We start from the raw sequence: 57,671 nt of genomic DNA, 5'->3' as shown, positions 1-57,671 counted from the left end.
CTGTTTCAATCACTGTTCCAACTACTCCAATGCAGTGTTGCATCATCGTCTTCTTTACTTCCGATTTATAAGATTGTGCCGTTACTCCTTTAAATAAGCGAATAGCCCATTTTTCTTTTTGTAAACTACGTAAATCTTGTATACCCTTTACAAACTGTGACACCATCTCTACAACACTCGATTGATTTTTTTGAGCAACGCTTGCAATATCTCTTACCTTTTTTCCCATCAGTATTGGAACAATTGTACTTAAAAATAAAAACGGAGTTACCCACAATATAAACTGTATATCTATATGTTGTAGTGCTATGAAAGCTCCAATAAATTGGGCAATAGCGTGTATATACTCTATTAATATAAAGCCATATAATCTGATCCAGTTCGGAATATCAGATACGACCCAAGTTTCTAACTCCCCTTGCTTGATCTTCTCACTCTCTTCAAACGGTAATGAGAAATAGTGACGCAATAATTCTATACGTTTCGTTTGTAATATACGTTGACTCGCTTTTGAACTTATATAATCAAATAGAAGATTGTTCGTCCACATCAAAAAGCGACTACCCGCAAACAAAGCTATATATAAATAGGCACTTCTTAACTCCCTTTGAATAAGATTGTCTACAATTACCCCCATGAAGATTGGACGCGATAAGTTTAAAATAGCAGCTATAATTCCACTACAAATGGCTGCTATAACTAATATTTTCTCCTGTCGTAATGGTAACAATATTCTTTTATATTCTTTCATGACGTTTCCCCCATTTTTTATATTAAAAAGAAAGGGATGAAACCATATGGTTTCATCCCTTTCCATAAAATAAGGAAGCTAACTATTGTTAGCTTCCTTATTGTTCATTTCAATTATTTAGTTCGACACTTTTGACTCTTCGATTTTCTCACGAAGAACCATTTGCAGAATACCACCGTGACGGTAGTAGTCAATTTCTACTTCACTATCGAAACGAGCTACTACTTCAAATTGTTTTTCGTTGCCATCTAAATCAGTTGCAACTACTTTTACAAGATCGCGTGGTCTAACTGATTTGTCGATTTGAATTTCAAATGACTCGTTACCAACAAGGCCTAATGTTTCAGCACTTTCGCCCTCTTTAAATTGAAGTGGTAATACACCCATTAATACTAAGTTACTGCGGTGAATACGTTCGAAGCTTTCTGCGATTACTGCTTTAATACCTAATAAGTTAGTACCTTTCGCAGCCCAGTCACGAGAACTTCCCATACCGTAATCTTTACCAGCAACAACTAGAAGACCTGTTCCATCTTCTTTATATTTCATAGCAGCATCATAGATAGATGTTACTTCACCAGTTGGCCAATATGTTGTATATCCGCCTTCTGTTCCTGGTGCGATTTGGTTTTTAATACGGATGTTCGCAAATGTACCACGCATCATAACTTCATGGTTACCACGACGAGAACCGTAAGAGTTAAAATCAACTGGTTGTACGCCGTTTTCTAATAAGTAGCGTCCAGCTGGTGTGTGCTTACCAATTGAACCTGCTGGTGAAATATGGTCTGTTGTTACAGAATCACCAAATTTACCAACTATGCGTAAACCTGATAACGTTTCAACTTCACCTGGCTCTTTAGATAAACCTTCAAAGAATGGTGGGTTTTGAATGTATGTTGAATCATTATCCCAAGTATATAAAGCTTCGTTTGAAGTTTGGATTTCATTCCAACGCTCATTGCTGTTAAATACTTGTGCATATTCTTTCTTGAACAATTCAGATGTAACAACGCTTTGAACTACATCTTCAATTTCTTTAGCTGATGGCCAAATATCATTGAAGTAAACAGCATTGCCATTTGCATCTTTACCGATTTCATCATTTTTCAGGTCAATATCAACAGTACCTGCAAGTGCATATGCCACAACAAGTGGTGGTGATGCTAAGTAGTTTGCTTTTACAAGAGGATGAATACGACCTTCAAAGTTACGGTTACCAGATAAAACAGATGTTACTAGTAAGTCGTTTGCTGCGATTGATTCTTCTAATTCTGGCGCTAATGGACCAGAGTTACCGATACAAGTCGTACAACCGTAACCAACTGTTTGGAAACCTAATTGATCTAAATATGTTGTTAAACCGGATTTATCTAAGTACTCAGTAACAACTTTAGATCCTGGTGCTAATGATGTTTTTACGTACTCAGGTACTACAAGTCCTTTTTCAATTGCTTTCTTCGCAACTAGACCTGCTCCAATTAATACGTATGGGTTTGATGTATTTGTACAGCTTGTAATTGCAGCGATTGCAATTGCACCTGTTTTCATCGTTACTTCTTTATCTTCTAATGTAACCTTCACTTCTTTATCGAACTCTTGCTCATTAAATCCAAGTCCTTGTGTTCCAACTGGTGCTAAAACAGCTTTGTGGAACGCATCTTTCATATCTGAAAGTGGAATTAAATCTTGTGGGCGTTTCGGTCCAGAAAGGTTAGATTCGATTGTATTTAAATCAATTTCAACAAGATCAGTGTAGATTGGATCTTTACTATCTGCTGTATAGAATAAACCGTTCGCTTTACAGTATTCTTCAACAATACGAATTTGCTCTTCATCTCTACCTGTTAAACGTAAGTATTCTAATGAAATATCATCGATTGGGAAGAATCCACAAGTTGCGCCGTATTCTGGTGCCATATTTGAAATTGTTGCACGGTCAGCTAAAGGCATACTCTTTAGTCCATTACCGAAGAACTCAACAAATTTACCAACTACACCTTTTTGACGTAATACTTGTGTTACTTTTAATGCAACGTCTGTTGCCGTAGTACCACTTGGAAGTGTGCCAGTTAATTTCACACCGATTACTTCAGGTACTGGGAAGTATGAAGGCTGTCCAAGCATTCCTGCTTCTGCTTCAATACCACCAACGCCCCATCCAAGAACGCCGATACCGTTAATCATTGTTGTATGTGAGTCTGTTCCAACTAATGAATCTGGGTATGCAACTAAGTCACCTTCAGCATTTTTCACAGCATGAACAACTGGTGCTAAATATTCAAGGTTTACTTGGTGTACAATGCCTGTAGCTGGTGGAACTGCACGGTAGTTATCAAATGATTTTTGTGCCCAGCTTAAAAATTTATAACGTTCTTCATTACGTTTAAACTCTAAGTCCATGTTGAATGCAAGCGCGTCTGCCGTACCCGCTCTATCAACCTGTACAGAGTGGTCAATTACAAGGTCTACAGTAATTTCAGGATTAATTTTGTCAGGATCCCCACCCATGTCTGCCATTGCTTTACGAAGCGAAGCCAAATCAACAACAGCTGGAACACCAGTGAAATCTTGTAAAATTACACGAGATGGTTTAAATGGAACATCGATATCTTGCACATCTTTCGTTCCCCATTTCGCTAAATTTGTAACATGCTCTTCTGTGATTACACGTCCGTCTACTTGACGAAGTACTGATTCAAGTAAAACTTTCACGGAATATGGTAATTGAGATACGTTGCCAACCCCTGCATTTTCAAGCGCTTTCAAATCATAATAATGATACGTTTTTCCATCTACTTCAAAAGTTGCACGTGATTGAAATGGATTATGTTTGACCATTATGTTTCCCCCCTGTTAAACGTGACTAAGTTGTCTGAATATAAAATGTAGACAAACTTTTCAATACCTTACGATAATATCTTATTACAACTTTCTAAATAAGTAAATAATAAGAAACTTATAGATTATCATAAGTTTTCTTTATGTTTCTAAATTTGAATAGCTTTCATGCTCCTTATGAATACTATTATCATAAAGTAAAGTGCTCTATCAGCGATTTACTTACAGTTCATACATACTATGAACTGCTCATCATTCAACATACAAAAAATGTTATAGAGGTGAAATAAAATGGGTAAAAGAAAAGCAAATCATACTATTTCAGGAATGAATGTTGCATCTGCACAAGGACAAGGAACTGGTTACAATGAAGAATTTGCAAACGAGCCTTTAACTCCAGCAGAGCGACAAAATAATAAGAAACGTAAAAAGAACCAGTAAAGAAAAATCCCAAAAGGTCTATTTTCCTTTTGGGATTTTTTCTAATGTTTATAACGTAGTAATTCCGAAACCGTTACAAATCGATAGCCCTGCTTTTTCAACTCAGGTAAAATTTTTGCTAGCGCTGCTACCGTTTGACTACGATCATTTCCTCCATCATGTAACAATACAATATCGCCACTTTTAGCATTTTTCACTACATGATTTACAATGGATTCGACCCCTGGATCTGCCCAATCACGTGGATCTTGATGCCATGACCATAGAACAGTTTGATAACCAGCTTCTTTCGCTGTTTTAAATACAGCATCGTTAATATATCCACCAGGAGGACGGAATAGCAAAGGTTCTTTCACCCATTTTTCAAAAAATTTCTTTCCATCTAAAATATCATTTTCTAATTTTTCATCTGACGAATTACTCGCATACAAATGATTCATCGTATGATTTCCAATTTCATGTCCCTCTTTTAACACTTGTTTCACTAAATATGGATTGCGCTGAACTCGAAATCCAATCATAAAAAATGTCGCTTCAGCCTTATATTGACGTAATAAATCTAAAACTTGCGGTGTATATGTTGGATCTGGCCCATCATCAAATGTAATTGCAATAATTTTTTCATTATTAGGTACTTCCCATGTTACATAACCAGTTGGTTCTAACTCTTTTCTGAGCAACATTTTCGCTTCCACTTTTTCCACTTGAAATATATGTACTGCGCATAATAAAGAAAAAACTATTAAAAGAATTTTCTGTTTTAACATAACGTTCACTAAAGCAGCAAGGTTGTCGAATAGACAACAACCTCATTTACTTTTCTAATTGATCTACATTTCGCATTATATTTTGGAGATTATTTTCATATTGCTCAAGTTGTGGACGTTGTGTTTCTGAAGCTACCTCTAGTGCATTTTGAATTTGTTCATATGCTTCCTGAACCTCTTGGCGTAACTCTTTTAAATCATGACCATAGTTAGGGTCATTCTTCACAATATTATTAAATGCATTTTCTGCTTGTGTAACTCCTTGCTGTGCCGCTTGAAAGGCTTGTTGCTTATCTTTATGATATGGCATTATATAATCCCCTTTCTATAATAGTTAGTCCCCTTTATCTTTACCTTTTTTTCTAAAAACATTCTTGTATAAAATCGTCAACTTCTCTCATTCTAAAAAGAAAGAGGAGGTGTCACATATAATGAGTAAAAACAATCGTGAATCTAAAGAAAAAAAAGGACAACCTGAGCCATTAAGCGGATCTCATAAAGTAAAAAACCGTAACCATTCACGCCAAAAAAAACATGCACATCATGATATGTAATAAAAAATATTCACATACCGTGCACATTCAACATAAAATGTTTGTATTTCATCATTTATTCTTCACCTCTGTTTCATTCATGCATAACATGATATGAATTGATATTTTACGGAGGGTGTCTTACATGGGCAAGAAAAAGAAGAATTGTCTTTTTCATGTTGATGGTTTCGAAGAATGGATGGATCAATTTTGTTCCGATTCTTATAGTAACTTTAGCTTTCCAAATCAAATTCACATCGACCTTTGCGAAACCGAAGAAGAATATATTTTGGAAACAGATGTACAAAATGTCACTGAACAAAATGTACTCATTAAAAAGTTAGAGACAGGCCTAGCTATATGCATACTTCATAAAAACATTTCCTTACAACGAACAATCCCTTTACCTACTACTATCATTTATAAAAAGATGCTAGCCTGCTTAGAAAACGGATTTTTAGCCATTCATATTTCCAAAAATGAAGTTGCTGATAAGCATGAAAAAAAAGTTCTTTTTTCAAATTAAGAGTTAATATAATATAAACTAAGCCCCAGTTGGTTACTGGGGCTTATGTTATTTCGCATGCATTTCTATATTAGAATTTGCATCATATCTTTTTTTCGATAAACCTTTTGTAACTAAAAGCACAGGAAATGCCACAGTTGAAAATATAGCTAGTGCTGAAAATACTACAAACCCATTTTGGTAGCCGTAGTAATCGAGAAGTACTCCTCCAAACCACGGACCTATTACTGCTCCAATTCCCGAAAAGCCCATCGCACCGAAGTATGTTCCTTTTAGATGCGCAATAGCAATATCATCAATAAATACATCCGTCATCGAAAACATTAAGACTTCTCCAATTGTAAAAATAATTGTACAAACGGCAGCACTTAGCATAGATTCTACTATTCCAAAGCCAAATAATCCTCCGCTTACAAATAAAGTCCCCACCATAATTGATGTTAACGGTGTATACTTTTTGCACATTTGAATAACAGGGTATTGGATAATCACTACAACAATCGCATTTAAAGCTAACATATATGAAAATAATTTCACTCCATCCTGAAATATATGTGCATTTGCAAAATATTGAGATACTGTTGTCGTTAAGTGAGAAAAACCACAATTACTCAAAATAATACCGACTAAAGCAACTAAAAATACGACATCCTTTCGCAAAATGCGAATTGCATTTAACATTGTGACAGGTTTTTCTGTATTTATTTTCTTTTTTTCAATTGGATACTTCTTAAATTGGAATGCTAATATAGCTGTATATAGAATGTACACTCCAGCTGCTACTAAAAAAGGAATTGTAGATTTTGCGCTTCCAATCTGTAATCCGACAAGAGGGCCAATCGCCACTCCAACATTGATTGCACCGTAACGCAAATTATATACGAGTAAACGATACTCTGGTTTCGTTAAATCTGATAATAATGCTCTTGATGTTGGCTCAAAAAACGACCTACATAATCCATTTAAAGCGTTTAATAAAAAGAAACTTAAAACATGATCCGCAAGTGAAAAACCTATAAACACAAAAATCCAAACGATCATGGACCAGAGCATAATCGTTTTCCGGCCAAATCGATCTGATAAATTCCCTCCGATAAAACTAGCAAAAACACCAACAAGTGCACTCGTTCCGATAATAGCACCTGTCATTCCAGCTGATACACCTTTAACAGTCGTTAAATAAATTGCTAAAAAAGGAATGCTCATTGACGTGGCGAACCTCGCAAATAAAGTCCCTATTATAATTGTCATTCCTAACGGATGAATATTTTGTAACTTCCCCTTCATCACTAAACCTACTCTCCCCGTTCTTACATAAAAAAAAGAAAGCAAAGGATCTGCTTTCTTTTCCTTTTTCTATACTTGAGCTGTTGATACCCGAGTTGTTCTCGTTATGTCCATATCAATTCCATATGTGAACTGTAATTCTTTACACACATCTTTAATTAAGATTGCGACATTATACTTTTCATTAAATTGTAAAACTATGTTTTCTACTTCTTCATATGTATACTTATATTCCCCTGTAATGACACTTTTTAAATCAAAGCATTCATTTATACAAAGTTGCACAAGTAGCTGGTCATATTTCTCTATTACATCTTCTTTCTTCCACAGTAACTCTTTTACATATAACCGATCAAACTTCACACTTTCTCGATTACAATCCGTTAAAATCCGGGTCATTTCATTTAATTCTCGATACAATTCAGAAATATTTTTACTTAAACTAAGAAGTTTATCTACGCCGTTTTCATATAACATATTCATTCCACCCCCGCATTTTCTTTTTCTTATTATAGCAAGAAAATTCTAAAAATAGTTTCTTTCTTCTGAAATATTAGGAAACTAATTTCAATTGCTTTACAATGAAACTAGTGAACGCGAAAGGGGAAAGAAAATTGGAGCAAAAATTATATTACACTGACGCTTATAAGCAAGACTTTACTACAAAAATTATAAAGCAAGATTATGATAAAGACGGTAACTTATACGTCGTTTTAAACGAGACCGCATTTTATCCGACAGGTGGCGGACAACCGCATGATACTGGCACATTAAATGATATCGATGTAATCAATGTAGAAGAGATACATGGGGAAATTCGTCACTTCATTGTAGAAAAATTACATACAGAAGAAGTAGAAGGTAAAATCAATTGGGAGCGCCGTTTTGATCATATGCAGCAACATGCGGCTCAGCACATTTTATCTGCTGCTTTTTGGGATCATTTTAACATACCTACGATTGGATTCCACCTTGGTAAAGAAACGGTAACAATTGATTTAGAAATAGAAAATCTTCATACAGAAACGGTTGAAAAAGCAATAAACATTGCCAACAAAATTGTTTTCGAAAACCATCAAATCCATATCGAATGGATGAACTTAGAAAAAGCGAAAACATTCCCCCTTCGTAAAGAACCGACTATAACAGAAAATATACGTGTTGTTATAATTGAGAACTTCGACTACAACGGCTGTGGCGGAACGCATCCGAAACGTACAGGTGAAGTAGGTCCTATTCAAGTACTAGGGTGGGAGCGCAATAAAGGTGGCATACGATTAACATTTATCGCTGGTTGGCGCACACTAAATTTAATGGGCAAACAACAACAAATTATGAAAGATGTTTCTAAACAATTAAACAGTAGCGAGAGTGATATCCCAGCAAAAGTAGCACAACTTCTTACTTCTCAAAAAGAAAATGAAAAAGCAATACAAACAATGAATGAAAAATTATTATTTGCAGAGGCAAATGAACTACTTCTACAGCCCATAAAAATTCATGCTGACATACTTATTTCTAAAGTATTTACAAATCGTTCTATGCAAGAAATCGCAAAGCTTTCCGCTATTATTACAGAACAACAAGAGCATGCAATTACGTATTTCGTCATCGAAAATGATGACAAACTACAATGTATTCTCGCTTGCGGAAAATCAGTATCACTCGATATGAATGCTCTTTTAAAAGACGCTCTTCCTACAATCGAAGGAAAAGGTGGCGGAAATAAGAAGAGTGCTCGCGGTGGCGGGAGAGCAATTATGAGCGGAGATGAATTTTTAAATCAGCTTGTTTCTTCTTTACAGTCGGCGGTGTAAAGCATTTTTAGTAAGGATAGCTAACAGCTATCCTTACTCTATACTTACAAACCAATATTTTGTTTCAATCCTTGGTAACTCCCTGCACTTGCAAAACCTTCACTTATAAGAGTGATAAAAGTTTCCGAAAAACCATATTGACTTAAATCTTTAATCGGTACCATTTGCACATCATGAATCGGATTATGATCAAACTCGTTAGAAGGTAGCGTAATTTCACCTTCAATCTTTTCAAGCAGAAACGTAATATGCAATAAAGATGGGCTAGCATCCGGTTTATCACAAACATAGAGTAGCTTCTTAATTTTAACTTCTAACCCTGTTTCTTCTCTCATCTCTCGACTCATCGCTTCTTCTAACGTTTCACCATTCTCTACCCTTCCCCCAGGTAAAGACCAATTGCGACTAGCAACTTTTTGCTTTACTAGCAATACTTTTTCACCTTCAATTAAAATTCCCGTAACACGAACTTGCATTACATTTTCCATATGTAATCCCCTCTTCCCATTATATTTACAAATTAATCCTTCCACAAAAAGAACGTATGTTTTATAATTAAAGAAAATTATGGAAGAAAGAAGTTGTTACATCTATGCGTCCACCCTTAACAAAACCTATATCACTTGAAGTTTTCCAAAACTATTATTGGTTAAAAGCAGAACTCCAAACATTTTGCCGTGAGCATGGTTTGCCAGCTAGTGGCTCTAAGATTGAAATAACTGAGCGTATCTCACATTATTTAACTACTGGTAAAATATTAAAAAACAGCTCTGGTCAAAAGGTGAGTAAAGCTTCTCTCTCTTATAAAGAACTTTCTCTTCAAACGATTATTACTAACAATCACCGCTGTAGCGAAGATGTTCGTGCTTTTTTCAAAGAAAAAATCGGAGCAAACTTCCGCTTTACAGTAGCTCTCCAAAAATTTTTTAAAGAGAATGTCGGAAAAACATATGAAGACGCGATAACGTTTTGGTATGAAGAAAACGAACGAAAAAAAGATCCTATTTATAAAACAACTATCAGCGCACAGTTTGAATACAATCGCTTTACTCGCGACTTTTTCGAAGATCCAAATAACAAAGGGAAATCAAAAACTGATGCTATCGCTGCTTGGAATGAAATAAAAGCAAAACCTGGTAGCAATGCTTATGTTCCTCAAAAGTAGAAAACTAGTTCTTTTCTAGTCTTCTACTTTTTCAAATAATAGCGCTAACCCTATTCCACCACCAATTCCTAACGTCGCAATTCCATATTTCATATACTCCCTTTGTGCCTGATAAAACAATCGTGTTACGAGCATAGCACCAGATGCACCGTACGGATGACCGAGCGCAATTGCTCCACCATTGACATTTAATTTTTCATACGGAATTTGTAACGTCTTTGCACAAGCAACAACTTTTGAAGCGAACGCTTCATTTATTTCAAAATAATCGATGTCCTCTACTTTTACATTCATTTCGTTTAATAATTTGTTTACCGCAAATATCGGACCAGTCCCCGGAAGATTTGGATTTACTCCCACTACAGCACTATGAACGAAACGAAGAACAGGCTTGTATCCTAATTTTCGTGCTTGCCCCTCTTTCATTACAAGAACGGCACATGCTCCATCATTTACACCGCACGAATTACCTGCCGTTACTGTACCATTTTGTAAAAATGCGGGCTTTGTTCTTTTAATCATTCTTTCATAATTCATTTCTCGTTTTATAGCTTCGTCAAAAGATCCATTAAACGAAAGTATCTCATCTTGTAAATATCCATTCTCTAATGCTTGCAGTGCCCGTTTATAACTAAGGCAAGCATACTCGTCTTGCATTTCTCGCGTTATATTATAACGCTCTGCAACATATTCAGCCGCCACTCCCATATTAGGATCACCAATTGTTTCTGGTGAAAATCGCGCTCTATTTTGAAAAGGTGATGTACTTGTACTCTCTACTCCTCCTGCAATATAACAATTACCTGCGCCGCCTTGAATGAAATGACATGCAGTACGAATCGCTTCCAATCCGGCACCACATTGCCGGTCAATCGTTACACCAGGAATATGATAGCCAAGTCCTGCTTCTAAAGCAGATAATCTCGCAACATTCCCTCCCGGCCCCACAATATTACCTAATATGACATCGTCTATTTCTCTCTCAATTCCTTTACTTAAAAACGTAAGAAGCGGCGTTACTAATTGCTGAACTTCATAATCTTTCAACATCCCATTCTTCTTACCAATAGGTGTCCTTTTTGCTTCTACAATAACCGCTCTATTCATATATTTTCTCCAGGTTTTCAATCATATTTTTTGCTGCAATACGAGCGATTTTCCCGCTATTTGTATACGGTATTTCATCTACAAAATGCCATTCTTTCGGTATTTTAAACGAGGATAATCGTTGTAAGCAAAAACTTTTTAATTGTTGCTTCGTAGCACTTCCTTTTACGATGGCGACAGGTTTTTCACCCCAATAACTATCTTTCACACCAACTACAACTATTTCATCAACAGCTGTATGTTCATGTAATACACTTTCTATTTCTTCTGGGAAAATATTAATTCCTCCAAATAAAATCATATTCTTCTCTCTACCTACTATATATATAAAGCCTTCTTCATCTTCATAACCTACATCTCGCACTGTCATCCAGCCATCCGCAGTCAACTCTGGAACTAAAACCTTATCCAATATGTAGCCCATAAAAAACTGATCACTTTTCACATAAACAGTTCCTATCTCGCCTTTCTGTACTTCTTCTCCTGCTTCGTTACATATTCGAACTTGCACATTGTGACAAGGTTTTCCTACTGAATTTGGCCTTCTTTCGCTTTCTGCATCGACTAGTGCTGTTACAAAACTTAACTCTGATGCACCATAAAATTCATATCTTTTCGCATAAGGAAATATATTCTTTATTTTTTCTTTCGCTTCAGCTTCCCATTTCGCTCCTGACGAAATAATTTTCACTTTATTTTCTATTACTCTATTTTCTTTATATAATGATTCAAGCATTGTCGGAACTGTATACATGACCGAAACGTGTTCCGTTTCTAACTTATCCAGCACTTGATCTGGAATAAATTTTTTCATAATATGCACCGTTTGCCCTACATATAATGCACTTATTGCGCCGTATAAAAAAAGAGAATGAACGAGCGTCCCAGCTATTAAAATAGAATCTTCTTTTTTCATATGAAAGTCATGTATATTGCAATCAAAACTATGAACCCACGATTGTTGTGCACGTAAAAATGCTTTCGCCTTCCCAGTCGATCCCGATGTAAATCCCATATAAAACGGAGCATGTTGTACATCTTTTACAGGGGCATATGCAGGCAGATAGTTCTCTATCATTCTTCTCCACTCATCAATTTCAATTACTTTTCCTTCTTCATCCGGTAGATCATTTACCTTATATCGCTCTGTCACAATCATAGCTGGGTTACTGATCGCAATTCTTTCTTTGAGCTCATCCTCTTTCCACTTTATATCTAACGGCACACAAACCCATCCGGCCATAGTAGCACCAGCAAATAGTTGTAAAAACTCTATACGATTTTCTAATAGGATTGCTATCGTTTTATTCTTCGATTCTTTTTCATTCAACCAGTTTGCTACTTTACATACTGACTCAAACCACTCTTTATATGTTAATACTCGAGCATTTTCCTTTATTGCTATTTTACTTGATAGTAAAGAGGCATACTTTTTATATTCTTTTGTAATCCCCATTTGAGACGTCCTTTCTTTACAAAATAATAAAAAGAAACACGCAATGAACGTGTTTCTTCTCTTTCTTATCCCGCATTTGTATATTTCCCACTCTTTAGAGCAGGCGTAATAATATGTTTCAATGAACGATGTAATTTCGTTACAAGAATTGCTGCTATAATCGCTTTTATGCAATCACCTGGTAAAAATACGACACTCACTTTCATCGTCTGCCATATAGAAATATCCATTACGAATGCTTGTACAATGATACCAAATACATAAACTACGAAAATACCACCAATTATATTAATGCATAATACTTTTATAATAGAAACTTCACGTAAACGCTCAATTAAATAACCAATAACAAATGCTCCTACAATATAACCAAGTAAATATCCTGCGCTTGGCCCAACAAATATACCTGGACCACCTCGTCCACCTGCAAGTAATGGTGCCCCAACTCCAACAATAAGTAAGAAAATAAGCTGACTTAACGCACCAAGACGTGATCCTAACAATCCACCAGCAAGCATAACACCGAGTGATTGTAATGTAATCGGAACTGGTGTAATAGCAAGAGCAATTGGAGGTATTAACCCTAACACTCCCATAATAGAACTAAATAAAGCGACGAAAACTAAGTTTTTTGTATTCATATTTGCTTCTCCTATTTGTAAACTTAAAATGTTTTTCAGATAACATATTATAGGAGTTATATTATCTTTCTATTTAGTATTTGTCAACTTATTTTAAATATAGGTTTACAATTATTTTTCCCATTATTTCTCCTTATGCAAATGCTCAAGTTCTTTCCGAAGCGCCTGTTTTAAAAACTTCCCAACAGATGTTTTCGGAATTTCCTGCATAAATACAATATCGTCTGGTAACCACCACTTTGCAAACTGTGGTTTTAAAAATTCATATAGTTCTTCTTTTGTAACAGTGCTATTTGCCTTTTGTACAACGCAGGCAACTGGACGCTCTTGCCACTGCGGGTGTGGAACTGCAACAACGGCCGCTTCAAATATAGCATCATGTGCCATTAAAGCATTTTCAAGGTCAACTGAGGAAATCCATTCTCCCCCGCTTTTAATAACATCTTTCGTACGATCAACAATTTTCACGCAGCCTTCCTCGTCAACTGTAACAACATCACCAGTATATAACCAACCGTCTCGGAATCCTTCGACAGTACGATCATCGTTATAATAGCTTTCAGCAATCCAAGGTGCTCGTAAACATAACTCTCCCATCTCAGTACCATCCCACTTCACTTCACCTTTTGTACCGACTACTTTCATCTCTACACCAGGGACAAGATATCCTTGTTTTGAGCGGATTTCTAATTGCTCTTCATATGATAATTCTGTTTCATAACTTTTTAAACGTGCAAGTGTTACGAGTGGGCTCGTTTCAGTCATACCATATGCATGTACGAAAGGAACATTATATTTTTGTTCAAATGCTTTAATAACGCTTTTCGGTGCAGCAGCACCACCGCATAATATTCTCGTTATACTAGATAAATCGTAACTATGATTTTCTAATTCTTGTAATACACCGAGCCAAATTGTCGGCACACCTGCTGCTATCGTTACTTTTTCAGCTTGGATCATCTCTAATAAAATTTTTGGAGTAAACATTGGTCCTGGCAGAACTTGTTTAGTTCCAAACCAAGTAGCTGCAAAAGGAAGTCCCCAAGCGTTCACATGGAACATCGGTACAATTGCCATCGCCGCATCACTTTCCGATAAAGCAGCTGTATCCGCTAAACCGAGTGCCATACAATGCAGTACAGTACTACGATGCGTATATACAACACCTTTTGGATTCCCTGTAGTCGCTGACGTATAACACATACCAGCAGGTGTATTTTCATCAATATCTTTTACAAATTGGAAATTTGGATCGCCTTCTTCTAATAGTTTTTCATAATGATATACAGGTTCTAGCGTAGTATTTGGAAGTTCATGTTTATCAGTCATAATAATGTAGGCTTGTACAGTTGATAATTGTGATTGAATATTTTCAACGAGTGGTACGAGATCTTCATCTATAAGTAGAATGCGATCTTCTGCGTGCTGAATAATGTATGAAATATGTTGAGGTGATAAACGAATATTAATTGTGTGCAAAACAGAAGCAATACCAGGAATAGCAAAATAAGCTTCCACATGTCGATGATGATTCCACGCTAACGTTCCTATACGCTCGCCTTCTTTAATTCCTAATTTTTTTAACGCACTAGAAAGCCTTCTCGTCCTTTCACCTAACTGCTTATACGTTAACGTCGTAACTGTATCATGTGTCCGTGAAACAATTTCTTTCTTTGAAAACAGTTTTTCTGCTCTTTCCATCATAGAACTAATTGTTAGCGGTACATTCATCATCATATTGGTTATATCCCCCTTTAAAGCGTTTTCATTTTTTCGTTTATTATAACAGACTTCTACAAATGATTACGACATTTTTCTGTATTTTCTGAATTATTTCTTTGGAAATAATTCAGAAAATACTAAGAGAAAATATATTAAAATTCCTTCTTACGATATATAAATATCGAAATGAAATAAGAAAAGATATATATGATAACGCCAAATGTTGTATATAGAATTGAAACGTATACAGATGAATTTAAATTTGATATTGGAAATTGTTCTATTAGATATCCAATTACACTTTGTAATCCAAAATAAGTAACAAGTCCCCCACATGCGCCTCCAATTGTAATAGCATCAGATTTTTCTGCTCCAAAAACATAGAGAAGCGGATAAGCTATTGCTCCGGCATTAAGAATGATGAACGTCCCTAAAGAAACACTCTTAAATATACCATCATCAATTGGTGTATCTGAAACTAAACCATGTACATAAAATATGCCATACGATAATAAAGTACCAATAATTACAACTAAAAAATAGAAAAGATAGTGACTTTGTACAATATTATTTCTAGTAACCGGTAAAGTAAGTACATATTTTTCATACCCCGACTTACTCTCATATTTAATAACTTCAAGTGCAGGAATTGCAGCAAAAAAGATAATAAACGTAGCAATTAAACGGTACATTGAAGCATCACCAAAATAAAAAACGCATCCGGCTCCTAATATCGCTATTCCCATGAACGTAAAGAAAGTTCGATACACTAGATAATAGTTTGTCAATAATAAACCTTTCATTTATTTTTCACTCCTCGTTAATAAGACACTCATTTCTTCTATCGAGATGGTTCTATGAGCAATATCACTTGGTAATTTATGAACATCTGATACAAGTACATTGAAATAAGAACCATTATTCCTTTTCACCACAACTATATCTTTGTTGATTAAAGTTAGTTGTTCCTCATCAACATCTACAATGGCATAATTGTCCAAAACCTTATCCTTTTCTTCATTCAATAAAATTTCTCCATCTTTTATCACAATAAGGTGACTAGCTATTTTTTCTACATCACTCATAATATGTGAAGAAAGTAATATACCACCATTACTTTTATTCACAAAACTTTTTAATTCCTCTAACACCTCCTCCCTAGATGAAGGATCAAGACCTCCTGTCGCTTCATCTAGAATTAATAATTTTGCATTATGCGACAATGCAACAGCTATAGTTAGTTTCATTGACATTCCACGCGAGAATTTACCTACTTTCTCATTAGTAGGTAAAGAAAAAGTATTAACTAATCGATAAAAATTATCTTGATCCCAAGATTCAAACATCTTTTTAAAAACTTTGTTTAATTGCTTTATCGTAAGATGAGCCGGTAGATTCATAGCATCAAATACGACTCCAATCTTCCCCTTATTCTTGGCATCTTTATTTATATTCTCTTCACCAAATATTTTTACTGTACCGCTATCTTTAGAAATTAATTCTAGTACTGTTTTAAATGTTGTTGATTTACCTGCCCCATTGTCACCAATGAATCCAATAATTGCCCCTGATGGCACATTGAATGTAACATCTTTTAAAACAACGTTGCTTCCAAATGATTTACTTAAATTTTTAATTTCCAGAATATTTGACATCATTTCACTCCTATCTTAGCTTTTAATAAAATAGATTTTCTCCTATTAAAAATTATCCACTTTATCTCTCACTTTCTTTTTTAGTTTAAAAATAATACGATTGCTATATTCTTTATTCTCTACTAAAATCCGATACATCTCCCACACTCCTACAACACGAACAAAAAGATAGATTCCAATCGCAATAAGTACAACACAGTATGGATAATACTGTACTAATTCTCCTGAAGTGATATGCTTTTTCTCAAATAAAAATGGTATCGCTCCTGCTGCTATAAAACAAAATCCAACGATCATTACTGCAGCATACTTCTTCTTAATTACTTCATATCTTTTTGTCAATTCTTTTAGAAAGTTTTGATCAAATAGTAGTTCTTCTTTTTTTAATACATTGTATCTACTCTCTTCTATTGTTACAGGTACCATCATTGCTCCAATTCCAAGGACAGCAATGATAATAACAAGGAATGTCGAAATTGTTGCATTTTCTTTAAATAATAAATACGGTATTGTAGATAAAATGAGCAAACTAAATCCTAGCGCAATATATTTAGAAATTTTTTGCCCATACACTATATACCCTTCTGCCATTTCCTGACTTACGTAATAGCCCTCCACATTTTCATTACTTTGCTCAGCAGTTTCTTTTAATAAATAGTCGAGTGATACTTCAAATACATTTCCAATCATTATTAACTTTTCAGTTTCAGGAAATCCTTGACCGTTTTCCCATTTACTAACCGCTTGCCTTGTTGTTTTTAATTTCTCAGCTAACACTTCTTGAGAAAGACCCTTTTCCTTTCTTAATTTAAAAAGCTTCTCACCAAATTCCATATGTGTGTCCCCCTTCGTTTTCTTAACTAAATTGTATGTAAACATTGTCACTATCTCTATCTTCCTACGGTTGCACTTTGTCAACTTACGGTTGCGATTGTGTTATATAGCGGTTTTGTATACGATTTAGCTATTTTCCTTCTAAAAATATGGTGTTAATAAACCTTCACCTTTTAATAACCAATTATAACAATTAAAGGTAATTATTGTTGCAAAAAAATAAAAACTCTCTTATTCATTTAAAGGAGTTTTTAATATGAAATATTTCATTTATCCATATATCTTTCTCGAGATATACAATATCTTTTCGTGTCACGATACTTACCTTTAATGAACATATCCTTTTGAATCGTGCACTCGTACTCCATATTCAAACGTTTCATTAATTTTTCAGATGCTTCATTTTCTGAATCACATCCCGCTTCAATACTATTAAGATACAAATCATGAAAACCATAGTAGAAAAAAGCTAACGCAGCCTCGGTAGCTAATCCTCTTCCCCAATATTTTCGAGATAAGGCGTATGCAATTTCTGCTGTATGTGTGACCAAATCATATTTTATAAATCCACACGTGCCTATAAGTTTTTTCTCCTCTTTTAATACAATTCCAAGAGGTGCTACTTGCCCTTCATTATATTGACCCACAATTTCTTCTACATAGTTATATGTGTCACATAACGATCGATGAGCATCCCATACAGTAAAAGTTGTCATCTCTTTATCTGTAGCATACTCGTATATATGTAAACTATCACTCATATTCATTTTCCTTAACATAAGTCGTTTCGTATACAACGTTGGATATGACCACTTCCCAATAATCATAACGGCTTCTGCTTAAACTTTTCATAATGTCGTACTTTTAATAGAAGGATATTCCCGCAATCTGTACAAATATAAGCATCCACCGGTGAAGATGTGAACATCGTTTCCTTTTTCCGTATTTGTGCATATCCGACAAACTCACCTTCTCCTATGTTTTGAGAACCACAATTAGAGCATGCCTGCACGGCTTTTTGTTTCATGAGAGCACCACCTTTAATCTGTTTCCACTCCCTTCGACAGCTCACTTCCATTTCCCTTCCAAAAAACCTCTTATTCTCTCACATTTCAACAGGAATCTCAAAACAAAAATCGTATATATACCATGAAATATATTTATTAATGGAGGAATTTTATGACTACTGTTATAACACTCGATATAGCAACAGAAATTGAAAATGCAGAAATACATATGCTCTCTTCTAGATTAGAGAGACTACAAACAATGAGCGGAAACCCAATGCAAGTGCAAATGAAAAAATTCGGTAGTGCCACTGCCTTTTCATCAAAAATAATTGCTGGTCCAGCTTTTAATACGGTAAAAGGTATTACATTTACAAATACAGATGAGATAGATGAAATCGTCTCTTATTATCAATCGCTACAAATCCCTTGTCGTTTTGAAATTACACCCGCTCAAGGTACAGCCAAATTATTTCAATACTTATCTCAAAGAGGATTTTACCAATCCAGCTTCCATACCGCTTTATATAGTATACCGAGAGAAGACCCTTTCCTTCTTCCTTCTAACATTTCAGTACGCGAACTAAAAGAAAATGAATTTCATATTTTTTCAGACATATACGTACGCGGATTTAACATGCCATCCTTTACAAAAGATGGCGTCCATCAAAATAACGAAATTCTCTACAATAAACCTGGCTGGCATTTTTTCATAGCCGAAGTTCAAAACACTCCTGCGAGTATTGGTGTCCTGTATATAAATAATGGGATTGCATCATTAGCTGCTTCTGCTACTTTGCCAGAATTTCAGCGTAAAGGCTGTCATACTGCATTAATTCAAAAACGAATAGAGACGGCTATTGAATCCAACTGTAACTTAGTAGTTGGACAAGCAAAGTTCGGTAGCAGCAGTCAAAATAATATGGAACGTGCCCATATGAAAATTGCTTATACGAAATCAATATGGACTGCAAAAGACATGTAATTTACATTCTTTCTCTTCTCATTACAATTTTATACATTTTATGACACTTTCTTTTCTACCCTATTAATCATTTGAATATTCAAACTATATTTGTTACGCTATTACTAGATACATCATTCAACTTGCACTATGAAAAGAGAATTCTAATCAAACTACAAGGAGGAGAAATGTATGACTAAACATGATCATGGTTTAAAAGAAAAAGTAGAAGGTGCTATTGATAAGGTAAAGGGTGAAGTAAAAGAAGTTGTTGGGAAAGTAACTGACAATAAGAAATTACAAGCTGAAGGAAAATGGGATAAGGTGAAAGGCACTGCTAAAGATACAGTTGGTAATGTGAAAGAAAAAGTACATGAATATAAAGAACATAAGAAAGGAAAATAAAAAAGAGCCCATCGGCTCTTTTTTATTTTCCTTCATTCTTCTCTAACACGTATAAATCTTCTTCAATATTCGTTAATTTCTCACTTACAAGCTTTCTTGCATCTCCAATTGCTTGATTGTATGCAAATGGTCCAACTAATTTAATCATCTCTTCTATTAAACGCTCTGCTTGGAAACGTCCAATTTCATCTAAATCTTCTTCCATGAAAAATTGCTGAATTTGTGCTACAAGCTCTTCTTTTTTATCATTTGGTATTTTTATATTCATCATCGTTGTTACTCCTCTATATTTAAGATAATATCTTCCTTAACTCTACCATAGAAAAACGATTACCAGGACAGCTTTTTGTAACTCCTTCTAACTCCCTATGACCGAGTATATTCTCTTTCTTTATAGCAAATTGCTTCATAAATATTTTACATAAAGAATATAATGCATTCACTTGTGCAGGAGTTGGATCGTATTTATCAAAATTTCCCGTCATACATATTCCAATTGTATGGCGGTTATGATCTTTCGCATGCGCTCCAATATGTAAACCTCGTCCTTCCACTACAGTTCCGTCCTCTTCGATAAAATAGTTGTAACCAATCCCGCTCCACCCTTTTACAGTTTGATGAAATTCATGCGTTTTATACACGTCCCATCCATCTTCAGCTGTATGGTGAATAATCAGTTTGTTTACTTTTTCTAAAGGAACTAATTCATCTTGAAATGTTAGATTGACACGTTTAATTTCCATTTGAACTGCCTCCTCTTAAAAATCAATCATAATAATCGTTTTATCATCTGGTCTTATTCTCTTTTCCCCTTCCAGCTCTTCAATGATTGCTACATATTCGTTTATACTATTCTTTCTTATATATGCAACTGTTTGTTCGAGTGGCCAATCTGGGTGAAATAACCCGTCTGAACAAATAAAAATTCCACTCACTTCATCTATATGTAATTCACCATGTTGTAAATAATGTATCGCTTCTTTCATTCCATTTGCAACTGAATAACCATTTGGCATATTTGCAAGATAACGATTGTACTTTAACTGTTCTCGAACATCTTGAAAAACATGTTCCTCCGGGACAGATAAACCTTTCTTACGATCTTCTTCCCTCTTCCTTTTTGCTCGGTTACTAATTCCTTTAACTGTGTCTTTCGTTAATACTTGCATCGTTCCATTTTGAAAAGTTGCGACAATCATACAGTCCCCAAGCTGCGCATATTCAATTTTCTCACCATCTATTTGAACTGCCGCAATACATGTACACCACAAATGATCTTTCTTTCTCGTATCTACTTTATATTCCAACATTTTGCTTTGCAATGCTTCATTTGCTTTTGCAACTGCAAATCGTAACCTATGATTCTCTCGTAATGAAGTAAAATAACTTGCAAATAAATGCGAAGCGATGTATGCTCCATTATGTCCATTTTCATCACCAAACGGGACAAGTGGTGTTGCACCGTCACATACACCATAAATCTTTTTTTCTTTATTACAAAAATAAGAATCCTCACATTCTTGCTTCAACGGGCTTTTCTGTTGATATGTTTTTATCTTCACAACTGTATCCCCTTTCAAATAATAAAATACTCAAATTCTTTTGATTAATCTAATTTACCGAAATAAACTGTTTTTACCCAAAACTTTCAATATCATATATAATCTTGAAATAATATGAATTTTTCAGTGAAGGACGGGAAAGAAATGGTCAGATTCCTTGGTGTTATTATCGGTTCTATTATTATTGCGGTTGCCTTTAATCTTTTCCTTATCCCCCACAAAATTTTAAGTAGTGGAATTGGCGGAATTGCTATTATTTTAGGAATTGTAACCCCTGTAAACACAGGCATTATTAACTTTGTATTAAACTTACCTATCCTTATTTTAGGGTACATAGGTCTTGGAAAAAAAGTAATTTTTAACACAGTTGTCTCTGTAGTTGTATTATCTGTTGCATTATACTACGTTCCAGTAAAAGTCGTAGCAACAGATCCATTGTTATCTTCTATCTTCGGAGGTGTCATCGCCGGAGCTGGTATTGGTCTTGTTTTCAACTGTAATGGATCCACTGGTGGATTTGATATTATCGGTATGCTTTTATCCCGCAAGCGAGACATTAAACTTGGCGGATTCCTTATTATTTTAAATGCAGTCGTTGTAATAATCGCAGGATTCTTCTTCACCTGGGATGTTGCACTTACAAGCTTACTTTCAATTTATGTAACTGGTAAAGTAATTGATGCTGTTCATACAAAACATCGTAAAGTTACACTTATGATTGTAACAAATGAAGCAGAAAAAATGAAAAAACAACTTCTTTCAACTGTTGTACGTGGAATAACGTTACTTGATGGCGAAGGTGCTTATTCAAGCGAGAAAAAGCGTGTACTTATGACCGTCGTTTCTCGTGAAGAATTAGCAAGTATGAAACTAACAATTTCTGAAATCGACCCGAATGCATTCGTTAATATTACAGAAACTGTAGAAGTATTAGGACTTTTCAGAAGAAGTTAAAGACTAGGTGGGAATCCACCTAGTCTTTATTTTGCATAAATTCAATTCGGTTTCCAAATGGATCTGACACGTAAAATCGAATTACATCTGGCCGTGCATAATCATCAATCACTTTAACACCTTGCTCTATAAGTGTTTGCTTAAATTCATTAATTTCATTCACATAAAAAGCTGGATGAGCCTTTTTAGCTGGTGTAAAGTTCCGCTCCACACCAATATGGATTTCTTGATTTCCGCATTTAAACCAACATCCACCTCGTTTTTTCAACTTTTCTGGCTTTGGAATTTCTTCCATACCAATCGTATTCCCATAAAAATCACGCGCCTCTTCTTCACACCCTACAGGTGCAGCTACTTGCACGTGATTAATCCCTTGAATATAATTTTTCATTTTCTCTCCCCCTCCTCTACCCTAATGTTATACGGAAAACAGCCGTCTGTAACTTACAAGAGGTTTATAAAACAATATAAGCTCCCCTTATTAACATCCTGCATTCACCTTGCAAAAAATAAAAAAAACAAAATTTATTCTATAACTTCCATTTTTTATAGAAATACACATTACATCTATATTATAGTTATGAATAGACAAATCTTTTTAGATGCTATTTGTACGGAGGAACTATTATGAGTCGTAAAAAATATTCACCAACTCAAAAAAAACGTCATCCGAACATTTCTAGACGTTTGCGAAACCATATACAAGATCGTTCATTAACAGAAATGTACGCATCTCTGTTCGAACACAATCCTGATAGTATTATTTCATTAAATTTAGAAGGAGTTATTCTACATATAAATCCTTCTGCCGAAAGAATATTAGGTTACACTTCTTTAGAATTAGAACAGAAAAATATTACCTCTATTTTAGAAGCCCATATTTCTGAGCAAGTATTACAAAATATAAAGAATACTGAAGCGGATAATCAACAAGAGTATATCTTATCTATTTATCATAAAAATGGATTCTTATTAGATGTTGTGACAAAACTAGTTCCTATTTTTGTTCAAAATCGTCTTACTGGCGTATATGCTATTATGAAGCCGCTTGAAAAATCAGAAAGAATTGAGAATATGCTAAAAGAAAGTGAGAAGAGATTACGTACATTAGTAAACTCCATGCCTGCCTTTGTTATATTTAAAGATCATGAAGGGCGCTGGCTTGAGGCAAATGACTACGCACTTTCTTGCTTCAATTTCCATCATGTACCTTACCATGGGAAAAAAGATAGCGAACTCATTCAATATAATGAAGCATACCGAGAAGCTTTTTTACATTGTGAAGAAATTGATGAACTAGCATGGCAACAAAGACAAATTCTTCATGGCGAGGAATTTATTATACATAGAGATGATTTCGATCTAATCTTAAGTATATCAAAAGTCCCGCTTTATCATCCTGACGGTTCTCGCAAAGGTCTTATCGTGATGGGGAGAGATGTTACTGAGCTAAAAGAAACTGAAAAGTTATTACGAAAATCTGAGAAGCTCGCAGTAGTCGGACAACTGACAGCTGGAATTGCCCATGAAATTCGAAATCCACTCACTTCTCTAAAAGGTTTTCTAACGTTGCTCCTCCCTGAAATAAATGAGGAGCAAAAATGGTATATCGATGTTATGTTAAGTGAGATTTCACAAATGGAATCCATCACGAGTCAATTTATGGCGATGTCTAAGCCACAAGTATTATCTATCCAAACTTGTAACATACAAACTTTAATTGAAGAGGTAGTTACATTTATTTTACCGACTGCAATTATGCATAGCGTTCATATCATCATGGATCATTTTGATTACGTATATGATATTCAATGTGACGGTAACCAATTAAAACAAGTTTTTATAAACATATTAAAAAATGCGATAGAAGCGATGCCAAATGGCGGAAATATTTTCATTCAAACAAAACCATTAGAGGATAATTTCATCTTAATACGAATTATCGATGAAGGTTGTGGCATTCCAGAAGATCGTATCTCCCGTCTAGGCGAACCTTTTTATAGTTTAAAAGAAAAAGGCACAGGACTAGGATTAATGATGTGTTACAAAATAATTGAAGAACATCATGGTAAATTACACATTTCAAGCGAATTAAATAAAGGTACGATTGTTGATATTGAGCTACCACTTTCTTCATCTCATCTTGCAATCCAGTCTTAAATAAAAAAGAAGCATCTGCTAATCGTTAGCAGATGCTTCTTTTTTAAAATGCTTTGTCATACCACTCTTTTGCTTTTTCTACTTCACCCATCGTTAATTGATGCCCTCGATTTTCCCAATGTATTGTTACATTCGCGTTTGCATTTTCTAATAGTACCTTCAATTCCTCGGACTCTGCTGATGAACAAATTGGGTCATTTGTCCCAGCAGCAATAAACACAGATTTCCCTGCTAAATTTGCTAATTGCATTCCTCTTCTTGGTACCATTGGGTGATGAAGCACAGCACCTTTCAATGCATTTTCGTAATGGAATAATAAGCTTGCTGCGATATTTGCCCCATTCGAATAACCGATAGCTACAATGTTATTTCTATCGAATTTATATTCTTTAGCCGCTTCATCTAAAAATTCATTTAATTCCTTCGTACGGAAAATTAAATCCTCTTCATCAAAAATGCCTTCTGCTAATCGGCGGAAGAAACGCGGCATCCCATTCTCTAACACATTTCCCCTAACGCTTAATACCGACGCTTCCGGATCAACTATTTCTGCAAGTGATAGTAAATCTAATTCATTACCACCTGTGCCATGAAGTAATAACAACACTGGTTTTGACGTATCTTTTCCTTTTTGAAAAACATGTTTCATCATAATCCTTTTCCCCCTTCAATCACTTTAATCTAAATTTCTCACTTCAAATGGTAAAAGCGTTTGTTCAATCTGTTTTCTATGTTGTTCATATTGTTCCGGTAACTTTAATTCCTCACCCATCGTCTCTAACGATTCATCATGAGCGAAACCAGGAGGATCTGTTGCAATTTCAAATAAGATTTCACCATGTTCTCTAAAATAAATCGCGTTAAAATAATTTCGGTCTTGTACAGGAGTTACGTGATATCCAAAACGAGTCATATGCTCTTTCCAGTCTAGCTGATCTGCATCGTCACTCGCTCTCCAAGCAATATGATGAACTGTGCCAACGCCCATTTGGCCACGACCGATTGTTGATAATTTCAAATCAATAATATTTCCAATGTCAGCAGAAGAACGGAATCGAACAAATTCACCCTCTTCTCCAATTTTCTCAAGACCCATAATATGTTCTAACAATTCAGCTGTTTTTTGAGGCTGTGCAGATAAAAGAACAGCACCTCCAAACCCTTTAATTGCTACTTCTGGTGTAACTTCTCCAAAACTCCAATTATTTAATTCGCCTTCTTCTCTTTCAACTAATTCTATATGCAAACCATGCGGATCATCAAATTCTAAATACTGTTCTCCAAAACGAGTCATTTTTGTATACGAAACATCGAATTTTTCTAATCTATTTTCCCAAAACTCCATTGCACCTTTTGGTACAACGTAAGACGTAATTCCTACTTGACCATCTCCAATAATACCTTGACGAGCACCTGCCCATGGGAAAAACGTAATAATTGTTCCAGGCTTTCCTCCTTCATTTCCAAAATAAAGATGGTACGTACCTGGATCATCAAAATTCACTGTTTGTTTCACTAAACGTAACCCCAATACACCAGCATAAAAATCTACATTTTCTTGTGGATGTCCTACGATTGCTGTAATGTGGTGAATTCCCATCGTTTTCTTTGTCATTTTCTCCGCCCCTTTTTATTTCATTTTAAAAACTTTTATTCATTAAAATTCATTATTCATTTTGTCCATACTGAAAAGTAAAATCCGTCATTATAATCTTATCTCGAATTCGAGATATTAATTATAATATCACACTTGAATGTCTACTTTATCAAAATCATCTCAAATTCGAGATAATTCTCAAAAAATATTTACTCTATTTAAAATCTGTATTCGTAACATAAATTATCTTGAACTCAAATTTATTATAAGTTGCTTACTTTTAGTTGTCAACGAATTCCGTATTTTCATTTTAAATAAAAAGAGAGTAAACGCCAGTTTCGTTTACTCTCTTCGCTAATTATTTCGTTTCCTCTTCCAGCACTGCTTCCATCTCATTAAATTCACGATGAACTGCCTTAACGGGTTCTTTCGTTAATAAACTTACAACGATAACAGTTAATAAACTACAGAAGAATCCAGGTACCATTTCATACATAGTCGCTTTTAAACTTGGAATTTGTACCCATGCTATAACAACTACTGCACCAACAATCATACCTGCAAGAACGCCCCACTTATTCGTCCTTTTCCAATATAAACTTAATAAAATAGCTGGTCCGAATGCTGAACCAAATCCAGCCCAGGCATAACCTACAAGTGTTAAAATTGTATCACTTGGATGATACGCTAAAACAACTGCGATCATAGCTACTACTAATACTGATAATCTACCGATAAATACAAGTTCTCTGTCACTTGCGTTACGACGGAAAAATGTTTTATAAAAGTCTTCCGTTACTGCACTTGAAATAACAAGTAATTGTGAGGAAATACTACTCATAATCGAAGCCAAAATAGCTGATAATAAAAATCCTGTAATGTATGGATGGAATAAAATATTTGAGAATGTTACAAAGACCATTTCTGGATCTTGTAATGTCGCATTATTTTTAGCATAATAAGCGATACCAATTAGACCAGTAAGCATTGCACCTATAATTGAAATCGTCATCCAACCGATACCGATTCTACGAGAAGTTTTTAAATCTTTAATAGAGGTAATTGCCATAAAGCGGACAATAATATGTGGTTGACCAAAATACCCAAGACCCCATGCTAAAAATGAAATAATACCAAGTATTGTAGTCCCTTTAAACATATCTAAATGTGATGCATCAACTTGCTTAATCGTATTGAATGTTTCTGTTACACCACCGACATCCGTAAAAGCAACAATTGGCACTAGTACAAGCGCAATAAACATAATACACCCTTGCACAAAGTCCGTCCAACTTACGGCTAGAAAACCACCAAATAGTGTATACGCAACAACGACACCCACTGTTACAAATAAACCAATTTTATAATCAAGGTTAAAAGAATTTTCAAACAAACGTCCACCTGAAACTAAACCAGCCGACGCATAAAATGTGAAAAATACTAAAATGACGATAGCGGAGACAAAACGAAGTATTTTCGTACGATCTTTAAACCGATTTTCTAAAAAGTCTGGAATCGTAATTGAATCATTTGCCACTTCTGTATACGTTCGTAAACGCGGGGCAATGATTAAATAGTTTGCATAAGCACCTATTAATAAACCTATCGCAATCCATACACTTGATAATCCTGTTGCATACATCGCACCAGGTAATCCCATTAGCATCCAACCACTCATGTCAGAAGCACCAGCTGATAAAGCTGTAACTGCTGGACCGAGTCCTCTTCCGCCTAACATATAATCTGATAAATCGGATGTCTTCTTATAAGACCAATATCCGATATACAACATACCTGCCATATAAATAGCAAGCGAAACCATAATTTCAATCTTCACCAAATCTCTCCCTTAGCCCATAAGCCATTCAAAATTTCGAAAAATGACTTTTTCTATTTTCTTGTATTCGCTTATGGTTCCCTACCTTAACAAACATTTTTTGTTCTTTCAAGTGAACGAGCACTTTTCATTACATGTGAAAACCTTTATAAACGCCTTTATCCCAGTGGATTACAATGATTTTTCAAGAAATTTAAGTAAAAATATTCAGAAAATTAAACGATGTTTTTTTCACACCTTATTTTCATTCGTTTACCCGATAAATTTTAAAAGAAAAAGCCATACAAATGTATGACTTTTAGCTTATTGACATCTCAATTTTCTCTTTCTCTACATATACTTTACGAAATTTCATATAGCATCCAATACGCCAGGGTACTATATAACAAACCGCAAGAGTGTAGAAAAGAATGCCAATTGACTTTGGATCTAAACCTTGTAAATGTCTTCTAAAATAAGCACGTAAAAGAACGATAACTAAAAATGTAGCAATAAAAGCGATACTTTTTTTCGCATAAATTTGGCCATCTTCTCTAACTTCATACCCACTTAAAATAATAAGTGGAATTGACAATAACAGACCGATCCCAGCAGCTATACCAATTTGCCAACCAACAAGTTGTATCGGTGCAGCATATAAAGAAAAACCTGGTAATAAGAAGAATAATGGCAATAGTAATCGTCTTCCTTTATTTTTAATTGGTCGATTCATAGAACGCATGCGTCTAAATATAACGAGCCCTATGACGAGTAAAAAAATTGTAATACTGTACGAACCTTGCTGCAAGTGAATCTCTCCCTAAAAATAGTCATTTTTAAAAACACTTCCCTATTATACTCCTAATTTTTCCAAACAATATGATTATTCCTCTGAAAAATCTTACATATCAAATATACTTTTAGATTTGATTTACTATAGGAAACAATTCCGAAAGAGGAACTACTCTCCCCATCTCGTCTTTAAACACAATATGCTCTCTAGTTAAATGGCGCGGGCTCTTCACTCCCGCTGCCGCTGCTAATGAAAATAAACTATATCTCATACTAATAATATAATTCATGACTCGCCACTTCTTCTCATACGGATCTAACGCTTTTTGATAATGCGGATTCGTCGTGGCTACACCAGATGGACATTGGCCAGAATTACATTGAAGGGCCATAATACAGCCGCTTGCCATCATAAATCCGCGGGCTGAACTTACAGCATCCGCTCCAATCGCTAAAGCAATCGCCACTTTATCTGGTGTGATTAATTTCCCCGATGCAAACACTTTGAATTTGTCCCGAACACCATAATGATTCGCTGTATCAATACATGTCAGTAACGCTGGAATAAGCGGCATTCCCATACTATCTGCCATCGATTTATACGTCGCTCCTGATCCACCTTCTGAACCATCAATTGTAATGAAATCTGGATAGATATTTAACTCTTTCATCGTTTTAAATAAATCTTCCAAAGGCTCCTGCTGACCAATTACAATTTTCATTCCAACTGGTTTACCGCCGCTTTCTTGCAACTGTTGAATAAAACAAAGTGTATCCGTTGCATTCTTTAAAAATGAAAATCGATTCGGTGAATTAATCGTCTCTCCCTTTCTGACGTTGCGAACAGAAGCAATTTTCTCATTTACTTTTTGTCCCTCTAGATGACCACCACGTATTTTAGCACCTTGCCCAAATTTCAATTCGAATGCTCTAATATTACTTTCTTTTGCTTTCTCCCTGAATTTTCCCATTGAAAAATTACCGTCCTCATCGCGGTATCCAAATAACCCTGGACCAATTTGCGCAAGGATATTTGCTCCTGTATGTAAATGTTCTGGAATAACGCCACCTTCACCAGTATTAATCCACGATCCGCCTGCCATTTTTGCTCCAAAACCACTCGCTAAAATATAATTTTCTCCAATCGCGCCGTAAGAAGTCGCAGATGCACCAAACATACCATGTAGCTTCCACGGATATTTACGGTTCTCACCGACTATAATTGCATCATCTTCTTCGTACAGCCAAAGATTCGTTGTATCCGCTGTCAATTTTTCTCTTCTTGAAAATAACCCTTCTTTATGAATCACGTACTTTTTACCTTCTCGCTCTTGCGTGAGATTCACACTTAATTCCTCAGTCAATATCGGAAATAATGTATTAGCAATATAATAGCCAGAAGCTTCAAAATCTCGTTTTGATCCAAAACCAAGTATTTCAGAGCGATATTTCGCTAAAAACATAACACTTTGAAAATCATAACGTGAGAAAGGCTTTCCATCCGTATCATGATCAAACCAATATTGTCGAAATTCAGGCCCTATCTTTTCCAGTAAGTAGCGCATTCTTCCTAAGTATGGATGTAACTTTAAAATAGAATGATGTGTTCGTTTTTTTATAAAAAATGTAATGATAAAAAAGACGATTAAAAGCAACATTAAAAATAGTAATATACTAATAATAACGAGTAGCGTTTCACTCATCCCGCTTCCCCCTATAAAATCCCATAATAAAAGGAGAACACTCGATGTGTTCTCCTTTTATCTTTATTCATACTAACGTAACAAGATGCTCTTTCGCGTCATATTCAACTAAACTTTCAGCATGTTTAATTCGATGAACAAAGTCTGGATTAGCAATTAACGGTCTGCCGAATGCCACTACATCAATCGTTCCTTCTTGCAACGCTTTTTCGGCCTCTTTCGGATTTAAATTACCAACCCCAACAATTGTACCATCCCAATATTTTCTTACTAGTTGATGAAAATTCTTTCCGTCAGCAATTTCTTGCGTATAATTCATCGTTGAAGGATGGATCATCGTTAATCCAACTTCTTTGAACATATTTACGAACGTTTCAATTGCAAGCTCAGGATTTTCCCACATATAAGTAGGATTATCACCTTTGAAAGCAGAGAAGCGAAGAAGTGTTTTATTAGCTCCAACAGCTTCTATTACAGCAGCCGTTACTTCTTTCATAAACGTTAACCTTTGTTTTAAATTACCGCCATATTTATCTGTTCGCTTATTCGCAGAGTCATACGTAAATTGATCAATTAAATATCCGTGTGCACCGTGAATTTCTATTCCATCAAATCCAGCTTCGATTGCATTTTTCGCAGCTTGTGCGTATTGACCAATCACTTCTTGTATTTCTTCTAACGTCATTGCTTCTGGCGTATCAAACGGTTTACGAAAACGTGGAACATTTCCCTCTGCAGCGATAGCAGATGGTGCTTGCGGCATTTGGCCACCAATTATTTCATGATGACTCATACGCCCAACATGCCATATTTGAGCAATAATCGTCCCGCCTTCTTTATGTACTGCCTCTGTAACAGGTTTCCAAGAATCGATTTGTTCTTGTGTATAAATTCCTGGTACTCCTGGATTCCCTTTCGCTCTTGGACTAATGACAATTCCTTCTGTAATAATTAATCCAACTCCGTCAGCAGCACGCTTTCTATAGTATTCCACTACATCAGCACCCACTGCTCCAGTCTCATTATCTGCAAAGCATCTTGTCATTGGTGCCATTGCTATACGATTACGAAGAGACCAAGCTCCAATTTGAATTGGATCAAACAACTTTGTTTCTTCAACGTTTTCAAAAGATCCCCCAGCGTTTACATTTGTTCCTTCATAAATACTCGCTGCTTTATTACTTGAACTTGTCATCTTTCTTCCCCCTAAAAAATCTTACTATAATCGCATCATACTTACTTTTAGATAGTAACGTCAATTTTTACGACTTTACAATAAAAAATTCGAATATAAAAAAAAAAAAATGCTATAAATAATATTAAAAAGGTTTCCTTAGAAGGAAACCTTTTTTGTTGAACATATATGGTTGTCAATTCATTTATCTCTTTAATATAAAAAATACCTTATCAATAGAAGTGAATATGGTTCAGTATTCTTCTAAAAATAATAACTTATATACCTAAAACAATGAAAGCCCTACCTCTCTTTCATCCTTACGGCTCCTCGTCCGTGCCAGTGTGAATCAGGATTGCAAAAATCAAGTAACTATTTTATCGAAGTATTCAATTAAACTTCGAACATTCATAAATGAAATTAAAAAATAAAAATGGATTTGATTGTAGTAATAACAATAGAGGTAATGCTCTAAAAGTGGTGTGAAAGAGTTGAATGTCTTTGAAATGATAAATTTTCTATAATTATGTTCCCAAAAAATTCAAGATCTTTTTTGGGATATAATACATTATTTGTAATGAACCTTAACAAAAGCTTTTTATCTGATTTTCTGTGATACCTTCAATTAATCCCAGCTCACTAATCAAAAATTCATATGCGTTATCTAACATCTTCTTTTCGCTTGCATTAAGTGCTTTTTCTTTCTGTATACGCATTAAATCACGCACAACTTCAGCACCTTCTTGCATTTTACCCGTCTTTATTTTATCAGTGTTCAATTTATACCTTTGTTTCCACGTAAGTAATCTATCTGACTCCCCATGTTGAAAAATATCCATTATGTGTACTAATGCGGTTATATCCGTAACTGGTCGTATATTCGAATTCGATATTCTCCCTGCTGGAATCATTAGTTCCATATTACTAGCCGACATTTTTATAACATAATACTGTTGTTTTTCTCCTGAGATTTCCTTCTCTTCTATGGCTTTAATTATACCTGCTCCCTGCATTGGATAAACAATGTTATCGCCAATTTGAAACAAATAATCCACCTCCATATATGGTAACCTTCTCAAGCTTAACATACTTTTAGTTTTTTAGCAAAAATTTTATTTTATCATAAAATTATTTTACAAGTCAACACTTCAGAAGCAAGAAATTAAATTTACACAATACACTATAACAACCCGCAATTTTATTAACGGTTCCATACACATTCATTCTCTTTTAACATAAAAACACATCACTACTTTTGAGTAGTAATGTGTTTTTGATAATGCATAGATAAAGATCTACTTTTCCGTCTATATACTAACCCGCTTACTAATTGTTTCCCTCGCTAAAAGAAAACTCATAATTACTTGCGCAGCTACTCGGCTCGTCATATCCCTAAAATCAAGAGTTGGATCAATCTCTACTATATCCATTCCTTGAACGAGCGGTTCTTTACCAAGGAATTCAATCGCATCTAGTAAAGTCGTACTATCCATTCCACCAGGCCCAATTGCTGGACAACCTGGTGCAAACGCTTGGTCTAGTACATCCATATCAAGAGAAATATAAATAGAAGTCACACCTTGTTTTCTTAATACTTCAATACTTTCCGTGATAATATCTTTTATTTCTCGCTCTCGTACGTCTTTCATTGTATACACTGTTACGCCATGCTCTATTGCATATTCATGGTACGCACGTGCGTTAGAAAAATTACGAATTCCAATTTGAACAAGTTGTTTCCCTGTAATGACATCATTTTCTAATAAACTACGGAATGGTGTACCATTTGACGGGCCTCCATCATCTAAATTACGTAAATCATGATGAGCATCAAATTGAATAATCCCGACCTTTCCTTTACTGTTTGTAAAGCCTGTTATACTCGGAAAACTAATCGAGTGGTCACCACCAAGAACGATTGGTACCATGTTCGGATTTACTTTCGTTACATGACCAACTGTTTTCGCAATTCGGTTATGACTTTCTTTTATATCCGTCACATGCATCGTGATATCGCCGCAATCATATAAGACACTTTCTTTCATATCGTGTTCTTCTGTAATTGCGTACGTACTATATGCATCTAACATCGCACGAATTGTTTTTGGAGCAAAACTTGCTCCTGAATGACTAATAGATGGCTTAGAAAGGGGTGCTCCAATTAAGGCAGCACCGAATATTTCTACGCCTTCCTCCCAATCTTTAATCATCTCACTCCATTTTGTCACTTCACGATCAATAAACTTTGCATTCTTCTTTAAATAGTGGCCGTGCTCCACGATTGTTCACCTCTTGTATATGCAATATTACCATTCTTCCATACTGTATTCACATGACTTACGCCGTAATGATACGGTACGTAAGCATAATTATAAGCATCCCATAAAACTAAATCTGCCTTACGACCAACTCTAATTTTCCCAGCTACATCACCACGGTTAATGGCATATGATGAGTTAACCGTTACGGCATTCCACACTTCTTCTGGTGTCATTTTCAGTTTTAGCATCGCAATGCTCATAATAAGCTGAATATTTTCAGTTGGACAGCTACCTGGGTTAAAGTCTGTAGCTAACGCAACTGCAACACCTTCATCAATCATTTTACGACCACGAGCAAAGCTTTCTTTATTTAAATAGAAAGTTGTTCCTGGTAATAATGTTGCTACTGTATTCGAGTTTGCAAGCATTTCAATCCCTTTATCAGAAGCGCCAACTAAATGGTCCGCTGATGCTGCACCAATTTCTGCCGCTGCTTCCGCACCACCAAGAGGGTCTATTTCATCCGCATGAATTTTCACATCAAAGCCAAGCTCTTTCGCTTTTAATAAAAACTCTTTTGATTCTTCGACAGAGAACACACCTGTTTCACAGAAAATATCAACGAACTCCGCTAATTGCTTCTCTTTCATTTCTGGCAATAAGTCTAACATCCATTGTAAAAATTCTTTCGATCTACCTTTATATTCTTTCGGAACTGCATGAGCACCTAAAAATGTGGAAACTAAATCGATCGGATGCTCTTTTTGTAATTGTGCTGTTGCCTCTAATTGTTTCCATTCCGTCTCATCATCTAATCCGTAACCGCTCTTCGCTTCTACAGTAGTAACTCCGAAAGATAGCATACGGTCTAAATGGAATTTCGCTTTTTGAACAAGTTCTTCCTTCGACGCCTGTTTCGTTGCATTTACAGTTGAAAGAATACCTCCGCCTTGTTCTAAAATTTCTAAGTACGGAACTCCTTGTAATTTTAGTGCGATTTCATTTTCGCGAGATCCACCAAATACAAGATGAGTATGCGGATCAACAAGACCAGGAGAAACCATTTTCCCGCCGCAATCAATAACTTCTTTCGCCTGAAGTCCTTTCGCTTCTTCCGCTGTTCCAACGAAAGTGATTACATCATTTTCAATTCCAACCACACCGTTTTCGATAACAGGAAGCGTGTTCATCGCTTCCCGCCTTAACAAGCCATCTTCTTGATCCATTGTTAGTAATTGACCGATATTTATTAGTAAAGTGTCCAGCATGTTTTCTCCCCCTTATTTCATCATTGGAATGTTAACGCCTTTTTCTTTCGCAGTTTCCACTGCTAAGTCATATCCTGCATCAACGTGACGAACAACACCCATACCAGGGTCAGAAGTTAATACGCGCTCAATACGTTTTGCTGCTGCTTCTGTTCCATCTGCAACAATAACCATTCCAGCGTGAAGTGAATAACCCATACCAACGCCGCCACCGTGGTGAACAGATACCCAACTCGCACCGTTTACACTATTAATTAATGCATTTAAAATTGGCCAGTCTGCTACTGCATCACTACCGTCTTTCATCGCTTCTGTTTCACGGTTTGGAGATGCTACTGAACCGCAATCTAAATGGTCACGACCAATAACGATCGGTGCTGATAATTCACCATTTGCCACCATTTCATTAATGATGCGGCCAAACTTCGCACGCTCACCGTAACCTAGCCAACAAATACGTGATGGAAGCCCTTGGAACTCCACTTGTTGACGCGCCATACGAATCCAGTTACATAAATGCTCATTGTCAGCGAATTCTCGTAAAATTACTTCATCTGTTTTATAAATATCTTCTGGATCACCAGAAAGAGCTACCCAGCGGAATGGTCCTTTTCCTTCACAGAATAATGGACGAATAAATGCTGGAACAAATCCTGGGAAATCGAAAGCATTTTTCAAACCTTCATCGAAAGCAACTTGGCGAATGTTATTTCCATAATCAAATGTAATTGCGCCTTTTTCTTGCATCGCAAGCATTGCTTCTACGTGCTTTGTCATACTTTCTTTTGATAATTGTACGTAACGTTCTGGGTCTTCTTCACGAAGTTTCGCTGCCTCTTCTAACGTATAACCTACTGGAATATAACCGTTTAATGGATCATGAGCAGATGTTTGGTCCGTAACTAAGTCAGGGATAATATTACGATTTACTAACTCAGGTAAAATTTCTGCTGCATTACCTAATAATCCAATTGAAATAGGCTCTTTCTTCTCTTTATACTCGTTTGCAATAGCCAATGCTTCTTCTAATGATTCTGTATACTTATCACAATATCTCTTTTCAATACGACGATCGATGCTGCGCTTATCTACATCAATAGCAATGACAACACCGCCATTCATCGTTACAGCAAGAGGTTGTGCACCACCCATACCACCTAAACCAGCAGTAAGTGTTAATGTACCTTTTAATGAACCATCGAAATGTTGACGAGCTGCCTCACCAAATGTTTCATATGTTCCTTGTAGAATCCCTTGTGTTCCAATGTAAATCCAGCTACCAGCTGTCATTTGTCCGTACATCATAAGTCCTTTTTTCTCTAGTTCTCGGAAGTGATCCCAATTCGCCCATTTTGGTACTAAGTTTGAGTTCGCTAACAGAACGCGCGGTGCATCTTCATGTGATTTAAAAATGGCAACTGGTTTTCCTGATTGAACAAGTAACGTTTCATCGCTTTCTAACGTTTTTAATGAATCTACAATTGCATTGTAGCTTTCCCAGTTACGAGCTGCACGGCCAATTCCGCCATATACAACTAATTCTTCTGGTTTTTCAGCAACTTCAGGATCTAAATTGTTCATTAACATACGAAGTGCAGCTTCTTGCACCCACCCTTTCGTTTGTAACTCTGTACCTCTTGGCGCGCGAATTGTTTGTTGTACTTTTTCCATTTCAATCTCTCCCTTTTCTCATTTTATAGTGCTGCGTTTACATCTAATCTTTCTTTTATCGAATAATTCGTTTTTAACCAATGCGCAATATTTTCAATATCCGTTGAGAATATACGGTCATTTGTAATAGAAGGTACTTGCTGACGACCTTGATGGTAGAAGCTCTTCGTCACTGTACTCATGTTTTCAATACCACGATATTCTGCTGCTTGCATTGCACAAATCATCTCAATTGAAAGAACACGTCTTGCATTTTGAATAATTTGATGTGCATGGCGTGAAGCAATTGTTCCCATACTTACATGATCTTCTTGGTTAGCTGACGACGGGATTGAATCTACACTCGCTGGATGTGCTAACGTTTTATTCTCAGAAACAAGTGATGCTGCTGCATACTGCATAATCATTGCACCAGACTGAAGTCCTGGTTCTGGACTTAAAAATGGAGGTAAATCATTTAATTGCGGATTTACTAAACGCTCAATACGACGCTCCGAAATATTTGCAAGTTCCGCCATTCCTACTTTTAAGAAGTCCATCGCAAACGCAATCGGTTGACCATGGAAATTCCCGCCCGAAATTACTTTTTCTCCGCCATCAAAGATTAGCGGATTATCCGTTGCTGCATTCATTTCAATTTCTAATTTTTCTTTCACATAATTCAAAACTTGCCAAGAAGCACCGTGTACTTGCGGGATACAGCGAAGTGAATAGGCATCCTGTACACGTAGTTCTCCTTGTTTTGTTGTTAACTTACTATCATGAAGAATGTCACGAATTCTACTTGCTACATCTACTTGCTCTTTATAACCACGTGCTTTATGAACATTTTCATCAAATGCATCAATAATGCCTTGTAACCCTTCAATTGTCATCGAAGCAATTAGTTCAGCTTGATACGCCGTTGCTTCTGCCTCTATATAAGAAAGAACTCCTTGTGCTGTCATCGCCTGCGTACCATTAATTAACGCAAGACCTTCTTTCGCTTCAAGTTCAATTGGCTCAAGCCCTTCTTCTGTAAGAGCAACCATTGCATGAACGCGTTTCCCTTTATAGAACACTTCACCTTCGCCTAATAATACGAGAGCGAGATGAGATAAAGGTGCTAAATCTCCACTTGCACCAAGTGAACCTTGTTGCGGGACAACTGGGTGAATTTTACGATTTACAAACTCAAGAAGCATATTTACAACAAGCGGTCTAACACCAGATACTCCTTTAAGCATCGTGTTCGCTCGTAAAATTAACATACCGCGTGATACTTCTTCAGGGAATGGATCGCCTATACCGCATGCATGTGACTGAATTAAATTGTGTTGAAGTGCCTTTACATCATCTTTTTGAATAAGCACATCACTGAACTTTCCAAATCCAGTTGTAATACCATAAACGACTTTTCCGTCCTCGACAATTTTCTCAACAACTTCGCGGCACTCCGCCACCTTTTGCATACTAGTTGGACAGGCTGTTACACCTTCCCCTTCAAGTAACAATCTCTTCATTTCTTCAATTGTCAATGTGTGTCCTGTTAACGTAATCATTCTTTTTTTCCTCCTTAAAAAGGCAAAAGGGGACCTTATCTTTTTAAGACAGACTTCTGTCCTAAAAAAGTAAGGCCCCCTTCTAACTAATAGACTATGGGCAAATCATATGTGATTAATTCCTAAACCAATCGCCTCATGCTCAGATCCTTTTACAGGTGCACCAATCGTTCCATATAGCGCAACAGCAACCCATTCGCCTTCTTTTTTTCCGTCGTATGGTCTACCGCGCACAATCGCAAATCGAAGTCCTACTGTACGAAGAACGTCTGCTAACTGAATTTGACCTCTCGTCACTCCGTACAATGCTTCCATAATTGCATGATAAAGTGCATGTGTTTCTCTGTAAACATCTGTTTCAATAACTTGGTTGCTCTTAGCCGCTGTTTCCATTGCTGCTACAACTTTTTGCGAATTCATCGAACCCACTTTCCCCGTACAATACTTCCAACCTTTTGGAATAGATAATACAGGGCTTTCATTCTCATCCGCAAGTGCCAACAACATGGCCATACGACCAATTCGATGTGTTCCTTGAAGAAGCATGTGACTCTCTCATTTCTTTTAATTATTTGAATATTTCTTAATTTAAGAATATATGAAAACGGTTAAATCGTCAATAGTTTAAACTCACATTCAAACATTTTTTTCATCTCCTCCATTTGTGTACACAAATGATTTACACAAATTTTTCAGACATGCTATAGTCTCACTAACAGATGCAAAGGGGCGATATTTCAATGACGAAGCGAAAAGATATTCATTTTCGAATTGAAGAAAAATTACTTGAAAGGTTTGAATCTGCACTTCAATATGAAGGTTTAAAGAAAACCGACGTATTAACACATGCGATTCAGCAATTTTGCACGAAGGTGGAATGTGAAAAAATGAATGATGTAAAACGGCAATATAGCGTCAGTAACAATTTACAAACACGTATCGATACGCATAAACATTACGAAGAAAAACAAGTGAATTTAGATGAAATCGTTATTGAACATTTACAACTTCAAGGGGAAGAAAGCATATTAGAGGTTGGGTGCGCTAGTGGAAAATTCCTTTCCCTTTTACAAACAAATGGTCATAAAGGCCCATTAACCGGGTTGGATCAATCCGAAGCTATGCTTGCTCAAGCTGCTAAGACGAATAACTTAATAGAATGGAAACGAGGGGATGCTAATAAACTTCCTTTTGAAACAAATTGTTATGACCTAATAATTGCAAGACATATGTTATACCATGTGAAAGACGTTGAAACAACAATTCAAGGATTACATAAAGTAATTCGTCCCGGCGGCTCACTTTTAGCTACAACAAATTCTAACGTTACACTACCTCGTATAATTGAAATGTGCAACCGCATGTTAGACGCATTTGATTTACCGAAAACAACATCATCAGTCACTCCATTTTGTTTAGAAAACGGTAAAGAGATATTACAATCCGTTTTTCCAACTGTTGAAGAAACAGTTATTCATAATGCGCTCGTTTTTCATCATGCTACCCCAATAGTAAACTATATTTCTAGCATGTTTCCATCGCTAAATATACCCGATAATATGTATCTTCAAGCCGAGATGAAAGAATGGCTAACAGAAGAAATCAACAAGGAATTATCTCTCCATAACGGTATATGGCGCGATCCAAAAACGTTAGTAATTTATCGGTGTAAAAAAGAAAAAAGCTAGCATTTGCTAGCTTTTACACGTTTTCTCGTAAAAGTTTCTCCATTACTACATTGCCTTTACCACAATAAAAATTTGTATTATGTTCGTCTGCCACTCCAAAATAAGAGGCAATCACTATTCCAAATGCTACAAATGCATGCCCCTGTGCTGTAATAATATTTGAATGTTTCACAACTTCTTCATACACAAAATTTTTTACTGGAAAACAATCGAATTTTTGATAATCTATGGTCGCAGTATAAGAAATCCCCTTAAATAAGCCTGCTTTTGCTAGCGCATACGGTCCAGCGCAAATTGCCGCCACTAATTTTTCTTGTTCATGAAATTGACGAATGATTGAAAAAAGAGTTTTTGCATCTTTTAACTGTACTTCTTCTCCACCTGGAATAAGTATCCCCTCATACTCATCTACACGTACTTCACTTACTTCTATATGCGGCTGCACTTGCAACCCAGTTTCACTTATAACCAATTCCTTAGTTAAACCTACTGTAATGATGTCATATTTCTTTTTCAGCAATGCTGTAGCTACCGTTATTTCAAACTCCGCAAATGTTGGATATACGAATAAAAGTATTTTTTTCATAACGCTTTCTCCTTCAACCATCTCATAAAATATGCCTCTAATTCGTCCACTGTTAATCTATTCGTGTCCAAATAAGTTACAGGAAATTGTCTATACCAATCTTTTTCCGTTTCTACTAATTTAAATTGCTCATCAAATGTACTTCGTTTTCTTGTCCTATCGTTATTTTTTCTATCATATACATTCTTTTTCGTCACATCTAAATAAAAAATAGCATCTGAACGACATTCTCTTAATTTATATAATTCATCTTTCAATCCAGTTTCTATATCCCACTCTTTCCCTATAATCATTGGATAAAAAAGTGTATAAAATTCAATATCTTCAGGTCCACGATCAAAAATAACAACTGAATCTTTCACATTTTGAAACTCCTTTATTTTTACTTCGATAAACATTTTTTGATTTATGATAAACCCTTCTTTTGAATTCACATCCAAATTTAATTGCTTTCGCTTTTCTACAATTGGATAAGGATTTTCATATATAACCGAATATCCTCTCTCTTCTAATCTTTTAGCCAATGTTGTTTTTCCGCTTGCCATCGGCCTTTGCAGTGAAATTACGTATGCCATGCCTCTCATTCCCTTACACTTTAGTACACCTATAATATACAGAAATTTGAAAACTCTCAACATTATATATATCATCTTGTTTCTTATTCTTATCTAACTTATAATGAAAAATAGAGATTATGACGGACGCATCAATAATGTAAGCTTGGAAATCCAAGCTTACATTATTTTTTGCTTTCCCTTTTCTAATAAAAAGAGTATACTAGATTGGAACGTATGTTCTTAATAATTACATACAGTAAGGAGATAGAACAATGGTATACGACACAAAAGCAATTTCTTGGAATGAATCTTTAAAACAACTTCAACGCCGCTATACAAACAAACAAGTTGACCGAAAAGAATTTGAGGATATTGAACTGATGGAATTCTTCCGCGATAACGACTACATTTCTTTACCTACACATATAAGCGGCCTATCAAAAACACGTTTTACTTCTTACTCTATTTTCACAACTGAAGATAAAGATCGTAAAGTTGGCACACTTATTATTGAGTATGTTGAAGACGATAATAATAATTTATGTGTTGAACAACTATACTTCGTTTAAACTATAACGCTTGGTCAAAATGACCAAGCGTTCTTGCTTTCTATTAATCTCACTGTATATAATATGAATAAAAGAAAACCGTAATCATTAAGGGGGGATATGCTTGCTCGAAGGATGGTTCAGTTGGTTCATTGTATTATGGACGGTTATTTTATTAGGACTTATGTCTATCGGTGGATACTTTATGTTCAGAAAATTTTTAAAACGATTACCAAAAGAAGACGGCATGTCCATTTTGGATTGGGAAGAACACTACATAAATAAAACGAGACATTTATGGGCTGACGAACAAAAACAATTGTTAGAAGAGCTTGTAAGTCCTGTTCCAGAACTATTTCGCGATGTTGCAAAATCAAAAATCGCTGGCAAAATTGGGGAACTTGCATTACAAGAAAATGCCTCTCAAATTACACAAGACTTAATTATTAAAGGATATATCATTGCCACACCAAAGCGTGATCATAAATTTTTAATTAAAAAACTACAAGAAAAAAAGATTGATTATTCTAACTATCAATCTTTACTCGCAAAGTAACTTCATATTATTTTCGATAAAAAAGACAGCGCCTTTGACGCTGTCTTTTTATTTGGTACATATACAGTTTTTAAGTTAGCTTCATATCTTTTTCATTATAAAAACCATCTTCTTTTTCCATTTCCTTCTGTAATTTCGTAAAGGAACGATACATTGCAATTCTCCATGACACAATCATCGCAAACGCAAGTAAGAAGAACATGCCACTAAGTTGTCCTAAATCAAGAGATTGGCTTAAGTATGTTTTAAATACAATCCGCACTACAAGTAATCCAATTAATATAAAAACAAAGGCTTTTGAACGCTTCAAATAAATCTCTTGTCCTCTAATTTCAAATTTAGATGTTTTAATAAGAAAAATAGAGAAAATCAAACCGACACCAATTGCTTCTAACATTTCTGCTGGAGTTAATCGAAATTCAGGAAAAACATACATCAATGCGCCCGTACTCATAAAAAATGGTGGAAGTATAATTTTTTTCAATGTTGCAGGTTTCTTAGCTGCTTTTAAACGAATAAACATCGCACCGACAGCCATACAAACAGCAACGATACTGGATAAAACAACTATGTTCATATTTTCTCATCCTTTTTTGTGGCTATATGCAAAATATACTTTCATTATATGCTTTTCCGTTAGTATTTCCAACATTTTCGCAGAATAATACTAAAAACCGGTAAAACCACCAAATAAACTTGAGAAATATACGATAATTTTCGTCATCCAGTTAAAGTATAAGAAGACACCCATAACAATCATAATATATCCTCCGATTTTCATGAAGGCCATACTATTTCTTTTAATCCAAGACATTTTCGTAATAAAGAATGACAGTACGAAAAACGGGATAGCAAATCCAAGTATGTAAGCAATCATGTAAATCATTGCAGATTCTGGGTTTGTTGCTGCTAATCCAATTACGGACACTAGAATTGGTCCGGTACATGGCGTCCATCCTGCTGCAAAGGCTAATCCAATTAGTACTGATCCAAAATAGCCACTTGGACGATTTTTAAATGTAAATTTACGGTCTTGCATTAAAAATTTCGGCTTAAACACCCCGACAATAATTAAGCCGAACACGATGATAAAGATACCACCTAACTGTCTGATTAAATCTTTATAGTCAGTAAAGATTCCTCCAATAAAACTTGTACCAAATCCAATTGCAATAAATATAATTGAAAATCCAAGTAAGAAAAACGCTGTATGTATCATACTTCTTTTGCGAAGCATTGCATTTTCTTCTTTCAATTCAGAAACCGACATACCTGTTATGTACGATAAAAATGCCGGATAAAGCGGTAAGCAACATGGGGAAATAAATGATAAGAACCCGGCGCCAAACGCTAAAAAAATACTAATATCTTGCATCATTCCACTCCTCTCCCTAAATATTGTAACAAAAACACATAAAAATACTATGAACAATTCGTGAAATCACTTTTACAACGTGGCAATAAGAAAAACCACACTTCCCCACAGTTTCTAATAAAACGTTTTCATTTCCTTCTATTATATAGAAAAAACTCAAATGGATTATGAAACTCCTTTAATTGTTATTAACATAACAAAGGTAACATAGTTTCTCAAATAATTAGCACGCTACTAGTACGCCTATTTACATATTGGTTTAAAAAATATTTTTTTCAAATGCTGTCTCTATACAATGCAAAGTTGATTTTATAATACTTCTACTATTAATAATTTCAAGATTATGCATAAATATCATACTTTTATTATTATTCTATAAAATGTCATACTTTTCTTTCATTTGACCCTTTATTTCTAATTTTGTATACTTCCCTCTAGTTATATATTTTCGATACGGAACAACTTCATATAGATGGGAGGAATTTTTCATGCTTCGTTATTCTCTTTTAGTTTTATTAGGAGCGTGTAGTTATGGAATTTTAGCTATTTTTGTTAAGCTTGCATATGCAGAAGGATTTTCACTTGGAGAAGTAATTGGCAGCCAATATTTGTTCGGTTGGATTATTTTGCTTGCTATTACACTTCTATTTTCTAGACATCGCGTTCCTTTAAAGCAAGCATTACTTTTATTCGTTGCAGGAACATCTGCAAGTTTTACCGGAATTTTTTATTATGCTTCATTAAAAACTGTACCAGCTTCTATTGCAATTATTCTTTTATTCCAATTCGTTTGGGTCGGAATTATCATTGAAGCAGTCGCAACAAAAACATTACCTTCAAGAGAAAAAGTTATTTCTGTTATTTTCTTACTTGTAGGGACATTTTTATCCAGTGGTTTACTAGAACAATCAGCAGGTGCTTTCGATACGACTGGAATCATTTTAGGTTTATTATCTGCTGTTACATTCGCAACATACATTTTCGTGAGCGGAAAAGTTGCTGTTGAAGTACCTTCATTACCGCGCGGTGTTCTCTTAATGACTGGTGCTTTAACTTTAGTCATGATTGTATTTCCACCAACATTTATTTTTAATGGTGCCATTTCTCAAGGTCTTTGGAAATACGGTTTAGGATTAGGAACATTTAGTATCGTAATTCCATCTATTGCCTTTACAATCGGGATTCCAAAAATCGGTTCTGGCTTAGCGACTATTCTTGGTGCAGCGGAACTACCGGTTACAACAATTATGTCAGTATTCGTTTTAAAAGAGGCTGTACTATCTTCACAATGGTTCGGTGTATCACTTATTTTAATCGGGATTGCAATCCCGCAAATTGCATACGCAATGCGTGGACGCGGACGTTATCGTAAACATCATACGCATAAAAAAATAGCAGCATGAACGAGAGAGGATTTTCATTTGAAAATCCTCTCTTTTATTGTTGTATACTTATAGTAAAGATTTTGCTGAAGAAAGAAGGCATACTACATGGTATCTATTTCAAATCAACTAAAAGAAAAACTTATTTCCATCCGTCGACATTTACATGAGTATCCAGAACTATCATATGAAGAGTTCGAAACAACAAAAGCAATAAAAAATTGGTTAGAAGAAAAAAACATTACTATCATTGATTCCAATTTAGAAACAGGAATTATCGCTGAAGTGTCTGGTAATAAAAACGGACCAATTGTAGCAGTTCGTGCTGATATTGATGCCCTTCCTATTCAAGAAGAAACACATTTGTCCTATGCATCTAAAGTACCAGGGAAAATGCATGCTTGTGGACACGATTTTCATACAGCTGCTATTTTAGGTACTGCTTTCTTATTAAAAGAAAGAGAATCTTCCCTAAATGGAACGGTTCGCTTCATATTCCAACCAGCTGAAGAAAGTAGTAATGGCGCTTGCAAAGTTATTAATGCTGGACATTTACGTAATGTGCAAGCGATTTTCGGCATGCATAATAAACCTGATTTATCAGTAGGTACAATTGGCATTAAAGATGGTCCACTGATGGCCGGAGTTGATCGATTTGAAATTGAAATTCACGGAGTTGGTACACACGCGGCTGTACCAGATGCTGGCGTAGATCCTATTGTCGCATCCTCTCAAATTGTGATGGCACTGCAAACAATTGTAAGCCGAAATATAAGTTCATCTCATAATGCAGTTGTTAGTGTTACAAATATTCATGCGGGAAATACGTGGAACGTGATTCCTGAAAAAGCTACGTTAGAAGGAACTATTCGCACGTTCCAAGCTGAAACACGTGAAAAGATCCCAGCACTCATGGAGCGTATTATTCAAGGTGTGTCTGATGCATTAGGTGTAAAAACGGAATTCCGTTTTTTTTCAGGTCCTCCTGCTGTTCACAACGATAAAGCTCTTACAGACTTATCTACTCAAGTTGCCACAAAGATGAATCTTAATATCATCTCGCCTAATCCGTCAATGGCTGGAGAAGATTTTTCATTTTACCAACAGGAAATACCAGGTTCATTCGTCTTTATGGGAACGAGCGGTACACATGAATGGCATCATCCTGCTTTTACAATTAATGAAGAGGCACTGCCTATAAGTGCAGAATACTTTGCTTTACTAGCCGAAAGAGCACTTAAACAATTCTCATAAAAAAAAGCCGTTCAAAGTGCATCTCAGCACTCTGAACGGCTTTTCTAATTAAGTTAAATCGCGTTTTAAAAACACAGTATATGAAATACATAAAAATACAAACAAATAAAGTAGTAACATACATGATGCAAACGGGAATGTTACTCCATCAATAAAACTTCCATTCTTTGAAATACTATATAAATCTGTATTTGCTGGCAATAAATATTTCGCCCAGTTATATCTAGTGGCTGCTAATAACGCAATATTGCCTGATAAAGCAAGGAATAGTGAAATACCAATTGCACCTCCACTAGATCTCGTTAACACAGAAATCATAAATGCAAACGATGCATACACAACCGTTGGTAACCACGATAAAACATAATATTTACTTGCTTCTACAAAAATATTTTGTTTTATTATATTTCCATCTTGGAAAATAAACTCACTCCATGCAGGCTGTTGGAATTTATAAATAACAAGTCCACATAAAGCTGAGAAAATCATATTAAATATAAACAATAAAGCTGCAAATATAACGATTGCTAAAAACTTTGCTGTTAAAATTTTAAATCGACTCGCCGGACGGATTGTTAAAAACTTATATGTTCCCCAGCTATATTCATTCGCAAAAATTGTACTTGCATACACGAGGATAAATGGGAGCAAAATTGGAAATACGATAAAACCTGTATCTCTCATGAAAGAAAGTGGGGAACTGCTTGCCGGTGCTGTATCCGTATCTAAATGCTTCATCTTAAGCTGGTATTCTTTTACAAGCTCATCCCCTGATTTTTCTGCTAAAATAGCTTCTTTTTTCATGCCAAGCTTTTTCTCAATTTCTACAGTACGTTCTGTATAATCTACTTTCCATCCTTTTGTTTCCGGTTCAAAATACTTTACCGTAACCCACCCTAATCCGATTATTAATACTGCAATAACCGCAAATGGAATAATCGTTCGCTTCCGCTTAAATATTTTATACAGTTCGTTATATACTAAATTAAACAATATCTTTTCCCCCTGTTAATTCTAAAAATTGCTCTTCTAACGTTTTTCTTTCTTCATATACACGATACACTTGAATGTTTTTCTCAAGCAATGTACGAATAACATTTGGGATTTCTTCATCTTTTACGTTAATAATTAATTCATTATCTTTTACTAAAACATCATGCCCTAACATTTCCGCTGCTTTATTCGCATCATCTACACGTATACGGATCGTCTCCATCTCTTCACTTTGACTATGCTGAATGTTTTGCGTAGCCACATATTCCCCGTGCTGAATAATGATAACTCTGTCACACATTAATTCAACTTCTGAAAGTAAGTGACTCGATACAAGTACAGCTTTTCCTTGTTCATGTGCAATTTTTTTTATGTACATTCTCATTTCATGTATTCCACTAGGGTCTAATCCATTCGTCGGTTCATCTAGTACCAACACATCCGGATCGTGAATAAGCGCCTGAGCGATTCCTAAACGTTGTCTCATGCCAAGTGAATATGCTTTTACTTTACGATTAATTACTTGTCCCATTCCTAACAATTTCACTACTTCATCGATACGTTCTTCGGTCACATTACCATTCATTCGTCCGAAATATGTTAAATTTTCATACCCGCTCAAAAAAGGATAAAATTCGGGTGTCTCAATTACCGCCCCAATTTTCGCAGCGGTTTTTTCAAATTGCTGTTTCACAGATTGACCATCAATCCATACTTCACCTTCTGTCATACGGATCATACCAACCATCATTCTCATTAAAGTCGTTTTTCCAGCACCGTTTGGTCCGAGTAAACCGACAACCTCGCCTTTTTTCACTTCAAAACTAATATTTTGTACAAGTGTCTTTGAGCCAATTCGCTTCGTTAACCGATCGACTTTTACAATTGATTGTTCATTTGTCATTCTATACAACCTTTCCTTCCCATTCTTTGTCAGGTCTTTTCACTGTAACATGATTATTTTTATGTGTAAAATGAACACTCCCCCACTTAGCAAAGCTTGAAGTGGGGGTTTCTAACGTTTCGACCTAACGGACGATTAACGTCAGAGGAGTTAACACATTAGCGAGCTGTTTCACGCCTAACCCCTCTATCCCATTTGTCCATGCATTTGGGATTACTTTTCGTAAAATGTTAGCCGCAGCATTTACATCAGCATTAATTAAAGTTTTATTTGCTGAACGATATATGCCGCGCTCTATTCGTTTTCCTGAAAAAGTTGTATTTTGGTCATTTTCTCCATACGTTGGAATGAAGTCGTTATCCAGAAAACTTGCTTTCGATGTATATGATTCTTCAGTTACAACAACTTGAATGCCTACAGCATTTGCTTTGTATGTAATCATTTGAATCAGTAAATTGTGCGGGATATGACAAAACGATTGGTTATTTCTTTTTCCCATATTCGTTTCTTGTTTCCAACTTTTGTTTTGACCAATAACGATTTTACAAACTTCTTCTTCTTGAGCTAGTTTTACGATATGGTGACTAACTTTATGGAAGACGTCTTTTATTTTCAAGTAACGTTTTTGATGAAGTTTTTCTATCCTTTTAGAAGTAAAAGGTCCTTCATTCGTTTGTTTTCCATTTCTAAGAATGCTTGTAAAATGACTCTTCATTTTGTTGTAATATTGATTTATGCTTTTGACATGTTTGCCCTTAACAAGGACAGGTTTCATACCTGTGTTTGTTACGATGGTTGCAAGGTTATCAATCCCTAAATCAATACTCATATAACGAGCATTCTCTTCAATCATTTGTTGTTCAGAAGGAACATCAATTACCAATTCCACTACATATTCATTGTATTTTGGAATCACACGAACTTGTTTCAGTTTACCTTCAGTGAAACCTAGTTTCCCAATATTTAATTGTAATTTCGTCTTTGGAAACTTTAAAAATCTACCGTTTTTAATGATACAATCTTGGTTTGTATACAGAATCTCTTTTTCAGAAGAACGAATATACTTTGGAATCCTAGGCGTTCCAGCATATTTGTTTGGATTCTTTTTATAGTCTTTTAAACTAGCAAAAAAAGATTTCCAATTTTGGAACAAACCCTTCATGATTGACTGGCTACATTGCGTAGGCAAAGCTCGATAATCATTTTGAATCATAGCCTTAAATAGTGCATCTAGAAAGTTGTAATCTACATAAGGTTTTTCAAAATTAGGTTCTGAAAACAAATTACATGTAATCTCTTTCTGTTCTTCTTTAGGCTTTAATTTCTCTTTTTCCAATTTCTTCCGATAGGCAAGAAGTTGTGTGTCATTCATCTTATCAATATTTTTATGAATATTATCCAGAACTTCTTTTTGCAAAGGCTGCAACTCTTTTTCTTGTGTTAATCCAGTGTACACCTGGCGTATATAAAAGTTTGTGGTGTTATACATATTCTTAGCGTTATGACAACATTCTTGAAAATAAGAATACATACGATGCCCTTTTTTAATCCAAATTTGAAGAGTTTTATAGTTTGATGGATTTTCCTTTGTCATTTTATTCACCTCCTTGTTAAGGATATTATAGCAAAAAAGAACGTACGTTTCTGTTTTTCTTGAAAATAAAATATTTCTTTCGATTCACCTCACCACCTTCATTTACGTTTAGAGGTGGGAGTCCTCTCAAAAGGCATTTCAAGAAAAAGGCATGATTTCTCATGCCTTTTTCTTGAAATGCAACGAATTTTTATCTTGTAAACTTTGAACAAATCGAAAACATTGCACCATCGATAATAGAAGGATAACAATCATAATTATACTCACTACTACTATTGCATATATTGTAATTGGCGCACTATTTACTCCTTGTATCCCTGCGATTTTCATAAAGATAACCGTAAATAATTTCAAAAATAGCATCCCATTAATTAATCCGAAAACAAATGCTGCTCCATAAATGAATAATTGCTCCTGACATAATAAACATAGTACTTCTTTTCTTTTTATATTTTCTGCTACATAAGATGTAAACTCCTCTCTCCTCACTAGCAAAAAGGAGGACATCATTTTATATGTAGTAAAAATACATATGAAAATTAGTACAATAAACAGTGTGTAAAAATACATTTGAAATACAAATGTATCCCCTACTTTCAAAATAGCTCCTTCATTAAATTGTAACGATATCATAAAAAACAAAATCATAGTACTCATAGCAATCCAAATAAATTGCTTCATCCTTTTGGTAGCAAATGTTCTAATATTTTTTCTCGCTAACCGACATAAAGACATAAAATTCTTCCCCTACCTTATTACATACGCATTCTATACTACTAGTGTATAAAAATATGACATTTTAAACATCGCACTACAATCGGAATTTCTTCTAAGTCTTTAGTCCTAGAAAACGAAATGATAAAAAAATCACATTTAGAATATAATTGTAAAAAGGAGGAGATTGCATGCGTATAAAATTACTATCAATCTTGTCTTTATTATTACTCACAAGTTGTAGCCAACTAATAAACAATGAAGTTGCCACTGTTGAGCCATACAAATTAACAAAAGAGCAAGCTTCTATTTTACAAATGACTCCTTTTCAAGAAGGAAATAGCATGTTTTATAACGTTACGCTTAAAAATGATAAAGATGGAATAAATGCTACAATTGATTATTATAACAATGGTAAAAAAACAAAAGAAATTGCTTACATTGCTACCTCACATTTTCTAGAAAAGAAAATAAAACTCTCTTTCATATCGCCATACCCCTACTTTAATGAAGATGTACCAGAAAAAGGGCAATGGTATATTAATATTAATGGTGGTGCAACACTTGTTCCTGAAGAAGCGCCACCAATCGTAAATAGCTCTGCAACTACTACAATCCAATCTATAAAAAATTTAAAATACAATCAAAAAACGATTTTAGCTGCTGTAATCCAAACCAGTAAAGAAACTGTAATCGTTCCTATCATTGATGAAGAAACAGGCATTGATCTACTCTTAAAAGAAAATGAACACGTTTATCTATTTAGTATCGAGCTAAAAAAAGAACAATAAAGCGGAAATGCAACTTAAGTTGCATTTCCGCTTTATTGTTTAATAAGGTGTACTTTTATGGATCTGAATTAAATCCATTTTCTGTTACTACTATTACTCATCTTCTACTTCTATTCTTTTCTTCTCTCTTGCAATTTTTAAAAACTCTAGTAGCTCTGGATTACTATTCATTTTTTTGTAAGCCACTGACATTTCTGCAACAAAATTAGAATCATATAACTCTTTATATACAACTTCTGTTTTATATAACTTATTTGCCGACACGGGTATTACTGTAATTCCAATTCCCGCCGCTACAAGCCCCATAACTGTTTGATATTCCGTCGCTTCTTGTACAATATGTGGACTAAACCCTACATCACGGCAAAGTGATAAAATTGTATCGTATAACGCTGGCCATACGGGCCTTGTAATAAATACAAACGGTTCGTCTCTTAAATCTTCAATATGTATTTCATCCTTTTCAGCAAGTGGATGTGCCTTCGGTAAACATAACGTACAAGAAAGCCTTTGAATTGGCTCTAATTCTAATAATTGTGTTGGAATTGGCGGACGTAAAAAGCCAATATCAATACGGTTATCATGAAGTGCATGAACTTGATCTGGTGTTGACAATTCATGTAATGCAACAGACACTCTCGGAAATTTCTTTCTATATTCCCTAACAATTGATGGTAAAATATCGTATATCGCTGCACCTACAAAACCAATTGAAAGTGATCCCACTTCTCCCCTTTGCGCACTTTGTGCAACTTCTACTGCTTTTTCAATTTGTTCAAACGCTTTTTTTACTTCTTTTAAAAACATTTCTCCTGCTTCTGTTAGTTCAACCTTTCTTTTCGTTCTTGAAAATAATGTAACTCCCATTTCTTTTTCTAATTGCTGTATTTGTTGACTAAGTGGTGGCTGTGTCATTTGTAAACGAGCAGCCGCCCGTCCAAAGTGTAACTCTTCTGCCACAACAACAAAATATTGCAAATGCCGTAATTCCATTTTTGGACACCCTTTTCACTTTCGATTAATATGTCTAATATATTAATAACATATAATTTATATATTAGACAAATATTTTGAATGAACGTATAGTAGAAATTGTTAATTCTTTTTTACAATTTTTATGTAAAAAAAGAAAGAGGTGGTTACTGTATGAAATGGTGGAAGTTAAGCGGACAAATTTTGTTACTATTTTGTTTCGCTTGGACAGGTGAATGGATTGCAAAACAGGCACACCTCCCAGTTCCAGGAAGTATAATCGGTATTTTTTTATTATTAATTTCATTAAAATTTAACCTAGTTAAAAAAGAATGGATACAGGACGGAGCAGATTTTTTATTAAAAGAACTTATTTTATTTTTCATCCCTTCTGCAGTCGCTGTCATACGTTACAGAGATACACTAACACAATATGGAATCGATCTCATTTTAATTATTATGATTAGCACTCTTTGCGTTACCTTAGTTACAGGACTTTTAACAGAATTGCTACTAAAGCGGAAAGGATCAACGCAATGATTGGATTTCTTTGTTTACTATTAACACTATTCACATATTGGATATCAAAAAAAATGTATCAACGTTGGAATTGGAGTCTACTTTCTCCTCTTCTCGTCTGTCCCATTATTTTAATTGCTTTATTGCTCGGATTAGATACACCTTATGAAACATATGAATCTGGTGGTCACTGGTTAACTGAATTATTAAAACCCGCAACAGTTGCTTTTGCATGGCCAATCTATAAATACTTTGATTTATTAAAGAAACATGGAATGGCTATCTTACTTAATGTCATTGTCGGTTCGTTTTTATCAGTCATTACTTCAGCACTACTAGCAAATTATTTTCAAATTGATTCATCACTAGAACATAGTTTAGCGCCACATATCGTAACAACACCAATCGCAATGGCTATTTCAGAAATGATTGGTGGTATGTCACAATTAACTGCTGTATTTGTCGTTTTAACTGCCTTAACAGGAGCATTGCTCGGTCCTTCTCTCATACGTATTTGCCGTATTAAAACAGCAATCGCAAAAGGTATTATGTTAGGAACGAGCGCAAATGGAACCGGTACATCAAAAGCATTCGAAATCGGTCCTGTGGAAGGAACAATTGCAAGTTTATCCATGCTTTTAACAGCAGGCGCTAGTTTGGTTATCGTTCCGCTTTTCTTGTCTTGGATACATTAAAGAAGCAAGTATTTACATACTTGCTTCTTTATTTATATATTGGCACAGCAATTCATAATCCTCTGGAAAAGCTAAACACAATTGTTCAACTTCATGTATCCCTTTCCAAGCAATTTCATGTATTAACTCATCAGGATCTTGGATTTTCATATTACCGCCTATTTGTTTAACAAAATAATAATGGACATACACTGGAATTCCGTATGTAATACCCTCTTTTTCATATATTTTATTTACAACTTCCACATTGTAACCCGTTTCTTCCCAAACTTCCCTGATACAACATTCTTCTAGTGTCTCTCCCTTTTCAAGTCCTCCACTTGGGACAGACCACCTTTTTTCTTCTCCCTCTTTGCCCTGCAATACCATTAAAACTTCATTTTTTTCATTTACACATACCGCTGCACTACCTATCCATCTCTCCATAAACATCCCTCCCCTACTAAAATTCGCCTTCTTTATTATTTTCCCCTTGAAAAAAAGAGGAAAATAATAAAACAACGACGAAAAGTTACATCAACTTCATAGACAATCCCTTCTTAGAAATTAAAACTGGAAGGATGAAAATATGATTTCTAATTATGTTGTGGAATGTGTCTTTTGTGAAGAAAATCGAAAACCTCGCCAAGCTATTGTCACAGTTCCCGCCACTACTCAGCTACTAGCCCTTGAAAAAGTGCGCGCGGAATGCAAACGTCGCTTCGGAAAAACTGTATTATTGCAAACAGAAATTAAAGAAGAAATAATTTTCGAACAAAAAGAAAGCTGACCATAAATTGGTCAGCTTTCATATCCGATCATATTTTCACATGAAGATTAGGGGCATCCTCTTTAAGGATCGGGATTTTCCCATTATGTACGTTCCATAATGGTCATCGAACAATATATTTCTATGCAATTAACTATTGAATAGAATAGGGCAAAACTTGTTCGCATTTTTAGAAAAGGGATAGGGATATAATTCAAGTAGTACTTCGAATACTCGAACTTTACACTCATAATATTAAAACAAATCCTTTTATATGGGAAATATGAATTACCTATATAATTCATTCGTAAAATATATTAATAGTTTGCTATATTAATTTTATCCCGCTATTTGTAGGCAGTAACCCCCTGCTGATTATAATTTCACTTTATTCCATCAATAGCATACATCCAGCTAAAACCGGTGTCATAATCATCGAAAACCTCAAAAGCGTTCGCGGTGCATAATTTGTAAACTTCGCACCAATGTATGCCCCTAACATGGTCCCAATCAATACTTGCAATAACAATATATAATCTAAATATCCTTCCGAACTATATCCTAGCCCGCCTCCAATTGCAATCGGTAATATAACAAGCATTGTTGTCCCTACAGATTGCTGAATCGTAAGTCCCAATAGAACCATTAATCCAAGTTGAATAAACGGTGCAGAACCAATCCCAAATGAACCAGCCATCATTCCAGTAACTAATCCAAGGCATACACATTTCAACAAGTAGTTCACGGAAAACTCTTTATGTTTATATAAAGACGACTGTTCTTTTTTTTGGAACATAATTAATTTAATAAACATAAAAATTGCCGATAAAAATAACATCCCAGCTGTAAACCAATGAAGAAGATGTGCTGGTATAAGTGAACCAAATTTAGAACCAATATAAGAGCCAATTGCGCCAAATCCCCCAACAATGCCGCCTATAATAAGTGCAACATTGCCTTCACGGTAATGACTTACAACACCTGATAATGTCGTAAATGCCATTGCAGTTAAAGATGTTGCAAGAGCAACATGAATAGGAATTTGGAATACTAAAGTGAGTATCGCGATAATAAACCCAGCTCCTCCAGCTCCAACAAATCCTAATAAAATACCCATTACTAACATTGTTATAATAATTGCCACAGACTTTCCCTCCAGTAACACAATTATCCATCATATTTATCCTTACATACAAATAAAAAGCATCCTAGACGGATGCTTTTTATTTCAATGATATGTACTTAATCTTGATTAATCAAAATAACTGCTGGACCAGCGACCACCACTCCAGCTACTTCTATCTTTTCAAATTCCTTTACTGTAATAGAGATAACTCCTTCTCTTTCCATCAATTCTTTACTCAGGACATCAGTCGGGATTGCTTTCACCGTCTTACCTCCTTTTCATTTATACAATATGATAAAATGAAACTTTAATCAGTGGGGGTTTTGTCCGTACTTATTAATTATTACCCCTCACCAATCGGACTAATAATCACCCAATGCATCTATATATATGCATCACCTCCGCTTTCATTCCTTATTCCACTCAAAAACCTTCTCCCCCTTCCGTGACATATTGAAAAATAAAAAAGAAGCTATAACATATAGCTTCCCTCTACATTTCTTTAATCTTTATGCACCGTATATTCCATGACTTTTCCATCTCTATCAAATTGGAAAACAAGCTGTTCGCTATCTATTGGAATAAAGCCACGTTCAGTCCCAAGATAATACAAAGTGATAACTCCTTCTTCCCCACTTCTCGTGTCCGTTGAAGCGCCTAACAATTGTGTAATTTCTTCATTTGATTTCCCTATTAATTTATATTTTTGTAATAGATCATCTACCATATGTATCCGTTTCTCTGCATGATTTAACCATCTATTTTGATTAAACTTTGACGTATATTCATTTACACTTAGTTGTACAGTGCATACTATTAATGGTATGAGTGCTACTATTAAAACCCCAGACATTTGCTTCTTTTCTTCATTACGATTTTTAGAAGCATATAAAATAACCCTTTGAACCATGACTAATAAAACAAATGGTATGAATACTACAAAAATGCTCCTTACACTTAAGGGCATATGGATCATATCGATGACGAATATAAATAGAATGTACATTACTATATACAAACAAAAATAGACATACAAAATGCCACGTAGCATAGCGCTCAGAAAGATCCCCCCTTTTAACTCACTATATAATTCATCCTGCTAATCATTTCTCGAATCTGTTCTAATTCTTGCACTGTATATACTATTTTCCCTGCTAAGATTTCATTTCTGAAGAACGTTACAATTTGCTCCCGATCTTTTAATCTAGGTGTTTCCTCACTAGAAAGATCTATTATTTCTTTTCCATTTTCATTATAAAAATATACAACTGGTTTTACCTTTTCTTTTATACTATTAGTCTGCATTTCTTTCAAACAATTGTATAAAATTTGAGATAGTTTCTTCGCCTTATATACTGGATTCCCTTCATTTTTCACTTGTATAGTTGACGAATCTTTACCTACTATATATTCAAATGTCTCTTCTTTTTCAACTTCTTGTTGATACTTACCCATTTCATCAATCATAAATGAATATATACCAGCATTTTCTTTCGTTAAACCATGAACTAATTTCTCTTCCCATTCTTTCGTCTCAAGTAGATAAATACCAGTTTTGCACAAGATGAGATGATGGATTCGATTATCGTTTATTTCACTATTATTTTTAATAAAAACATTCGGCATGATTTGAATTTCAGCATCTAATATGATGCCTTGCTCTATGAATCCTCGCTTCATATAATGTAATGTTTCGTACGTATTCATTTCAGCGCCGTTTTTAGTATATTCTCGTAAATTTGCAATTAATTTTTGAAACATATGTATTTCATTATTATGTTTATTTTGTATTTCACTACGTTCTTTACTATGCTGCACAGCTAATTGATTTTTCATCATACGCATATTTTCAATTTCTCTATTTGCACTTACTTGTAAATCATTGTATTTTTTCTGTTCCATATTTTTCAAATTATTTTGTTGTTCTGTATGCTCTATCACCGTAGCTGCAATTTCATTTTTATACGTTTCAATCGCTTGTTTCTTTTCAAATTCTACTTGCTGACTCTCTGATTCTAACTGTTTATTTTTATAAAACAGCACAAATACTACAGCTAATAATATTAAAACCGCACCTATTAGCACATAATTCATATTTTTACCCCTTTATTTCATTTTCGATTATTTTTTATAAATATATCTACTATAGTATACTATGGTTTCGATACAGACTTTGTAAAAGTTGTATATTTTTAATAAAGTGAAACTTTAATCAGTGGGGTTTTGTTCCTTCCCCACTGATTATTAGTTG

Annotated in this window: 64 protein-coding genes and 1 pseudogene (1 of these 65 running past the window's edge); 18 read left to right on the top strand and 47 right to left on the bottom strand. The window is 35.1% G+C overall.

Going from position 1 to position 57,671, the window contains the following annotated elements:
* Both DN403_RS08750 and acnA read right to left on the bottom strand, forming a co-directional pair.
* Window positions 1-751 (bottom strand): annotated as a pseudogene (locus DN403_RS08750) (ABC transporter ATP-binding protein); it reaches 892 nt to the left of the window's first position.
* A gap of 117 nt (window positions 752-868) precedes the next feature.
* The gene (acnA, locus tag DN403_RS08745) at window positions 869-3,592 is read right to left on the bottom strand and encodes an aconitate hydratase AcnA (RefSeq protein WP_000238553.1); all 2,724 of its coding nucleotides are present in this window, start codon (window positions 3,590-3,592) and stop codon (window positions 869-871) included.
* Window positions 3,593-3,883: 291 nt separating this feature from the next.
* Here acnA and sspO point away from each other — a divergent pair, with 291 nt between their 5' ends.
* Complete coding sequence (gene sspO, locus DN403_RS08740) at window positions 3,884-4,033, top strand: small acid-soluble spore protein O (RefSeq protein ID WP_000518060.1); 150 nt, start codon at window positions 3,884-3,886, stop codon at window positions 4,031-4,033.
* Window positions 4,034-4,074: 41 nt separating this feature from the next.
* Here sspO and pdaB read toward each other — a convergent pair whose 3' ends face one another.
* A complete protein-coding gene (gene pdaB / locus DN403_RS08735; RefSeq protein ID WP_000917688.1) occupies window positions 4,075-4,800 on the bottom strand; it encodes a polysaccharide deacetylase family sporulation protein PdaB in 726 nt (241 codons plus the stop codon).
* A 46-nt stretch (window positions 4,801-4,846) separates the two neighbouring features.
* On the bottom strand, window positions 4,847-5,110 hold the full coding sequence (locus DN403_RS08730) for a hypothetical protein (protein WP_001146295.1): 264 nt from the start codon (window positions 5,108-5,110) through the stop codon (window positions 4,847-4,849).
* Window positions 5,111-5,231: 121 nt separating this feature from the next.
* Here DN403_RS08730 and DN403_RS08725 point away from each other — a divergent pair, with 121 nt between their 5' ends.
* Window positions 5,232-5,354, top strand: coding sequence for a small acid-soluble spore protein P (locus DN403_RS08725; RefSeq protein ID WP_000042142.1), 123 nt, complete (start codon window positions 5,232-5,234; stop codon window positions 5,352-5,354).
* A 124-nt stretch (window positions 5,355-5,478) separates the two neighbouring features.
* Window positions 5,479-5,859: an Hsp20/alpha crystallin family protein gene (locus DN403_RS08720; protein ID WP_000516758.1), complete on the top strand. Its 381-nt coding sequence runs from the start codon at window positions 5,479-5,481 to the stop codon at window positions 5,857-5,859.
* 48 nt (window positions 5,860-5,907) lie between these two features.
* Here the strand turns inward: DN403_RS08720 and DN403_RS08715 are convergent, their stop codons facing one another.
* Complete coding sequence (locus DN403_RS08715) at window positions 5,908-7,146, bottom strand: MDR family MFS transporter (protein ID WP_002082353.1); 1,239 nt, start codon at window positions 7,144-7,146, stop codon at window positions 5,908-5,910.
* 69 nt (window positions 7,147-7,215) lie between these two features.
* Window positions 7,216-7,623, bottom strand: a complete 408-nt coding sequence (locus tag DN403_RS08710) for a hypothetical protein (protein ID WP_000965134.1) — start codon at window positions 7,621-7,623, stop codon at window positions 7,216-7,218.
* Between the two features lie 137 nt (window positions 7,624-7,760).
* Between DN403_RS08710 and DN403_RS08705 the strand changes: the two genes are divergently transcribed.
* Window positions 7,761-8,963, top strand: a complete 1,203-nt coding sequence (locus DN403_RS08705; protein WP_017763506.1) for a serine-tRNA(Ala) deacylase AlaX — start codon at window positions 7,761-7,763, stop codon at window positions 8,961-8,963.
* A 44-nt stretch (window positions 8,964-9,007) separates the two neighbouring features.
* Here the strand turns inward: DN403_RS08705 and DN403_RS08700 are convergent, their stop codons facing one another.
* Complete coding sequence (locus DN403_RS08700) at window positions 9,008-9,451, bottom strand: NUDIX hydrolase (RefSeq protein ID WP_000432585.1); 444 nt, start codon at window positions 9,449-9,451, stop codon at window positions 9,008-9,010.
* Between the two features lie 104 nt (window positions 9,452-9,555).
* Between DN403_RS08700 and DN403_RS08695 the strand changes: the two genes are divergently transcribed.
* On the top strand, window positions 9,556-10,128 hold the full coding sequence (locus tag DN403_RS08695) for a DUF6434 domain-containing protein (protein ID WP_149185393.1): 573 nt from the start codon (window positions 9,556-9,558) through the stop codon (window positions 10,126-10,128).
* Between the two features lie 15 nt (window positions 10,129-10,143).
* On the opposite strand, the gene DN403_RS08690 is transcribed toward DN403_RS08695, so the two are convergent.
* From DN403_RS08690 to DN403_RS08650, 9 genes are all read right to left on the bottom strand, one after another.
* Window positions 10,144-11,235: an acetyl-CoA C-acyltransferase gene (locus tag DN403_RS08690; RefSeq protein WP_064476989.1), complete on the bottom strand. Its 1,092-nt coding sequence runs from the start codon at window positions 11,233-11,235 to the stop codon at window positions 10,144-10,146.
* On the bottom strand, window positions 11,228-12,691 hold the full coding sequence (locus DN403_RS08685; RefSeq protein WP_106081775.1) for an acyl-CoA synthetase: 1,464 nt from the start codon (window positions 12,689-12,691) through the stop codon (window positions 11,228-11,230). The genes DN403_RS08690 and DN403_RS08685 overlap by 8 nt, the downstream gene beginning before the upstream one ends.
* A gap of 65 nt (window positions 12,692-12,756) precedes the next feature.
* The gene (locus tag DN403_RS08680; RefSeq protein ID WP_001093320.1) at window positions 12,757-13,332 is read right to left on the bottom strand and encodes a biotin transporter BioY; all 576 of its coding nucleotides are present in this window, start codon (window positions 13,330-13,332) and stop codon (window positions 12,757-12,759) included.
* 123 nt (window positions 13,333-13,455) lie between these two features.
* Complete coding sequence (locus tag DN403_RS08675) at window positions 13,456-15,069, bottom strand: long-chain fatty acid--CoA ligase (RefSeq protein ID WP_074790228.1); 1,614 nt, start codon at window positions 15,067-15,069, stop codon at window positions 13,456-13,458.
* A gap of 137 nt (window positions 15,070-15,206) precedes the next feature.
* The gene (locus tag DN403_RS08670; RefSeq protein ID WP_086390007.1) at window positions 15,207-15,857 is read right to left on the bottom strand and encodes an ABC-2 transporter permease; all 651 of its coding nucleotides are present in this window, start codon (window positions 15,855-15,857) and stop codon (window positions 15,207-15,209) included.
* On the bottom strand, window positions 15,858-16,709 hold the full coding sequence (locus DN403_RS08665) for an ABC transporter ATP-binding protein (protein WP_086390006.1): 852 nt from the start codon (window positions 16,707-16,709) through the stop codon (window positions 15,858-15,860). It abuts the gene before it with no gap.
* 45 nt (window positions 16,710-16,754) lie between these two features.
* On the bottom strand, window positions 16,755-17,543 hold the full coding sequence (locus tag DN403_RS08660; protein ID WP_086397741.1) for a helix-turn-helix domain-containing protein: 789 nt from the start codon (window positions 17,541-17,543) through the stop codon (window positions 16,755-16,757).
* 266 nt (window positions 17,544-17,809) lie between these two features.
* Window positions 17,810-18,370, bottom strand: a complete 561-nt coding sequence (locus DN403_RS08655; RefSeq protein ID WP_142287858.1) for a GNAT family N-acetyltransferase — start codon at window positions 18,368-18,370, stop codon at window positions 17,810-17,812.
* Complete coding sequence (locus tag DN403_RS08650; RefSeq protein ID WP_003260719.1) at window positions 18,367-18,621, bottom strand: hypothetical protein; 255 nt, start codon at window positions 18,619-18,621, stop codon at window positions 18,367-18,369. The genes DN403_RS08655 and DN403_RS08650 overlap by 4 nt, the downstream gene beginning before the upstream one ends.
* A gap of 101 nt (window positions 18,622-18,722) precedes the next feature.
* On the opposite strand from DN403_RS08650, the gene DN403_RS08645 reads away from it, so the two are divergent.
* Together DN403_RS08645 and DN403_RS08640 are read left to right on the top strand one after the other, a co-directional pair.
* Window positions 18,723-19,535: a GNAT family N-acetyltransferase gene (locus DN403_RS08645; RefSeq protein ID WP_086397740.1), complete on the top strand. Its 813-nt coding sequence runs from the start codon at window positions 18,723-18,725 to the stop codon at window positions 19,533-19,535.
* A gap of 171 nt (window positions 19,536-19,706) precedes the next feature.
* Entirely contained in the window at window positions 19,707-19,919 is a 213-nt protein-coding gene (locus DN403_RS08640; protein ID WP_074790231.1) for a CsbD family protein, read from the top strand.
* A gap of 22 nt (window positions 19,920-19,941) precedes the next feature.
* Here DN403_RS08640 and DN403_RS08635 read toward each other — a convergent pair whose 3' ends face one another.
* Genes DN403_RS08635 through DN403_RS08625 form a run of 3 tightly spaced genes read right to left on the bottom strand, consistent with a single transcriptional unit; the run spans window position 19,942 to window position 21,499 of the window.
* Window positions 19,942-20,190 (bottom strand): DUF2164 domain-containing protein, encoded by a 249-nt coding sequence (locus tag DN403_RS08635; protein ID WP_000981064.1) that lies wholly within the window; start codon window positions 20,188-20,190, stop codon window positions 19,942-19,944.
* A gap of 19 nt (window positions 20,191-20,209) precedes the next feature.
* Window positions 20,210-20,662, bottom strand: coding sequence for a peptidoglycan recognition protein family protein (locus DN403_RS08630; protein WP_000403998.1), 453 nt, complete (start codon window positions 20,660-20,662; stop codon window positions 20,210-20,212).
* Window positions 20,663-20,677: 15 nt separating this feature from the next.
* Window positions 20,678-21,499: a protein phosphatase 2C domain-containing protein gene (locus tag DN403_RS08625; RefSeq protein ID WP_002162635.1), complete on the bottom strand. Its 822-nt coding sequence runs from the start codon at window positions 21,497-21,499 to the stop codon at window positions 20,678-20,680.
* A 126-nt stretch (window positions 21,500-21,625) separates the two neighbouring features.
* Between DN403_RS08625 and DN403_RS08620 the strand changes: the two genes are divergently transcribed.
* Window positions 21,626-22,435: a YitT family protein gene (locus DN403_RS08620; protein WP_000251344.1), complete on the top strand. Its 810-nt coding sequence runs from the start codon at window positions 21,626-21,628 to the stop codon at window positions 22,433-22,435.
* A 19-nt stretch (window positions 22,436-22,454) separates the two neighbouring features.
* On the opposite strand, the gene DN403_RS08615 is transcribed toward DN403_RS08620, so the two are convergent.
* On the bottom strand, window positions 22,455-22,826 hold the full coding sequence (locus DN403_RS08615) for a VOC family protein (protein WP_000800779.1): 372 nt from the start codon (window positions 22,824-22,826) through the stop codon (window positions 22,455-22,457).
* A 236-nt stretch (window positions 22,827-23,062) separates the two neighbouring features.
* On the opposite strand from DN403_RS08615, the gene DN403_RS08605 reads away from it, so the two are divergent.
* Window positions 23,063-24,595, top strand: coding sequence for a BA3702 family sensor histidine kinase (locus DN403_RS08605; RefSeq protein ID WP_000087650.1), 1,533 nt, complete (start codon window positions 23,063-23,065; stop codon window positions 24,593-24,595).
* A 43-nt stretch (window positions 24,596-24,638) separates the two neighbouring features.
* Here DN403_RS08605 and DN403_RS08600 read toward each other — a convergent pair whose 3' ends face one another.
* The 12 genes from DN403_RS08600 to hutP all read right to left on the bottom strand — a co-directional run bounded on the left by DN403_RS08600 (window position 24,639) and on the right by hutP (window position 38,964).
* Window positions 24,639-25,247, bottom strand: a complete 609-nt coding sequence (locus DN403_RS08600; RefSeq protein ID WP_000975496.1) for an alpha/beta hydrolase — start codon at window positions 25,245-25,247, stop codon at window positions 24,639-24,641.
* Between the two features lie 24 nt (window positions 25,248-25,271).
* Window positions 25,272-26,210: a ring-cleaving dioxygenase gene (locus DN403_RS08595; protein ID WP_000163260.1), complete on the bottom strand. Its 939-nt coding sequence runs from the start codon at window positions 26,208-26,210 to the stop codon at window positions 25,272-25,274.
* Between the two features lie 340 nt (window positions 26,211-26,550).
* Window positions 26,551-28,029 (bottom strand): sodium/proline symporter PutP, encoded by a 1,479-nt coding sequence (gene putP / locus DN403_RS08590; protein WP_000687593.1) that lies wholly within the window; start codon window positions 28,027-28,029, stop codon window positions 26,551-26,553.
* Window positions 28,030-28,327: 298 nt separating this feature from the next.
* Window positions 28,328-28,816: a cytochrome c biogenesis protein CcdC gene (locus DN403_RS08585; RefSeq protein WP_001183916.1), complete on the bottom strand. Its 489-nt coding sequence runs from the start codon at window positions 28,814-28,816 to the stop codon at window positions 28,328-28,330.
* A 112-nt stretch (window positions 28,817-28,928) separates the two neighbouring features.
* Window positions 28,929-30,503 (bottom strand): FMN-binding glutamate synthase family protein, encoded by a 1,575-nt coding sequence (locus tag DN403_RS08580; RefSeq protein ID WP_000005159.1) that lies wholly within the window; start codon window positions 30,501-30,503, stop codon window positions 28,929-28,931.
* Between the two features lie 67 nt (window positions 30,504-30,570).
* A complete protein-coding gene (locus tag DN403_RS08575; protein ID WP_086397738.1) occupies window positions 30,571-31,698 on the bottom strand; it encodes an alkene reductase in 1,128 nt (375 codons plus the stop codon).
* A gap of 563 nt (window positions 31,699-32,261) precedes the next feature.
* Complete coding sequence (locus tag DN403_RS08570) at window positions 32,262-32,723, bottom strand: CarD family transcriptional regulator (protein WP_170264802.1); 462 nt, start codon at window positions 32,721-32,723, stop codon at window positions 32,262-32,264.
* Between the two features lie 261 nt (window positions 32,724-32,984).
* Window positions 32,985-33,956, bottom strand: coding sequence for a formimidoylglutamase (gene hutG, locus DN403_RS08565; protein ID WP_000399844.1), 972 nt, complete (start codon window positions 33,954-33,956; stop codon window positions 32,985-32,987).
* Window positions 33,935-35,206 (bottom strand): imidazolonepropionase, encoded by a 1,272-nt coding sequence (hutI, locus tag DN403_RS08560; RefSeq protein WP_000887549.1) that lies wholly within the window; start codon window positions 35,204-35,206, stop codon window positions 33,935-33,937. The genes hutG and hutI overlap by 22 nt, the downstream gene beginning before the upstream one ends.
* A gap of 12 nt (window positions 35,207-35,218) precedes the next feature.
* Complete coding sequence (gene hutU, locus DN403_RS08555) at window positions 35,219-36,877, bottom strand: urocanate hydratase (RefSeq protein ID WP_000416938.1); 1,659 nt, start codon at window positions 36,875-36,877, stop codon at window positions 35,219-35,221.
* A gap of 23 nt (window positions 36,878-36,900) precedes the next feature.
* A complete protein-coding gene (gene hutH / locus DN403_RS08550; protein ID WP_000631844.1) occupies window positions 36,901-38,418 on the bottom strand; it encodes a histidine ammonia-lyase in 1,518 nt (505 codons plus the stop codon).
* Between the two features lie 105 nt (window positions 38,419-38,523).
* Window positions 38,524-38,964: a hut operon transcriptional regulator HutP gene (gene hutP / locus DN403_RS08545; RefSeq protein WP_000926515.1), complete on the bottom strand. Its 441-nt coding sequence runs from the start codon at window positions 38,962-38,964 to the stop codon at window positions 38,524-38,526.
* 194 nt (window positions 38,965-39,158) lie between these two features.
* Here hutP and DN403_RS08540 point away from each other — a divergent pair, with 194 nt between their 5' ends.
* Complete coding sequence (locus DN403_RS08540) at window positions 39,159-40,106, top strand: class I SAM-dependent methyltransferase (protein ID WP_016098818.1); 948 nt, start codon at window positions 39,159-39,161, stop codon at window positions 40,104-40,106.
* A 13-nt stretch (window positions 40,107-40,119) separates the two neighbouring features.
* Here the strand turns inward: DN403_RS08540 and DN403_RS08535 are convergent, their stop codons facing one another.
* Both DN403_RS08535 and DN403_RS08530 read right to left on the bottom strand, forming a co-directional pair.
* On the bottom strand, window positions 40,120-40,692 hold the full coding sequence (locus tag DN403_RS08535; RefSeq protein WP_000722190.1) for a DJ-1/PfpI family protein: 573 nt from the start codon (window positions 40,690-40,692) through the stop codon (window positions 40,120-40,122).
* Complete coding sequence (locus tag DN403_RS08530; protein ID WP_016098819.1) at window positions 40,689-41,267, bottom strand: AAA family ATPase; 579 nt, start codon at window positions 41,265-41,267, stop codon at window positions 40,689-40,691. Before DN403_RS08530 ends, DN403_RS08535 begins: the two co-directional genes overlap by 4 nt.
* Before the next feature lie 254 nt (window positions 41,268-41,521).
* Here DN403_RS08530 and DN403_RS08520 point away from each other — a divergent pair, with 254 nt between their 5' ends.
* Together DN403_RS08520 and DN403_RS08515 are read left to right on the top strand one after the other, a co-directional pair.
* Window positions 41,522-41,818 carry a hypothetical protein gene (locus DN403_RS08520; RefSeq protein WP_000262400.1) on the top strand — a complete coding sequence of 99 codons (297 nt, stop codon included), beginning with the start codon at window positions 41,522-41,524 and terminating at the stop codon, window positions 41,816-41,818.
* 103 nt (window positions 41,819-41,921) lie between these two features.
* Entirely contained in the window at window positions 41,922-42,353 is a 432-nt protein-coding gene (locus tag DN403_RS08515) for a DUF2621 domain-containing protein (protein ID WP_000889371.1), read from the top strand.
* Between the two features lie 70 nt (window positions 42,354-42,423).
* Here the strand turns inward: DN403_RS08515 and DN403_RS08510 are convergent, their stop codons facing one another.
* The 3 genes from DN403_RS08510 to DN403_RS32165 form a co-directional block, all read right to left on the bottom strand.
* On the bottom strand, window positions 42,424-42,930 hold the full coding sequence (locus tag DN403_RS08510) for a CcdC family protein (RefSeq protein ID WP_001028640.1): 507 nt from the start codon (window positions 42,928-42,930) through the stop codon (window positions 42,424-42,426).
* Between the two features lie 90 nt (window positions 42,931-43,020).
* Window positions 43,021-43,728, bottom strand: a complete 708-nt coding sequence (gene ccdA / locus DN403_RS08505) for a cytochrome c-type biogenesis protein CcdA (RefSeq protein ID WP_001152674.1) — start codon at window positions 43,726-43,728, stop codon at window positions 43,021-43,023.
* 16 nt (window positions 43,729-43,744) lie between these two features.
* Window positions 43,745-43,894 (bottom strand): peptidase T, encoded by a 150-nt coding sequence (locus DN403_RS32165; protein WP_074790237.1) that lies wholly within the window; start codon window positions 43,892-43,894, stop codon window positions 43,745-43,747.
* A 322-nt stretch (window positions 43,895-44,216) separates the two neighbouring features.
* Between DN403_RS32165 and DN403_RS08495 the strand changes: the two genes are divergently transcribed.
* On the top strand, window positions 44,217-45,131 hold the full coding sequence (locus DN403_RS08495; RefSeq protein ID WP_000947042.1) for an EamA family transporter: 915 nt from the start codon (window positions 44,217-44,219) through the stop codon (window positions 45,129-45,131).
* A gap of 87 nt (window positions 45,132-45,218) precedes the next feature.
* The gene (locus DN403_RS08490; RefSeq protein WP_000253665.1) at window positions 45,219-46,364 is read left to right on the top strand and encodes a M20 peptidase aminoacylase family protein; all 1,146 of its coding nucleotides are present in this window, start codon (window positions 45,219-45,221) and stop codon (window positions 46,362-46,364) included.
* 48 nt (window positions 46,365-46,412) lie between these two features.
* Here the strand turns inward: DN403_RS08490 and DN403_RS08485 are convergent, their stop codons facing one another.
* From DN403_RS08485 to DN403_RS08470, 4 genes are all read right to left on the bottom strand, one after another.
* Window positions 46,413-47,357, bottom strand: coding sequence for an ABC transporter permease (locus DN403_RS08485; RefSeq protein ID WP_000482759.1), 945 nt, complete (start codon window positions 47,355-47,357; stop codon window positions 46,413-46,415).
* Complete coding sequence (locus DN403_RS08480; protein ID WP_000180626.1) at window positions 47,350-48,261, bottom strand: ABC transporter ATP-binding protein; 912 nt, start codon at window positions 48,259-48,261, stop codon at window positions 47,350-47,352. Before DN403_RS08480 ends, DN403_RS08485 begins: the two co-directional genes overlap by 8 nt.
* A gap of 124 nt (window positions 48,262-48,385) precedes the next feature.
* A complete protein-coding gene (locus DN403_RS08475; protein WP_000159708.1) occupies window positions 48,386-49,855 on the bottom strand; it encodes an RNA-guided endonuclease InsQ/TnpB family protein in 1,470 nt (489 codons plus the stop codon).
* 159 nt (window positions 49,856-50,014) lie between these two features.
* Window positions 50,015-50,590 (bottom strand): FtsX-like permease family protein, encoded by a 576-nt coding sequence (locus tag DN403_RS08470; protein WP_016098821.1) that lies wholly within the window; start codon window positions 50,588-50,590, stop codon window positions 50,015-50,017.
* Between the two features lie 170 nt (window positions 50,591-50,760).
* Here DN403_RS08470 and DN403_RS08465 point away from each other — a divergent pair, with 170 nt between their 5' ends.
* Window positions 50,761-51,360: a hypothetical protein gene (locus DN403_RS08465; protein WP_001220626.1), complete on the top strand. Its 600-nt coding sequence runs from the start codon at window positions 50,761-50,763 to the stop codon at window positions 51,358-51,360.
* A 93-nt stretch (window positions 51,361-51,453) separates the two neighbouring features.
* Here the strand turns inward: DN403_RS08465 and alsR are convergent, their stop codons facing one another.
* Window positions 51,454-52,353, bottom strand: coding sequence for an acetoin biosynthesis transcriptional regulator AlsR (gene alsR, locus DN403_RS08460; protein ID WP_000423233.1), 900 nt, complete (start codon window positions 52,351-52,353; stop codon window positions 51,454-51,456).
* A 153-nt stretch (window positions 52,354-52,506) separates the two neighbouring features.
* Between alsR and DN403_RS08455 the strand changes: the two genes are divergently transcribed.
* Together DN403_RS08455 and DN403_RS08450 are read left to right on the top strand one after the other, a co-directional pair.
* Window positions 52,507-52,872 (top strand): CidA/LrgA family holin-like protein, encoded by a 366-nt coding sequence (locus DN403_RS08455; RefSeq protein WP_000872365.1) that lies wholly within the window; start codon window positions 52,507-52,509, stop codon window positions 52,870-52,872.
* Window positions 52,869-53,546 carry an LrgB family protein gene (locus DN403_RS08450; RefSeq protein ID WP_000578954.1) on the top strand — a complete coding sequence of 226 codons (678 nt, stop codon included), beginning with the start codon at window positions 52,869-52,871 and terminating at the stop codon, window positions 53,544-53,546. The genes DN403_RS08455 and DN403_RS08450 overlap by 4 nt, the downstream gene beginning before the upstream one ends.
* Window positions 53,547-53,558: 12 nt before the next feature.
* Here DN403_RS08450 and DN403_RS08445 read toward each other — a convergent pair whose 3' ends face one another.
* On the bottom strand, window positions 53,559-53,972 hold the full coding sequence (locus DN403_RS08445; RefSeq protein WP_000442973.1) for an NUDIX hydrolase: 414 nt from the start codon (window positions 53,970-53,972) through the stop codon (window positions 53,559-53,561).
* Window positions 53,973-54,114: 142 nt separating this feature from the next.
* Between DN403_RS08445 and DN403_RS08440 the strand changes: the two genes are divergently transcribed.
* A complete protein-coding gene (locus tag DN403_RS08440) occupies window positions 54,115-54,315 on the top strand; it encodes a DUF3903 domain-containing protein (protein WP_000625226.1) in 201 nt (66 codons plus the stop codon).
* Between the two features lie 367 nt (window positions 54,316-54,682).
* Here the strand turns inward: DN403_RS08440 and DN403_RS08435 are convergent, their stop codons facing one another.
* From DN403_RS08435 to DN403_RS08420, 4 genes are all read right to left on the bottom strand, one after another.
* Window positions 54,683-55,438, bottom strand: a complete 756-nt coding sequence (locus DN403_RS08435) for a sulfite exporter TauE/SafE family protein (RefSeq protein WP_000974665.1) — start codon at window positions 55,436-55,438, stop codon at window positions 54,683-54,685.
* A gap of 98 nt (window positions 55,439-55,536) precedes the next feature.
* Window positions 55,537-55,683, bottom strand: a complete 147-nt coding sequence (locus DN403_RS08430) for a BC1881 family protein (protein ID WP_000644411.1) — start codon at window positions 55,681-55,683, stop codon at window positions 55,537-55,539.
* A 239-nt stretch (window positions 55,684-55,922) separates the two neighbouring features.
* Window positions 55,923-56,471 (bottom strand): hypothetical protein, encoded by a 549-nt coding sequence (locus DN403_RS08425; RefSeq protein WP_000943748.1) that lies wholly within the window; start codon window positions 56,469-56,471, stop codon window positions 55,923-55,925.
* 23 nt (window positions 56,472-56,494) lie between these two features.
* Window positions 56,495-57,514: an NERD domain-containing protein gene (locus DN403_RS08420; RefSeq protein WP_001110282.1), complete on the bottom strand. Its 1,020-nt coding sequence runs from the start codon at window positions 57,512-57,514 to the stop codon at window positions 56,495-56,497.
* Window positions 57,515-57,671 lie beyond the last annotated feature (157 nt).

The organism is Bacillus sp. AY2-1 (genome assembly GCF_008368965.1).
GTDB lineage: Bacteria > Bacillota > Bacilli > Bacillales > Bacillaceae_G > Bacillus_A > Bacillus_A thuringiensis_S.
This window is presented reverse-complemented; position numbering and strand designations above follow the sequence as displayed.

Bases quoted from the DNA above. Each gene is read 5' to 3' on its own strand.
- hutH (WP_000631844.1), bottom strand. From the start codon at position 38,418: ATGATTACGTTAACAGGACACACATTGACAATTGAAGAAATGAAGAGA.
- DN403_RS08595 (WP_000163260.1), bottom strand. From the start codon at position 26,210: ATGACAAAGAAAACGATGGGAATTCACCACATTACAGCAATCGTAGGA.
- acnA (WP_000238553.1), bottom strand. From the start codon at position 3,592: ATGGTCAAACATAATCCATTTCAATCACGTGCAACTTTTGAAGTAGAT.
- DN403_RS08445 (WP_000442973.1), bottom strand. From the start codon at position 53,972: ATGGAGAGATGGATAGGTAGTGCAGCGGTATGTGTAAATGAAAAAAAT.
- pdaB (WP_000917688.1), bottom strand. From the start codon at position 4,800: ATGTTAAAACAGAAAATTCTTTTAATAGTTTTTTCTTTATTATGCGCA.
- DN403_RS08510 (WP_001028640.1), bottom strand. From the start codon at position 42,930: ATGAACATAGTTGTTTTATCCAGTATCGTTGCTGTTTGTATGGCTGTC.
- DN403_RS08715 (WP_002082353.1), bottom strand. From the start codon at position 7,146: ATGAAGGGGAAGTTACAAAATATTCATCCGTTAGGAATGACAATTATA.
- DN403_RS08730 (WP_001146295.1), bottom strand. From the start codon at position 5,110: ATGCCATATCATAAAGATAAGCAACAAGCCTTTCAAGCGGCACAGCAA.
- DN403_RS08600 (WP_000975496.1), bottom strand. From the start codon at position 25,247: ATGATGAAACATGTTTTTCAAAAAGGAAAAGATACGTCAAAACCAGTG.
- DN403_RS08710 (WP_000965134.1), bottom strand. From the start codon at position 7,623: ATGTTATATGAAAACGGCGTAGATAAACTTCTTAGTTTAAGTAAAAAT.
- DN403_RS08475 (WP_000159708.1), bottom strand. From the start codon at position 49,855: ATGACAAAGGAAAATCCATCAAACTATAAAACTCTTCAAATTTGGATT.
- DN403_RS08675 (WP_074790228.1), bottom strand. From the start codon at position 15,069: ATGATGATGAATGTACCGCTAACAATTAGTTCTATGATGGAAAGAGCA.
- DN403_RS08630 (WP_000403998.1), bottom strand. From the start codon at position 20,662: ATGGAAATTAAACGTGTCAATCTAACATTTCAAGATGAATTAGTTCCT.
- alsR (WP_000423233.1), bottom strand. From the start codon at position 52,353: ATGGAATTACGGCATTTGCAATATTTTGTTGTTGTGGCAGAAGAGTTA.
- DN403_RS08425 (WP_000943748.1), bottom strand. From the start codon at position 56,471: ATGCTACGTGGCATTTTGTATGTCTATTTTTGTTTGTATATAGTAATG.
- DN403_RS08575 (WP_086397738.1), bottom strand. From the start codon at position 31,698: ATGACAAGTTCAAGTAATAAAGCAGCGAGTATTTATGAAGGAACAAAT.
- DN403_RS08660 (WP_086397741.1), bottom strand. From the start codon at position 17,543: ATGGAATTTGGTGAGAAGCTTTTTAAATTAAGAAAGGAAAAGGGTCTT.
- DN403_RS08455 (WP_000872365.1), top strand. From the start codon at position 52,507: ATGAAATGGTGGAAGTTAAGCGGACAAATTTTGTTACTATTTTGTTTC.
- DN403_RS08465 (WP_001220626.1), top strand. From the start codon at position 50,761: ATGCGTATAAAATTACTATCAATCTTGTCTTTATTATTACTCACAAGT.
- hutU (WP_000416938.1), bottom strand. From the start codon at position 36,877: ATGGAAAAAGTACAACAAACAATTCGCGCGCCAAGAGGTACAGAGTTA.
- DN403_RS08480 (WP_000180626.1), bottom strand. From the start codon at position 48,261: ATGACAAATGAACAATCAATTGTAAAAGTCGATCGGTTAACGAAGCGA.
- hutP (WP_000926515.1), bottom strand. From the start codon at position 38,964: ATGCTTCTTCAAGGAACACATCGAATTGGTCGTATGGCCATGTTGTTG.
- DN403_RS08640 (WP_074790231.1), top strand. From the start codon at position 19,707: ATGACTAAACATGATCATGGTTTAAAAGAAAAAGTAGAAGGTGCTATT.
- DN403_RS08440 (WP_000625226.1), top strand. From the start codon at position 54,115: ATGATTTCTAATTATGTTGTGGAATGTGTCTTTTGTGAAGAAAATCGA.
- DN403_RS08650 (WP_003260719.1), bottom strand. From the start codon at position 18,621: ATGGAAGTGAGCTGTCGAAGGGAGTGGAAACAGATTAAAGGTGGTGCT.
- DN403_RS08535 (WP_000722190.1), bottom strand. From the start codon at position 40,692: ATGAAAAAAATACTTTTATTCGTATATCCAACATTTGCGGAGTTTGAA.
- DN403_RS08645 (WP_086397740.1), top strand. From the start codon at position 18,723: ATGACTACTGTTATAACACTCGATATAGCAACAGAAATTGAAAATGCA.
- DN403_RS08420 (WP_001110282.1), bottom strand. From the start codon at position 57,514: ATGAATTATGTGCTAATAGGTGCGGTTTTAATATTATTAGCTGTAGTA.
- DN403_RS08670 (WP_086390007.1), bottom strand. From the start codon at position 15,857: ATGAAAGGTTTATTATTGACAAACTATTATCTAGTGTATCGAACTTTC.
- DN403_RS08700 (WP_000432585.1), bottom strand. From the start codon at position 9,451: ATGGAAAATGTAATGCAAGTTCGTGTTACGGGAATTTTAATTGAAGGT.
- DN403_RS08530 (WP_016098819.1), bottom strand. From the start codon at position 41,267: ATGGCATACGTAATTTCACTGCAAAGGCCGATGGCAAGCGGAAAAACA.
- DN403_RS08635 (WP_000981064.1), bottom strand. From the start codon at position 20,190: ATGATGAATATAAAAATACCAAATGATAAAAAAGAAGAGCTTGTAGCA.
- DN403_RS08605 (WP_000087650.1), top strand. From the start codon at position 23,063: ATGAGTCGTAAAAAATATTCACCAACTCAAAAAAAACGTCATCCGAAC.
- DN403_RS08720 (WP_000516758.1), top strand. From the start codon at position 5,479: ATGGGCAAGAAAAAGAAGAATTGTCTTTTTCATGTTGATGGTTTCGAA.
- DN403_RS08695 (WP_149185393.1), top strand. From the start codon at position 9,556: ATGCGTCCACCCTTAACAAAACCTATATCACTTGAAGTTTTCCAAAAC.
- DN403_RS08690 (WP_064476989.1), bottom strand. From the start codon at position 11,235: ATGAATAGAGCGGTTATTGTAGAAGCAAAAAGGACACCTATTGGTAAG.
- DN403_RS08495 (WP_000947042.1), top strand. From the start codon at position 44,217: ATGCTTCGTTATTCTCTTTTAGTTTTATTAGGAGCGTGTAGTTATGGA.
- DN403_RS08685 (WP_106081775.1), bottom strand. From the start codon at position 12,691: ATGGGGATTACAAAAGAATATAAAAAGTATGCCTCTTTACTATCAAGT.
- DN403_RS08490 (WP_000253665.1), top strand. From the start codon at position 45,219: ATGGTATCTATTTCAAATCAACTAAAAGAAAAACTTATTTCCATCCGT.
- hutI (WP_000887549.1), bottom strand. From the start codon at position 35,206: ATGCTGGACACTTTACTAATAAATATCGGTCAATTACTAACAATGGAT.
- DN403_RS08680 (WP_001093320.1), bottom strand. From the start codon at position 13,332: ATGAATACAAAAAACTTAGTTTTCGTCGCTTTATTTAGTTCTATTATG.
- DN403_RS08540 (WP_016098818.1), top strand. From the start codon at position 39,159: ATGACGAAGCGAAAAGATATTCATTTTCGAATTGAAGAAAAATTACTT.
- DN403_RS08725 (WP_000042142.1), top strand. From the start codon at position 5,232: ATGAGTAAAAACAATCGTGAATCTAAAGAAAAAAAAGGACAACCTGAG.
- DN403_RS08580 (WP_000005159.1), bottom strand. From the start codon at position 30,503: ATGAGTGAAACGCTACTCGTTATTATTAGTATATTACTATTTTTAATG.
- DN403_RS08655 (WP_142287858.1), bottom strand. From the start codon at position 18,370: ATGATTATTGGGAAGTGGTCATATCCAACGTTGTATACGAAACGACTT.
- ccdA (WP_001152674.1), bottom strand. From the start codon at position 43,728: ATGCAAGATATTAGTATTTTTTTAGCGTTTGGCGCCGGGTTCTTATCA.
- DN403_RS08615 (WP_000800779.1), bottom strand. From the start codon at position 22,826: ATGAAAAATTATATTCAAGGGATTAATCACGTGCAAGTAGCTGCACCT.
- sspO (WP_000518060.1), top strand. From the start codon at position 3,884: ATGGGTAAAAGAAAAGCAAATCATACTATTTCAGGAATGAATGTTGCA.
- DN403_RS08470 (WP_016098821.1), bottom strand. From the start codon at position 50,590: ATGTCTTTATGTCGGTTAGCGAGAAAAAATATTAGAACATTTGCTACC.
- DN403_RS08620 (WP_000251344.1), top strand. From the start codon at position 21,626: ATGGTCAGATTCCTTGGTGTTATTATCGGTTCTATTATTATTGCGGTT.
- DN403_RS08665 (WP_086390006.1), bottom strand. From the start codon at position 16,709: ATGTCAAATATTCTGGAAATTAAAAATTTAAGTAAATCATTTGGAAGC.
- DN403_RS08450 (WP_000578954.1), top strand. From the start codon at position 52,869: ATGATTGGATTTCTTTGTTTACTATTAACACTATTCACATATTGGATA.
- DN403_RS08520 (WP_000262400.1), top strand. From the start codon at position 41,522: ATGGTATACGACACAAAAGCAATTTCTTGGAATGAATCTTTAAAACAA.